At 37.0% G+C, this 57671-nt stretch carries 61 protein-coding genes (2 of these 61 running past the window's edge); all 61 read right to left on the bottom strand.

Annotated features, from left to right (window positions below; translation table 11 throughout):
* A protein-coding gene (gene dpsA / locus NTHER_RS07370; RefSeq protein WP_012447912.1) for a dipicolinate synthase subunit DpsA crosses the window boundary here: on the bottom strand, positions 1-558 show its 5' portion. Its footprint begins 321 nt before the window's first position; 558 of the gene's 879 nt are visible here — the first part of the coding sequence; it begins with the start codon at positions 556-558; its stop codon lies beyond the left edge, outside the window.
* 179 nt (positions 559-737) lie between these two features.
* Complete coding sequence (ltrA, locus tag NTHER_RS07365) at positions 738-2006, bottom strand: group II intron reverse transcriptase/maturase (protein ID WP_012447437.1); 1269 nt, start codon at positions 2004-2006, stop codon at positions 738-740.
* A gap of 816 nt (positions 2007-2822) precedes the next feature.
* Positions 2823-3320: a general stress protein gene (locus NTHER_RS07360; protein WP_012447911.1), complete on the bottom strand. Its 498-nt coding sequence runs from the start codon at positions 3318-3320 to the stop codon at positions 2823-2825.
* Positions 3321-3558: 238 nt separating this feature from the next.
* On the bottom strand, positions 3559-4812 hold the full coding sequence (locus NTHER_RS07355) for a M16 family metallopeptidase (protein WP_012447910.1): 1254 nt from the start codon (positions 4810-4812) through the stop codon (positions 3559-3561).
* A 61-nt stretch (positions 4813-4873) separates the two neighbouring features.
* Positions 4874-5758, bottom strand: a complete 885-nt coding sequence (locus tag NTHER_RS07350) for a VanW family protein (RefSeq protein ID WP_158438227.1) — start codon at positions 5756-5758, stop codon at positions 4874-4876.
* 33 nt (positions 5759-5791) lie between these two features.
* Entirely contained in the window at positions 5792-6805 is a 1014-nt protein-coding gene (locus NTHER_RS07345) for a polysaccharide deacetylase family protein (protein ID WP_012447908.1), read from the bottom strand.
* A gap of 152 nt (positions 6806-6957) precedes the next feature.
* Positions 6958-9114 (bottom strand): polyribonucleotide nucleotidyltransferase, encoded by a 2157-nt coding sequence (gene pnp, locus NTHER_RS07340; protein WP_012447907.1) that lies wholly within the window; start codon positions 9112-9114, stop codon positions 6958-6960.
* A 76-nt stretch (positions 9115-9190) separates the two neighbouring features.
* Positions 9191-9460 carry a 30S ribosomal protein S15 gene (rpsO, locus tag NTHER_RS07335; protein WP_012447906.1) on the bottom strand — a complete coding sequence of 90 codons (270 nt, stop codon included), beginning with the start codon at positions 9458-9460 and terminating at the stop codon, positions 9191-9193.
* A gap of 117 nt (positions 9461-9577) precedes the next feature.
* The gene (locus NTHER_RS07330; RefSeq protein ID WP_012447905.1) at positions 9578-10528 is read right to left on the bottom strand and encodes a bifunctional riboflavin kinase/FAD synthetase; all 951 of its coding nucleotides are present in this window, start codon (positions 10526-10528) and stop codon (positions 9578-9580) included.
* 12 nt (positions 10529-10540) lie between these two features.
* Positions 10541-11440 (bottom strand): tRNA pseudouridine(55) synthase TruB, encoded by a 900-nt coding sequence (truB, locus tag NTHER_RS07325; protein WP_012447904.1) that lies wholly within the window; start codon positions 11438-11440, stop codon positions 10541-10543.
* Between the two features lie 33 nt (positions 11441-11473).
* Positions 11474-12454 (bottom strand): DHH family phosphoesterase, encoded by a 981-nt coding sequence (locus NTHER_RS07320; protein WP_012447903.1) that lies wholly within the window; start codon positions 12452-12454, stop codon positions 11474-11476.
* 3 nt (positions 12455-12457) lie between these two features.
* A complete protein-coding gene (rbfA, locus tag NTHER_RS07315; RefSeq protein ID WP_012447902.1) occupies positions 12458-12853 on the bottom strand; it encodes a 30S ribosome-binding factor RbfA in 396 nt (131 codons plus the stop codon).
* Positions 12854-12895: 42 nt separating this feature from the next.
* The gene (gene infB / locus NTHER_RS07310) at positions 12896-14917 is read right to left on the bottom strand and encodes a translation initiation factor IF-2 (RefSeq protein ID WP_012447901.1); all 2022 of its coding nucleotides are present in this window, start codon (positions 14915-14917) and stop codon (positions 12896-12898) included.
* Between the two features lie 69 nt (positions 14918-14986).
* The gene (locus NTHER_RS07305; protein ID WP_052291959.1) at positions 14987-15319 is read right to left on the bottom strand and encodes a L7Ae/L30e/S12e/Gadd45 family ribosomal protein; all 333 of its coding nucleotides are present in this window, start codon (positions 15317-15319) and stop codon (positions 14987-14989) included.
* The gene (gene rnpM / locus NTHER_RS07300) at positions 15298-15573 is read right to left on the bottom strand and encodes an RNase P modulator RnpM (protein ID WP_012447899.1); all 276 of its coding nucleotides are present in this window, start codon (positions 15571-15573) and stop codon (positions 15298-15300) included. Before rnpM ends, NTHER_RS07305 begins: the two co-directional genes overlap by 22 nt.
* A 49-nt stretch (positions 15574-15622) precedes the next feature.
* Complete coding sequence (nusA, locus tag NTHER_RS07295; protein WP_012447898.1) at positions 15623-16765, bottom strand: transcription termination factor NusA; 1143 nt, start codon at positions 16763-16765, stop codon at positions 15623-15625.
* A gap of 19 nt (positions 16766-16784) precedes the next feature.
* Entirely contained in the window at positions 16785-17249 is a 465-nt protein-coding gene (locus NTHER_RS07290; protein WP_012447897.1) for a ribosome maturation factor RimP, read from the bottom strand.
* Between the two features lie 127 nt (positions 17250-17376).
* Positions 17377-21009 carry a PolC-type DNA polymerase III gene (locus NTHER_RS07285; RefSeq protein WP_012447896.1) on the bottom strand — a complete coding sequence of 1211 codons (3633 nt, stop codon included), beginning with the start codon at positions 21007-21009 and terminating at the stop codon, positions 17377-17379.
* An 18-nt stretch (positions 21010-21027) separates the two neighbouring features.
* Complete coding sequence (locus tag NTHER_RS07280) at positions 21028-21690, bottom strand: glycosyltransferase family 2 protein (protein WP_041366984.1); 663 nt, start codon at positions 21688-21690, stop codon at positions 21028-21030.
* 26 nt (positions 21691-21716) lie between these two features.
* Entirely contained in the window at positions 21717-22787 is a 1071-nt protein-coding gene (gene ispG, locus NTHER_RS07275) for a flavodoxin-dependent (E)-4-hydroxy-3-methylbut-2-enyl-diphosphate synthase (protein WP_012447894.1), read from the bottom strand.
* Between the two features lie 13 nt (positions 22788-22800).
* Complete coding sequence (gene rseP, locus NTHER_RS07270) at positions 22801-23817, bottom strand: RIP metalloprotease RseP (protein WP_012447893.1); 1017 nt, start codon at positions 23815-23817, stop codon at positions 22801-22803.
* 19 nt (positions 23818-23836) lie between these two features.
* A complete protein-coding gene (locus NTHER_RS07265) occupies positions 23837-24997 on the bottom strand; it encodes a 1-deoxy-D-xylulose-5-phosphate reductoisomerase (protein ID WP_012447892.1) in 1161 nt (386 codons plus the stop codon).
* A gap of 145 nt (positions 24998-25142) precedes the next feature.
* Positions 25143-25928 carry a phosphatidate cytidylyltransferase gene (locus NTHER_RS07260; RefSeq protein ID WP_012447891.1) on the bottom strand — a complete coding sequence of 262 codons (786 nt, stop codon included), beginning with the start codon at positions 25926-25928 and terminating at the stop codon, positions 25143-25145.
* 11 nt (positions 25929-25939) lie between these two features.
* The gene (locus tag NTHER_RS07255; RefSeq protein WP_012447890.1) at positions 25940-26683 is read right to left on the bottom strand and encodes an isoprenyl transferase; all 744 of its coding nucleotides are present in this window, start codon (positions 26681-26683) and stop codon (positions 25940-25942) included.
* A gap of 72 nt (positions 26684-26755) precedes the next feature.
* Positions 26756-26968: a DUF362 domain-containing protein gene (locus tag NTHER_RS07250; protein ID WP_012447889.1), complete on the bottom strand. Its 213-nt coding sequence runs from the start codon at positions 26966-26968 to the stop codon at positions 26756-26758.
* 14 nt (positions 26969-26982) lie between these two features.
* On the bottom strand, positions 26983-27264 hold the full coding sequence (locus NTHER_RS07245) for a hypothetical protein (protein WP_012447888.1): 282 nt from the start codon (positions 27262-27264) through the stop codon (positions 26983-26985).
* Complete coding sequence (gene frr / locus NTHER_RS07240; RefSeq protein ID WP_012447887.1) at positions 27264-27818, bottom strand: ribosome recycling factor; 555 nt, start codon at positions 27816-27818, stop codon at positions 27264-27266. Before frr ends, NTHER_RS07245 begins: the two co-directional genes overlap by 1 nt.
* Before the next feature lie 11 nt (positions 27819-27829).
* Entirely contained in the window at positions 27830-28546 is a 717-nt protein-coding gene (pyrH, locus tag NTHER_RS07235; RefSeq protein ID WP_012447886.1) for a UMP kinase, read from the bottom strand.
* Positions 28547-28654: 108 nt separating this feature from the next.
* The gene (gene tsf / locus NTHER_RS07230; protein WP_012447885.1) at positions 28655-29305 is read right to left on the bottom strand and encodes a translation elongation factor Ts; all 651 of its coding nucleotides are present in this window, start codon (positions 29303-29305) and stop codon (positions 28655-28657) included.
* A gap of 105 nt (positions 29306-29410) precedes the next feature.
* Positions 29411-30109 (bottom strand): 30S ribosomal protein S2, encoded by a 699-nt coding sequence (rpsB, locus tag NTHER_RS07225; protein WP_012447884.1) that lies wholly within the window; start codon positions 30107-30109, stop codon positions 29411-29413.
* Positions 30110-30281: 172 nt separating this feature from the next.
* Complete coding sequence (locus NTHER_RS07220; RefSeq protein ID WP_012447883.1) at positions 30282-30809, bottom strand: MltG/YceG/YrrL family protein; 528 nt, start codon at positions 30807-30809, stop codon at positions 30282-30284.
* Entirely contained in the window at positions 30793-31464 is a 672-nt protein-coding gene (locus tag NTHER_RS07215; protein WP_012447882.1) for a DUF6115 domain-containing protein, read from the bottom strand. The genes NTHER_RS07220 and NTHER_RS07215 overlap by 17 nt, the downstream gene beginning before the upstream one ends.
* Before the next feature lie 42 nt (positions 31465-31506).
* On the bottom strand, positions 31507-31809 hold the full coding sequence (locus NTHER_RS07210; RefSeq protein WP_012447881.1) for a hypothetical protein: 303 nt from the start codon (positions 31807-31809) through the stop codon (positions 31507-31509).
* A gap of 15 nt (positions 31810-31824) precedes the next feature.
* Complete coding sequence (locus tag NTHER_RS07205) at positions 31825-33693, bottom strand: FapA family protein (RefSeq protein WP_012447880.1); 1869 nt, start codon at positions 33691-33693, stop codon at positions 31825-31827.
* Between the two features lie 34 nt (positions 33694-33727).
* On the bottom strand, positions 33728-34480 hold the full coding sequence (locus NTHER_RS07200; RefSeq protein WP_012447879.1) for a sigma-70 family RNA polymerase sigma factor: 753 nt from the start codon (positions 34478-34480) through the stop codon (positions 33728-33730).
* Positions 34481-34482: 2 nt separating this feature from the next.
* The gene (locus tag NTHER_RS07195; RefSeq protein ID WP_012447878.1) at positions 34483-34965 is read right to left on the bottom strand and encodes a chemotaxis protein CheD; all 483 of its coding nucleotides are present in this window, start codon (positions 34963-34965) and stop codon (positions 34483-34485) included.
* A complete protein-coding gene (locus NTHER_RS07190; RefSeq protein ID WP_012447877.1) occupies positions 34952-35590 on the bottom strand; it encodes a chemotaxis protein CheC in 639 nt (212 codons plus the stop codon). Before NTHER_RS07190 ends, NTHER_RS07195 begins: the two co-directional genes overlap by 14 nt.
* Before the next feature lie 44 nt (positions 35591-35634).
* Entirely contained in the window at positions 35635-36114 is a 480-nt protein-coding gene (locus NTHER_RS07185; RefSeq protein WP_012447876.1) for a chemotaxis protein CheW, read from the bottom strand.
* 15 nt (positions 36115-36129) lie between these two features.
* On the bottom strand, positions 36130-38271 hold the full coding sequence (locus NTHER_RS07180) for a chemotaxis protein CheA (protein ID WP_012447875.1): 2142 nt from the start codon (positions 38269-38271) through the stop codon (positions 36130-36132).
* Positions 38272-38291: 20 nt separating this feature from the next.
* A complete protein-coding gene (locus NTHER_RS07175) occupies positions 38292-39389 on the bottom strand; it encodes a protein-glutamate methylesterase/protein-glutamine glutaminase (protein WP_012447874.1) in 1098 nt (365 codons plus the stop codon).
* Positions 39370-40047, bottom strand: a complete 678-nt coding sequence (locus tag NTHER_RS07170) for a flagellar brake protein (protein ID WP_012447873.1) — start codon at positions 40045-40047, stop codon at positions 39370-39372. The genes NTHER_RS07175 and NTHER_RS07170 overlap by 20 nt, the downstream gene beginning before the upstream one ends.
* A gap of 42 nt (positions 40048-40089) precedes the next feature.
* On the bottom strand, positions 40090-40932 hold the full coding sequence (locus NTHER_RS07165) for a P-loop NTPase (RefSeq protein ID WP_012447872.1): 843 nt from the start codon (positions 40930-40932) through the stop codon (positions 40090-40092).
* Entirely contained in the window at positions 40925-42325 is a 1401-nt protein-coding gene (flhF, locus tag NTHER_RS07160; protein WP_012447871.1) for a flagellar biosynthesis GTPase FlhF, read from the bottom strand. Before flhF ends, NTHER_RS07165 begins: the two co-directional genes overlap by 8 nt.
* Complete coding sequence (gene flhA / locus NTHER_RS07155; RefSeq protein ID WP_012447870.1) at positions 42326-44386, bottom strand: flagellar biosynthesis protein FlhA; 2061 nt, start codon at positions 44384-44386, stop codon at positions 42326-42328. It abuts the gene before it with no gap.
* Between the two features lie 8 nt (positions 44387-44394).
* A complete protein-coding gene (gene flhB, locus NTHER_RS07150; RefSeq protein WP_012447869.1) occupies positions 44395-45486 on the bottom strand; it encodes a flagellar biosynthesis protein FlhB in 1092 nt (363 codons plus the stop codon).
* A 106-nt stretch (positions 45487-45592) separates the two neighbouring features.
* Entirely contained in the window at positions 45593-46366 is a 774-nt protein-coding gene (gene fliR / locus NTHER_RS07145) for a flagellar biosynthetic protein FliR (protein ID WP_012447868.1), read from the bottom strand.
* A 24-nt stretch (positions 46367-46390) separates the two neighbouring features.
* Positions 46391-46660: a flagellar biosynthesis protein FliQ gene (gene fliQ / locus NTHER_RS07140; RefSeq protein ID WP_012447867.1), complete on the bottom strand. Its 270-nt coding sequence runs from the start codon at positions 46658-46660 to the stop codon at positions 46391-46393.
* A gap of 19 nt (positions 46661-46679) precedes the next feature.
* The gene (gene fliP / locus NTHER_RS07135; RefSeq protein ID WP_012447866.1) at positions 46680-47447 is read right to left on the bottom strand and encodes a flagellar type III secretion system pore protein FliP; all 768 of its coding nucleotides are present in this window, start codon (positions 47445-47447) and stop codon (positions 46680-46682) included.
* Positions 47434-48000 carry a flagellar biosynthetic protein FliO gene (locus NTHER_RS07130; RefSeq protein WP_012447865.1) on the bottom strand — a complete coding sequence of 189 codons (567 nt, stop codon included), beginning with the start codon at positions 47998-48000 and terminating at the stop codon, positions 47434-47436. The genes fliP and NTHER_RS07130 overlap by 14 nt, the downstream gene beginning before the upstream one ends.
* Before the next feature lie 35 nt (positions 48001-48035).
* On the bottom strand, positions 48036-48398 hold the full coding sequence (locus tag NTHER_RS07125) for a response regulator (protein ID WP_012447864.1): 363 nt from the start codon (positions 48396-48398) through the stop codon (positions 48036-48038).
* Positions 48399-48443: 45 nt separating this feature from the next.
* Entirely contained in the window at positions 48444-49721 is a 1278-nt protein-coding gene (gene fliY, locus NTHER_RS07120) for a flagellar motor switch phosphatase FliY (protein WP_041366979.1), read from the bottom strand.
* Positions 49702-50703 (bottom strand): flagellar motor switch protein FliM, encoded by a 1002-nt coding sequence (gene fliM / locus NTHER_RS07115; protein ID WP_012447862.1) that lies wholly within the window; start codon positions 50701-50703, stop codon positions 49702-49704. The genes fliY and fliM overlap by 20 nt, the downstream gene beginning before the upstream one ends.
* Before the next feature lie 35 nt (positions 50704-50738).
* The gene (locus NTHER_RS07110; protein WP_012447861.1) at positions 50739-51203 is read right to left on the bottom strand and encodes a flagellar basal body-associated FliL family protein; all 465 of its coding nucleotides are present in this window, start codon (positions 51201-51203) and stop codon (positions 50739-50741) included.
* On the bottom strand, positions 51190-51999 hold the full coding sequence (locus tag NTHER_RS07105) for a flagellar motor protein MotB (RefSeq protein ID WP_012447860.1): 810 nt from the start codon (positions 51997-51999) through the stop codon (positions 51190-51192). The genes NTHER_RS07110 and NTHER_RS07105 overlap by 14 nt, the downstream gene beginning before the upstream one ends.
* Positions 51986-52786, bottom strand: coding sequence for a flagellar motor protein (locus NTHER_RS07100; RefSeq protein ID WP_012447859.1), 801 nt, complete (start codon positions 52784-52786; stop codon positions 51986-51988). The genes NTHER_RS07105 and NTHER_RS07100 overlap by 14 nt, the downstream gene beginning before the upstream one ends.
* Positions 52787-52796: 10 nt before the next feature.
* Positions 52797-53039, bottom strand: coding sequence for a flagellar FlbD family protein (locus NTHER_RS07095; protein ID WP_012447858.1), 243 nt, complete (start codon positions 53037-53039; stop codon positions 52797-52799).
* Between the two features lie 43 nt (positions 53040-53082).
* Positions 53083-54609, bottom strand: a complete 1527-nt coding sequence (locus NTHER_RS15215; RefSeq protein ID WP_012447857.1) for a flagellar hook protein FlgE — start codon at positions 54607-54609, stop codon at positions 53083-53085.
* A gap of 123 nt (positions 54610-54732) precedes the next feature.
* The gene (locus NTHER_RS07085; protein ID WP_012447856.1) at positions 54733-55128 is read right to left on the bottom strand and encodes a TIGR02530 family flagellar biosynthesis protein; all 396 of its coding nucleotides are present in this window, start codon (positions 55126-55128) and stop codon (positions 54733-54735) included.
* An 84-nt stretch (positions 55129-55212) separates the two neighbouring features.
* Positions 55213-55650 carry a flagellar hook capping FlgD N-terminal domain-containing protein gene (locus tag NTHER_RS07080; protein WP_012447855.1) on the bottom strand — a complete coding sequence of 146 codons (438 nt, stop codon included), beginning with the start codon at positions 55648-55650 and terminating at the stop codon, positions 55213-55215.
* A 27-nt stretch (positions 55651-55677) separates the two neighbouring features.
* Positions 55678-57591 carry a flagellar hook-length control protein FliK gene (locus tag NTHER_RS07075; RefSeq protein ID WP_012447854.1) on the bottom strand — a complete coding sequence of 638 codons (1914 nt, stop codon included), beginning with the start codon at positions 57589-57591 and terminating at the stop codon, positions 55678-55680.
* Between the two features lie 74 nt (positions 57592-57665).
* Positions 57666-57671, bottom strand: the 3' end of a protein-coding gene (locus tag NTHER_RS07070; RefSeq protein WP_012447853.1) for a MotE family protein. Its footprint extends 573 nt past the window's final position; 6 of the gene's 579 nt are visible here — the last part of the coding sequence; the start codon falls outside the window, past its right edge — the gene reads right to left on this strand; its stop codon occupies positions 57666-57668.

Here is a 57671-nt window from a genome sequence, read left to right as displayed (position 1 = left end):
TCTTCGCGCGGCCACAGTTACCTCAGAACCCATATTAATCAGTAGTCTTGCTAGGCTAATACCACATCTTCCAAGTCCTAGTACCAAGCTTTTACTTCCGTGGATGGTAACTTTTGAGAGTTCAATGGCTCTTAACACCGCACCCTCTGCCGTAGGGACAGAATTGTAAATAGCAATTTCATCTAAATCGATTGTTTCAATGAGCTTACCATCCTTATTTTTAATGTAATCATCTAACTCAGAATTGCTTTTTCCCGTTAGCACCAAAGGCAGGGGATAAATAGATTCAGTTTCTTGGTAGAAGTTCAGTTTTCTAGTAGTATATGAAGCAGGGATGTCTCCATTGTCATTTAAACCAACTACAGGTAAGATAATTGCTTTAAAATCAATATCTTCGGTATCTAAGGAGTATAATAGCTTACCATCAATTTGATAGCCAATCCGGTCAAATCCAATAGCATATACCTCAAAACCTTGTGCTTGTAGATAATTTATTAAGTAAATATCTCGCTCATCTCCGCCCATAACAGCTACCCTAGACGTTTCCATGCTATGCATATTAAATACCCCCTAGTCAGGCGTTAAAACATCTTGATGATTTTCAATATATGATATGTCTAAACATATTATGTCGTGATAAAATCGAGTAGGTAGAAGCCACAGTAATTAGCTGTGGCTTCGTTCCTCTCACAGAACCGTGCTTACGGGCCACGTACACGGCTCCTAGTAGACCTCGATCACTTTCTAAAGTGATGCAAAATACCAACTTGATAGGTACTAATATTAATTAGACCTATCTCGTCAAACCACTTATTGGGTAGTGCTAAACTTATGAGAGGACTTGATGAGTTTCTCCATTTATTCATGGAGATTTTCTCAAATTCCCCTTTGTAGCCTTTTCTGCGAAGAGTTTTGTGTAGTTGTTTCCAACTTTTCCATTCTCGCATTTTCTTCATCCTAAGTCTTCTTCTAATCCATTTCATTAAGTTCTCAAATTGTTTCTTACAATTGGCTATTCGGAAGTAATTTGCCCATCCTCTTAATACTGGATTTAGCTCTTTTATGATTTCGGATAGATTTCTACCATGATTTCTTGGTGTAAGAGTTCTGACTTTTTCTTTGAATTTCTGTATCTTTTCAGGCTGGATGGATATGTTTTGACTCCTTATGATAACTCCTAGGTAGGGAACACCTTTGCGGTCATTTGTTATGTGAGTTTTCTCTTTATTAACTGTTAGTTTTAATTCGTCTTCTAATATTTCAGTAGCTATATCTTTATATCTTTTCGCTTGTCTTGGTGTGTAGGCGAATATTAAAATATCATCGGCATATCTTACTATTCGGATATTGCGACTCTTCATTTCTTTATCAAATCTGTCTAGGTAAATGTTGGTTAGTAGTGGTGAAATCACTCCACCTTGAGGGCTCCCTATTTCTGTGTCTTCTATGGCTCCATCTTCCATTACTCCGGACTTCAAAAATTTCTTTATTAATTTGAGAACACTTCCATCACTAACTTTCTTGGCTACTTCTTCGATAATCAACTCATGGTTTAATTTATCAAAGCATTTAGATAGGTCCATATCTACTACATGTCTTAGATTGTATTTATTAATGAACTGTTCTGATTTAGCTATTGCTTTGTGACATGAGCGATTAGGCCTGTATCCGTAGCTTGACGGGTGGAAGTCTGGATCAAAAATCGGTTGAAGTATATTTAACGTTGCTTGTTGGACTACCCTGTCTTTTACGGTTGGAATCCCTAATGGGCGAGTACTTCCATCTGGTTTGGGTATCTTAACTCGCCTCACAGGTTGTGGTTTGTATGCGCCAATTTTAAGGTCATGATGAAGGGTTTCCAGATTTTCTTCTAGGTTGGAGCCATAAGCCTCCACGGTTACCTGGTCTATGCCGGGTTTACCTTTGTTAGCTCTGACCCTGCGGTAGGCGTCTTCTAGATTCTTTTTGGAATAAATCTTGTCTATTAAACTGTACCATTTCTTCATCAATTGCACCTTCTTTCGCTGTGTGCCTTCCCTCTTTCTACACTTTTAGTTGTGGTTTCTTTGAACGTGCTTAACGGTGTCTCTAGCTCTTTGGCAATCTTACCTATCAGGGTACGCTCTACTTCCACTAGGCGGACGGTAAAGCAAGTAAGCTCGTCACCACCTGACTTTCCGTTCCCTTTAGCATTTCAGCTTCAGTTTTCTTCCTACCTAAAGTGTCTACTCGAGTTCTTGCTACACTCTTTGGTCTACTTTCACCCCTTCACACTACATAATTCCCTTTCGGTCATTATGCACCACTACAACCAGGTGTAGTGTCCTTTCGGTTTTATCCTCCAGACTGTTACCAGCTTTCTTTGGCCGAAAGTTCTTCACTACTACGGGTTCATCTGCCTCCTGCACTGCTTTAGTTAAAACTCATGTTTCCACTTGTCTTAACTTTACTTGTCGTCACAAGACAATACAGGTATCTCCCCGGTTAAGTCTGCTTGCCTGAATTTGAACGCATCCGTCCTAACCTTTTAGGTTATCCAGCTTTCGGGCTTTCCCATAATTTGCAAGGTTACCCACCTAAAAGGCCATCCTCGGTTTGTTCTCACTATGTTCCAAATTCCCCCTTCAGCTTCCTTCAGACTCCACCGTCACCGGTGACGCCCTTGCCTTATGGTTGTCTTCCTGCTGGTTAGGTGACAGGGTTTCTTTCAACCCATCGGCGCGGCAGGCATGCCGGGCAAACAAATACCCGGTATGCCTTTGTTTTGGCAAACCGGGTATTGTGTGAAATGAAATTTTTTTTGTGCTTACTTCTGTTAATTCTTACTGGGAATGTGACTCTACTTCTTCAGCACCATATTCATTCATAATACTTTCTGCTTCATCGGCTTTCTCATCGCCAGTACTAATTAAAACAAGCACATCTCCTTCTTCTACACGAGATTCATAAAATTCTCCTCGCTGTTCAGGAATACCGTAATCAATCAAACCTCCTGCTACACCACCGGTGACAGCACCTGTTAAAACGCCAGCAATAGGGCCTGCTGCAATAATCGGACCTAGTCCGGGCACCACCAGTGCTCCGACACCTGCTAACAGGCCTGCCAAACCGCCTAGAACTCCTCCTGTGGCAGTGCCATCACCAACACTTTGATCATCATAACTCATCGTTACATTTTCATCTTGGTCGCCTCCACCTTGGCGCTCATCCTTTGCCACTAGGGAAATTTCATTATCTCCAAAACCTCTTTCTCGCATTGAACTTATACAAGATTCAGCACTATCTGTTGTGGTAAAAACTCCAACTACTGTTTTAGACATATCTATTTTCCTCCTTTTGGTTCTTTTTTACTAGCCTTCCTTAGCATGATCCACTTGTTATATATTTATACTAAAAACAAGGCTGTGTTAAAGTTGTATGTTGATAGACTGTTCATCCCTGAACATGATCAGCAAATAACATCCTGTTATTTGACCAACGAAGTATAATAGCGCAAAAAATAATAAAAGCAGCCGGTATTTGTACCGACTGCTGATAAAGTATCTTAAAATATCTCAGTTATACAATTGAATGAACTTCTTCTTCACTCATGGGCCCAATTACTGCTGAAGACATTTGATTCTTTTGAAATAGATCTTGAGCAAGTTTCAACAAATCTTCCTTTGTTATATTTTCAATTTTTTCGATTATCTGCTCATAAGTTAGAATTTCCCCTTTTAATAATTCATCACGGCCTAATCGAGCCATTCTATTGCTTGTACTTTCTAAGCCCATTAATATATTACCTTTAACTTGTTCTTTGGATCTGTTGAGCTCTTCATCGGTGATAGATCCTTGTTTAATTTCATCTAATATGCTCCATATTAAATCATAGGTTTCGTTAAAATTGTCCTGACTAAAACCGGCATAAATTACAAATAACCCAGAGTCGGTAAAGTTTAAGTAATAAGAATACACTGAATAACATAAGCCACGCTTTTCCCTTATTTCTTGAAAAAATTTAGAACTCATGCTACCTCCCAAAATATTATTTAACAGCCCTAAATGATATAATTGAGAATTTTCTACACTGAGACCGGGAAAAGCTAGACAAAAATGAACTTGTTCTGTATCTTTCCCTTTTACAATGCTATCTGTATAATAAGAAGGTCCCCGAAGAGGGTGATTGTCATTATTGTTTATATTTACAAAGCTTCCAAAATATTTAGTGGCTGTTTCGACTACATTATCCATAGAAACATTACCACTAACTGAAATAACTGTTTTTTCTGGGGTAAAATATCTTTTATGATGATTAATTAATGCTTCAGAACTCAAATTACTTACTGATTCCCTATCACCCAAAATATTGTGAGCTAATTCATGTTCTCCATAACATGATTGGATTAACAGGTCATGTACATATTCATCCGGTGTATCTTCGTACATTTTTAATTCCTCAAAAATTACCTGCTTTTCTTTTTCTAAATCTTCTTGGTCAAATTTGGAATTAAAAAACATATCGGCTAATATGGCAAGAGCAGTTTCAAAGTGACTATCAATGACTTTTATATAAATACAGGTATACTCTTTACTAGTAAATGCATTTATATGCCCACCAATACTATCAATTTCCTCCGCAATATCTTGAGCGGTTCTCGAGTCAGTACCTTTGAATAACATATGTTCTAATAAGTGAGAAATCCCTTGCTGGGAAAGATTTTCAAATCTACTGCCACTTTTGATCCAAATACCTACAGTTACTGATCTGACACTTTCCATGGGTTCAGCTACAATTCTTAATCCGTTTGGTAAAGTGTGTTTTTCAAACATTATGATCCCCCTCGCTTTATAAACTAAGGCTAAATTGGTTCCCAATATAGTAATTTTATTATTAATTGTTATTAAAAGCAAGGGGGACAGGTCTCATTACAGTTAACGCAAAAGGTTCTTGAGATTTGTATAAATCAACTTTTACCAATCCCTGGCTAACATGAGCTGTTAAAAGCAAGACATGCTCAGTATCATTTTTAAACTTTAAGTCTAGATAATCTCCGGCCACTGTAGCATCTCGACCTGGTGGTACGTAGTCTACGGGACTTCCATGAGGATGCCTTTCAACAATTTCTAGATCTGCTTCCAAGGCTACATTGTAAATTGTGCTCGATACCTGACAAACTCCCCCACCTATACCCATAGCAGTATCATTTACCAAAATTGGTGCATATCTATAGCCTCTTTCCCAGGTTCTCGGTAGAGTCGCTCTGTTAAAAGAAAAAATTTGACCCGGAAATAGCAAAGTATTGTTAACATCTTGGGATGATATCTCTATATTTGTAATTCTACCTTCTCCACCACCGCCTCCTAGACCAGTTGCAAAGCTAGCCATGGGTTCATCTATAGATGATAAGAACTCTTTTGTTATTAAAGGATATAATGGCAAATACTTAACTTCTACTTTAGACTCGGGAGGTGCTTCCATGGCTTTCTCTACAGTTTCCTTTATCAAGACTTTTTTACCTAATTTTTCTGGAACTATCTCATCGGTTTCCGGATCGAAATAGGCGTCTCGGTAGGGCTCATATTCTTGTTCTGCCAACTCTTCAACGTATTTTTCAACTTCATGTTTATACCATCTTCCGATATCTTTTTCTTCAAGATATACATCTTTTTCTACTCCAACAAAATACCGCCTGATATCATCAACTATATCAAATTGAACTTGAATAATAATCAAAATTAAAACTAATATTCCAATTATCCCTAGTTTGCCTTTCAAAGACATCCCAGATATCGCCACCTTCAAGCAAAATTATTGATAGTTTTTAATCAATTGAGATACAGGTAACACCTCATATTCTTTTGATTCCAATCCTGTGAGAATTTCATCTAGTGCTGTAACGGTATCCTCAGTTGGGTGCATTAATATAATGGCACCAGGATGGATATTGTTTAAAATTTTATCCGTCATATAATCTACCCCAGGTTCTTTCCAATCGATGGTATCAAGGGACCAAAGAATTGTATACATATCTAAATTACTAGCAACGCGTAAAACATCTTCATCAAAGTCACCTGCAGGTGGGCCAAATAGTTCAGCTTTTGTGCCAGTTATTTCAGAAATTTCCTGATTAGTTTTTTCAATTTCTTCTCTAATCTTATCTCTATTTAAATCACTCATCATATAATGACTGTAACCGTGATTACCGATCTCATGCCCGTATTCATGTATTTGTTCAACTTTATCTGGATTATTGGCAGCCCAGCGTCCTTCTAAGAAAAAAGAAATCCTGACTTGATGTTCCTCTAATAAGTTTAATAGCTCATCGATATATTCTGTTCCCCATGCTACATTGCAGATAAAAGCAGCATAATCTTTTTTGGGATTTCCCTGATAAATAGGAGCATCTTGATAATCTTGAATAGTTTTATCTGGAGGAATTGTGCTCAATTGAGGTGGTACAGTTGTTTCACTGTCTGCCAGCATAATGTTTTCTACAGTATTCTCTACATCTAGTTCTTTTCCAGGCAATCCAGGGATAACCCCCTTGGTAACCGGGTCCAGGTAGGCATCTTCACCTTCTTGATACAAATCTTCTTGGTATTTAGATACTATTGTAAATACCTCTTCCTTTGTCAGGTCACTTAAATCTTCTCCTAAAAACTCCACTCCTGGGTTAACACGTTGAGCATCTTTTGTAGATAAATCGACATCAATACCGTCATAAGCTATTACTAATAATGCCAGTAATACTATAAGGACTATTAGACCAAGTACAAAAAATTTTTTCATTTTTAAAACTTTAAAAGAAATTTTATTAAACATTTACAGTAAAAAACCTCCTCAAAAAGGAGATTTGAAACATGCTCAATCTATATATATGTATTATTATTATCACTATTCTGAGTTTAAGTTATTTTTATGTCGTAAAATGATTTTCTTTTTAGATCAAAATAAAAAACATAAACCCGTGGGGTTTATGTTTTTTTAGTAGATTTTTTATCATCATTATTCGTTTTTCCATCTTCTTCCCCGAGGGCTTGCTTTCTTGACAAGTTTATACGTCCTCGCTCGTCGATGTTAATTATTTTAACCAGAATTTCATCTCCAACTTTGGCTACATCCTCCGTTTTCCCGACCCTGTCTTCAGCAAGCTCGGAAATATGCACCAAACCTTCTTTACCTGGTAGTATCTCAACAAAAGCACCGTACTTTTCAGTTCGAACTACTTTTCCGAGATAAACTTCACCAACTTCAGGTTCTTTAATTAATTCGTCTATTGCTTTAATTGCCTGTTCCGCTTGTTCTGCATCTGAAGAAGAAATGTAAATTAATCCATCGGGCTCGATGTCGATTTTTACTCCTGTTTCATCAATGATCTTATTGATCATTTTACCACCAGGACCGATGACATTTCTAATCTTGTCTGGATCAATCTGCTTTTTAATAACCCTGGGGGCTAGAGGAGATAATTCTTCTCTCGGTTCACTGATTGTTTGTTTCATTATGTTTAAAATGTGCAGATATCCATCTTTACCCTGTTTCAATGCCTGTTTTAAAATCTCTCTTGTAGTACCAGAGATCTTGATATCCATTTGGAGTGCTGTAATTCCATCTTCAGTACCTGCTACTTTAAAGTCCATATCTCCTAGAAAGTCTTCAATCCCCTGAATATCGCTTAGAATTGCCAACTGGTCACCTTCTTTAATTAATCCCATGGCAATCCCTGAAACAGCTTTTTCTATTGGTACTCCTGCATCCATCAATGACAAGGAACTAGCACAAACACTCCCCATGGAGGTGGACCCATTGGATTCCAAAACTTCACTTACTAATCTTATAGTGTAAGGGAAGTCTTTTTCGGTAGGTATCATTGGCTTTAAGGCTCGTTCTGCTAAGGCACCATGACCAATTTCACGTCTTCCAGGACCTTTCATAAAGCCAGCTTCTCCTACACTATATGGTGGGAAGTTGTAGTGATGCATATAACGTTTGGACTCTTCAATATCCAATCCATCAAGTATTTGTACATCACCTAAAGCTCCTAATGTACACACATTTAAAACTTGAGTTTGACCTCTAGTAAATAGTCCAGAACCATGAGTGTTAGGTAGTAAATCTACATCACAAGTTACAGGTCGAATTTCTTTTTGACCTCTTCCATCAGGCCTTGAATTTTCATGAATGATACGTGAGCGCATTTCTCGTTTCAGTATCGAATCAAAAGCGCTTTTAATATGCTTTTCTTTGAGTTCCTCTTCTTCGTCTTCATTCTCTTCAGAGTTGTATTTCTCCAATAAGTGATCAACGACTTTTTGTTTTGCTTCATCCATAGCATCTTCACGTTCTAGTTTATCCTTTATTTGTAGAACTTTCTCAATATCTTCCAGGGCAAGTTCTTCTACTTCGGAAACAAGTTCGTCACTAGGAAGGTCTAGCTCGACTTCCATCTTTTTCTGGCCAACTTGTTCTACTAGCTGCTCTTGCATGGTAATTATCTTTTTGATTTCTTCATGAGCTTTCATAATTGCTTCTAACATTTCATCTTCGGGTAACTCGTTGGCTTCGGCTTCAACCATCATAATGGCATCCTTAGTTCCGGCTACTACCAAGTCAAGTTGACTTTCTTCGTGTTCATCCACATCTGGTGTGACCACAATTTCATCATTAACTTTTCCAACCTTGACTGATGCTATAGGTCCGTCAAAGGGAATGTCCGAAATTGACAGGGCAGCAGAAGCTCCGATTATGCTGGCAATTTCAGGGGGGCAGTTTTGATCTACACTCAAGACTGTACTGACTATGTGAACAGGATTTCTAAATCCATCAGGGAATAATGGACGAATTGGTCGGTCAGTTAATCTAGCAGTTAGAGTTGCCTTTTCCGTAGGCTTACCTTCACGTTTAATAAAACCACCGGGTATCTTTCCAACAGCGTAAAGTCTTTCTTCGTAATCCACTGTTAGTGGAAAGAAATTCAAATCATCTTTTGGTTCTTTTGAAGCAGTAGCAGTTACCAGCACTACTGTATTGCCGTACTGAACTTTAACAGCACCATTAGCCTGTTTAGCTAATTCCCCTGTCTCAAGGGTGAGCTGATATCCTGCTATTTCTTCTGAAACAGTTGTTGGCATATGTTTTTCCCTCCTTTATTTAATTTTTTTTGAATTCAAATAAAAGCGGGGTCTCCCCCGCTTAGTATGAACCAGATTATTTTCTTAATCCTAACTTTTTGATCAGTTCCAAGTACCTATCAGCAGAATTGCTCTTTAAGTAATTTAAAAGCCCCCTGCGTTTACCGACCATCTTCAATAGTCCTCTTCTAGAAGCATGATCCTGCTGGTGAGTTTTTAGGTGTTCATTCAATTGCTTAATTTTTTCAGTCAAGATTGCAATTTGTACCTCAGGCGAACCAGTATCATGTTCGTGTAGTTTGTACTTTTCCATAACTTCTTGCTTTTGCTCTTTGCTTAATGGCATTAATCTTTCACCTCCTCATATTTTTTAGCCCCAAAGCCAAGAATACGCCGGAGGAACGCTATTCCGAGCTTTGGTTGCATTTTAGATTCTAACATACCCCCTAGGATATGTAAAGAATCACTGATAATTGCCCTTGCTTTCTAAATTTGCAATTATATCGCGAGCCATTTTTATATCTCGATTAACTTGACTAACTAAAGTATTACTATCTAAAAACTTTCGTTCATCCCTGATAAAATCTAAAAAGGAAACAGTAAGTTCTTCATTATACAAGTCCTGTTTGTTATCCAGTAGGAAAGTTTCAGCCATTAATTCTTCCCCACTAAAAGTGGGTTTATTACCGACATTACATACGCCCCAATATTTATTCTGGTTTACCTCAACTCTAACTAAATAAACACCCAGGCGGGGAATTATTTTATGTTTAGGTATTTTTATATTAGCTGTAGGAAAACCAAGATTAGCACCTCGTCCCGCACCCTTTGTTACTGTACCAGAAATCGTATAAGGCGAACTCAACATTTGATTAGCTTTATTAATATGTCCTTCTCTAATATATTTTCGACACAATTGACTACTCACTATGATAGCTCCATCAATTTTTATCGGTTCTATAACAGAAACTTCAAAACCTAATTGTTTCCCAAAATCTTGTAAGTCACTAGGAGAACCCATTCCTTTTTGTCCAAAACTATAATCAAATCCTACAGAAACTCCCTGAACACGTAATTTATCGCACAACCATTTAGAATATTCCCGTGGAGAAAGTTCGGCAAATTCCCTGTCAAATTCTTTCAGAACTCCCACTTGAATACCTAAACTAGATATTTTATTTATTTTCTCTTCCAAGGTTGTTAATAAAAAATTAGATTTATTATGGAATTTTATCTCGGGATGAGGTTCAAGAAGTAATATACCTGGGGTAAAATCGTATTTTTCAGCTTTTTTGACTGTATCACGTAAAATCTTTTGATGTGCAATATGCACTCCATCAAAATTACCCAGGCTTAACCATAATTTCTTAGTTTTATTATCTTTAGTTAAGTTAAAGTCGCTTATTAATTTCACAATTATCACCTATTAAGCTATAATTTTTTCAGGTTTTAAAGTATTACTGGACGTGATTTTACCTAATCCTAAAAATAAATTATCACCTGAGCTATCTTCTTCATATATCCTATAAAGTTCTCCTGATTCAGCTATAACTGCAGTATTAACAAAGTTTCCATTTTTAAACCGTTTCAATTGCTGAGATTCTTTTAAAACCAGAGAGGGGATATCTGACAAGGGATAATCCACAGGAAATAAATGAATGCCCAGATCAGTTTTTTGTTCAGGGAGCTCTTGAGGAAATATGGCATCATCTAAATTAAATATGCCTGTAGCTGTTCTGATTAAAAAAGACATATACCCCACGGTTCCTGACAGCTTAGCCAAGTCTTCTGCTAAAGTTCTAATGTAAGTTCCCTTTGAACAATGAACATCAAAAAGAAATCTATGTTTTCCCTGGTGTTCATAAATATCGACTAAGTTTAAAGAGTGAATCGTGACTTGTCTAGGGGTTCGTTCAACCTCTTTCCCTTCTCGAGCTAGTTCATAAAGTTTTTTGCCTTTTTGTTTAATTGCAGAATACATTGGTGGAACCTGATTTATATTTCCGATAAGCTCTTGATACTTGTTTTTTAAATTTTCAATATGAGTATTCTGGACTTCATCTTTTTCAATTGTTTTACCTTGGGCGTCCAAAGTATCAGTAGCTTCACCTAAAGTTAACTCAAATCTATACTTCTTGTCCTGGGATAATATATATTGAGAAAAGCGCGTAGCTTTCCCCAAGGCAAGAGGTAGCACACCTACAGCTCCTGGATCTAAAGTACCCAAATGCCCTACTTTTTTTACTTGATAATTTTTCCTTAAATATTGAACTACATCATGAGAAGTATAGCCCGGGGTTTTACAAACAGTAAGGAATCCTAGCAAAAGTAATCTCCCCTTAAACACTTTTTTTTATTTTCAAAGCTCTAGCTCGGTTTTTAGCTTAGAAATTACTAATTCTACTGATTTATTTGGATCCATCTCTAATAAACATCCTGCTGCTCTGGCGTGACCTCCACCACCTAATTCTGAAGCTACTCGTGAAACGTCCTTGGTTTTAGATCTAAAGCCTACTTTAGTCAAACCTTCCCTAGTTTCTTTAAAAATCACAGCAAACTCAACCGGCTCTAGTACTCTAACATGATTAATAAGCCCTTCGAGCTCACTATCTAGAATATCATATTTAGAAATTAAACGACGACTACAAACTATCCAACCAATTTTTTGATCCCGGGTCAATTTAAGGTCATTTAAGACTTCTCTCATAAAGTGAAATAGATTTAAGGACATTTTCTCGTGAATTTCCCTTGATATCTCATAAGGTTTAACACCATAGCTTATCAACTGCTTGGCAGCATCAAAAGTTGTTTGCGAAACATTTTCATAGTTAAAAGAACCTGTATCCGTAAAAATACCTGTATATAGGTTCTTTGCTATGCTCAAATTTAGTTTTTGTTGAAAAAAATTAAGAATTTCCAGTAAAAATTCACAAGTAGAACTAGATTGAGAGTCCACTAAATTCAAGTCACCATAGAGTGTGTTAGTTTGATGATGATCAATATTGACAAGGACATTGTGATTCACCCGGTTAACAACTCTCTCTACCCTATCTACAGAACTGGAATCAAGAGTTATTACGACATCACCGGTGATTTTCTGCTCCCCGTCCATGTAATCTTCGTTCAGAATAGCCCATTTTTCCGGTCTATCTAAGAACTGATACTGTTTTGGAATGTCTTCCGGGTAAATCACAAGAGTGTCTTTATTTAAACTTTGTAGAATAAAAGCCAGGGCATTACTCGCACCTAAAGCATCCCCATCAGGGTTTTCATGACATGTAATGATAAATTTATTGTTAGTTTTAATAACTTCATTTAATTGATTAATAGATTCATACATAGGTTATTCCTCTCCAGGATCATTGTTTTCCTTGTCTTCATTATCCTCATTATCCTCGCCAAGGTTCATTTGTTTTAGCAATTTATTGATGTGATCACCATGCTCTATGGATTCATCAAATTTAAACACAATTTCCGGGACATGTCGCAAGCGAACCCTTTTTCCTAACTCGGATCTAATAAATCCTGTTGCCTTTTCCAGTCCACGCAAAGAATCCTGTTGATTTTCTTTTTCGCCAAGTATACTCACAAAAACTTTGGCATGCCTGAGATCTCCTGACAGATCTACTGAAGTCACTGTCACAAAACCAACTGAGGGATCTTTAACCTCTCGTTGTAAAATATCACTAATAATTTTTTTAAGTTCTTCTTGCAATTTTTCTTTTCTCATTCCGCTCATAATACCACCATCCATCTATTTTCATAGTGAACTAACTAAGCTTTAAACGTCTGGAGAAATTTCTTCATAGGTATAAGCTTCAAAAATATCTCCTTCTTTTAGATCGTTAAATTTCTCTAATAGTATTCCACATTCGTAACCTTGTTGTACTTCTTTGACATCATCTTGAAATCGTTTTAAATTCTTAATATTACCTTCATGGATAACTCTTCCATCACGAATCACTCTGATATAAGAATTATTTCTAATATAACCATCGGTAACATAACAACCCGCAATGGTACCTATTCTAGATACCTTGAATAATTGCCTTACCTCTATTTGCCCTTGAACAACTTCTTTATATTCTGGATCTAACAAGCCCGCCATAGCAGCTTTCACATCTTCTATAGCTTCGTAAATCACTCGATAAACCCTCATGTCAATTTGTTCGCGTTCAGCAGCTTTTCTGGCATTTGGATCAGGTCTGACATTAAAACCTATAATAATAGCATTGGAAGCTACTGCTAGCATAATATCACTTTCTGAAACAGTACCTACACCTGCATGAATAACATTCACCTTGATTTCGTGTTCATTATCATTTAGTTTTAAAAGACTTTCTCTCAAAGCCTCAACTGACCCTCTTACATCGCCTTTGACAATTATATTTAATTCCTTTTGTTCACCTTCTTTAATCTGATCAAATAAATTATCTAACGATACAGACTGGGAACGTTTTAACTTTTCTTCCCTTTCTTTTTCCTGCTTTTTCTTGGCAATCTCTCTAGCCATTTTTTCATCTGGTACAACCTGGAATTCATCACCAGCTTCAGGAATGTTTTCTAGTCCCAAAATTTCTACAGGTGTTACAGGATTAGCTTGTTTTAAGCGTTTACCTCGATCATCTACCATTGCTCTGATATTTCCGAAAGTACTACCACATAAAACACTGTCCCCTACTTTTAAGGTGCCGTCCTCAACTAATACTGTAGCTACTGGACCTCTACCTTTATCCAGTTTTGCTTCAATTACCGTTCCTTTACCAGTATTTTGCGGATAAGAAGTCAATTCATTCATTTCTGCTACTAACTGAACCATTTCCAAGAGCTCATCTATACCTTCATTTTGAACAGCACTTACTGAAACGCAGATAGTGTCACCACCCCATTCTTCGGTAACCAAGTTGTATTCAGTAAGTTCTTGTTTAACTCTATCCGGATTTGCATCTGGCTTATCAGTTTTATTTATCGCAACAATGATAGGGACTCCGGCAGACTTGGCGTGATTGATTGCTTCTACTGTTTGAGGCATAACACCATCATCTGCTGCTACCACTAAGATAGCTATATCGGTAACATGAGCACCACGGGCCCTCATTTCAGTAAAAGCCTCGTGCCCTGGAGTGTCCAAAAACACAACGGTTTTATCATTATAAAGAACACGAGAAGCACCTATATGCTGTGTTATTCCTCCCGCTTCTTTTTCTATACTTTTCGTTTTTCTAATAGAGTCCAATATTGATGTCTTACCGTGATCAACATGCCCCATAACTGTAACAACAGGAGCTCTTTCAAGTGGTTCTCCTTTTGGTTCTTCACTTCTTATTTGTTCAATGATTCTATCTTCTTCAGACTTTTCATCTTCCTCAGGTTCTTCTTGTGTTACTACAAAATCGAACTCTTGTGCAAGGTACTCTAAAGAATCTTCTTCTAAATTTTGATTAATATTAGCCATTACACCCTTACTAATTAATTTGGTGATTATACTCGTTGATTCTACACCTATTTGCTCTGCCAATTCTCCGACTGTAATAGGTGGAGCTACTAAAGGTTTATCTGTTGTAGTACCCTGTTCTTTCTTATCCTCTTGTTTTTCATCTTGTTGTTGTGATGTTTCATCTTTGTTATCTTCATCTTTTGCAGATGATTCTGTATACAATTCTCTAACTGTATCAGCTTCTTCTTCACTAAGAGTACTCATATGATTCTTTACAGATATATCCAATTCCTGTAAAGTCGTCACTAGTTCCTTGCTTTCTAGTCCAATTTCTTTAGCTAATTGATATACTCTTATTTTTTCCATATTAAGACACCTCCATTTTAATGCCCTCCTCAAGCGTTGTCATAGTTTTAGAATAAGGGGTGGCCACAGCTAATTGTCGTTCAGAAGACTGAGAAGTTTATTAGCCATACCTTTATTATTGATTCCTACAACACTTACTCGAGATTTTCCCAAGTATTTTGCCAGTTCATTACTACAACCCCAAATTTTAAATGTAACAGAGTAATGAGTACATTTGTCTGTCAACATTTTTTTAGTTCTAAAACCGGCATCTTCAGCCACAATCACCAGGACGCAATGCCCCTCTCTAACTTTTGTCAAAGTTTCTCTACTTCCTAGTGCAATTTGGCCACTTTTTCTTGCAATGCCTAGGAGTTGACCTACTTTATTATCATTTTTCATCATTTTTGAAATTGATCCCATTCAGTTCGGATTTTTTCTTTTTCTTCCTCACTGACACCAGTATTTAATGCTTTTTTAAGTTTATCTTTTTTTAGAGCCTTTTCCAGGCAATCTTCGGAGGGGCAAACATATGTACCCCTTCCATTCGCTTTACCGGTAGGATCTAATTTGATTTCGCTTTCCGGTGTACGCACTATTCGAACTAACTCCCGTTTGGATTGTTTCTCTTGGCATCCAAGACACGTTCTCACGGGAATTTTCTTCTTGCGGGCCATAAAAAATCCCCCCAAATTGTCTATTCAATATAAATATTCAATTTCTAATTTATCCTTCATCGCCATCTTTTGTCTCGTCTCCATGATTATCTGGTTCTTCTGGAGATGCGGACTCTTCTACAAAGTCTTCTACTTCAACACTTGATTCACCTTTTTCAGCTAACTGACTTTCGCTCAAGATATCTATCTTCCAATTAGTCAATTTTGCTGCTAACCTGGCATTTTGCCCTTCTTTACCAATGGCTAGAGATAATTGATGATCTGGAACAACTACTCTAGCTTTTTGATCTTGTTCGTCTAACACCTTAACTTCAAGGACTTTAGATGGACTCAACGAATTACTAATAAATACTACAGGATCCGATGACCAGGTAATTACATCAATATTTTCACCTTTAAGTTCATCAACAATTGATTGAATTCTACTTCCCTTGTTACCTACGCAACTCCCAACAGGGTCGACTTCTTCATGACGTGAATAAACTGCTACTTTAGACCGATAACCAGCCTCTCGAGCAATCCCTTTAATTTCCACAGTTCCATCATAGATTTCCGGAACTTCTAATTCCAGTAATCGTTTTATAAGACCTGGATGTGTTCGGGAAAGAATAATTTGGGGTTCTTTAGTGGTTTTCTTAACTTCAACTACATAAGCTTTTATTCGATCACCCTGATTGTACTCATCAGTGTCCATCTGTTCTTGAGGTGGTAGAATTGCTTCAACCTTGCCTAAATCTATAATTACATTTTTTTGTTCGATTCTTTGAACGATACCATTGATAATATCATCTTGTTTGTCGACATATTCTTCATAAATAAGTTCCCGTTCTGCCTCCCTAATTCTCTGGATTACTACCTGTTTAGCTGTTTGTGCCGCGATTCTTCCGAAATTTTTAGGTGTAACTTCTTCTTCTACGAGATCATCCACCTCGTAGCCTGGTGAAATTTTGCGAGCTTCTTCTAAACTAATTTGTTCTTTAGGATTTTCTACTTCTTCCACCACTTGTTTTTGATGATAAACCCTAACATCGCCAGTTTCTCTCTCCATATGCACCCGTACGTTTTTATCAGAATCAAAGTTTCTCTTATAAGCTGATATCAATGCCGCTTCAATAGCTTCAAATAAAATATCTTTGTTTATGCCTTTATCCCGTTCTATCTCCTCTATGGCTTCAATAAACTCTCGATTCAATTTTCCTCGCCCCCTATATTTAAAGCTCTAATAATAAATTAGCTTTCGCAATCTTATCCAGCGGTATTTTAACTTCGCCGGAATTGAAAGTTTCAAGAACAACATGTTCATCTTCTAAGCCCAGGAGTTTCCCTTTAAAGTTTTTACGGCCATCAAGTTTCACATAGGTCTTAATCTGAACTTTTTTACCTGCAAAGTTCACAAAATCTTTTTTCTTTTTTAGTGGTCGCTCTGCTCCTGGGGATGAGACTTCCAGGACATAGCTATGAGGTATTGGGTCATGTTCGTCTAATAATTGATCTAAACTGTTGCTTACTAACTCGCAGTCATCTAGCCCAATGCCTTTTCCGTGATCTATATATACACGTAAAACCCATTTCTGATTTTCCATTATCAATTCCACATCTACTAAATCGTACCCTAAATCACGCACTGCAGGTTCAATTATGTTTTCAATCTGACTTATGTTATCATGTTGTGTCATTATGCTCCCTCCTAAAATTGTCCATAACATGAAAGAGTGGGATTGCTCCCACTCTTGACAAAGTCCTGTCGTCTATTTCAATGTAATTCTATCATATTTGCAGTCAGGGTGCAACTCACGGGCTGTTTTAAAAGAGGGTTAATTGATCAGTGTCCGGTAAATCTTTTAAACAGCCATGTTCTTCTAAGGGCTCTATGACAGATTTTGAGACACCACCCCTTTTGCGTAAATCTTCCTTGGAAGAAAATTCACGTTCCTCTCTAGCCTTGACAATCTGTTTTGCCACTGAAGAACCCAAGCCAGGAATAGTAATTAGTGGTGGTCTTAAATAGCCATCTTGTGTAACTTGGAATTTTTCGCTATCGGATTCATAAATGGAAACCGGTAAAACTTGCACCCCTCTCTGGAACATTTCCCTAGCAACTTCTAACACAACCAATTCACTCTTTTCTTTTGGAGTAGCTGAAACGCCTCGTTCCTCCACGTATTTAATCTGTTCGTCTACTGCATCCAAGCCTTTCACAATCATGTTCGAATTAAAATCTTCAGTTTTTACTGAAAAGAAAGTAGCATAAAAGGCTTCGGGATAGAAAACTTTGTAATATGCTATCCTAAATGACATCATAGTATACGCCACGGCATGAGCTTTTGGAAAAAGATATTTAATCTTTAAGCATGAATCAAGATACCAATCGGGTACTCCAGCTTCCTTCATAGTATTTTTAAGTTCATCGGATAGGCCTTTTCCCTTACGAACTTTTTCCATTATGGTAAAGGCATCTTTTTTATCTACACCTTTATACATGAGATATACCATAATGTCGTCTCGAGTAGAAATTACGTCTCCCAACTCAGCAATGCCTTCAGCAATAATGTCCTGGGCATTATTTAGCCAAACGTCGGTACCGTGACTAAGTCCTGATATCCGGATTAGTTCTGAAAAGGTTTGGGGTTTAGTGTCTTCAAGCATCTGCCTTACAAATCTGGTTCCAAACTCGGGTATACCCAATGTCCCAACTTGACAGTCAATATCTTCAGGGCCAACCCCTAAGGGCTCAGGACTAGAGAATATTTTAATGGTATCTGGATCATCTAATCTAATTTTAAGAGGGTCTAAACCAGTAATACTCTCCAGCATATAAATGATAGTCGGTACATCATGCCCTAAAATATCTAGTTTTAATAATCTATCACTAATGGCATTATAATCAAAATGAGTTGTCATAACTTCAGTTTTAGTATCATCAGCTGGTCGCTGTATTGGACAAAATTCATGTATATCATGACCCTCTGGGACTATCATCAATCCCCCAGGATGTTGGCCAGTAGTTCGTTTAACACCAGTACAACCGGAAACTAATCTATTAACTTCCGATTGTCGGCAGTTGATTCCATTATCATTAACATAACCCTTTACAAAACCAAAGGCGGTCTTTTCAGCTATTGTACCTATTGTTCCCGCTTTAAAGACATGTTCTTTTCCAAATAATTCTTCTGTGTACTCATGAGCGATGGGTTGGTATTCACCAGAAAAGTTAAGATCTATATCAGGAACCTTTTCTCCGTGAAAGCCCATAAATACTGCAAAAGGTATATCATAGCCATCTTTATTCATATCGGTATTACAGTGGGGACAATTTTTATCTCGTAAGTCAACACCAGAACCCACAGAACCATCTTGGATAAATTCACTGTGCTGACAATTAGGGCACATGTAATGGGGTGGTAATGGATTCACCTCTGTAATATCGCACATGGTAGCCACTAGAGAAGAACCAACAGACCCACGAGAGCCAACAAGATAGCCATCTTCCAATGATTTCTTTACCAATTTATGACTAATCAAGTATATCACCGCATAACCTTGATCAACAATACTTTTAAGTTCTTCCTCAAGTCTGGTTTTCACAATTTCAGGCAAGGGTTCTCCATATAACTGCTTTGCTTTGGAATATGCCATCTCAGTTATTTGATCCTCAGCTCCTGGAATATGAGGAGTATATAAGTCTTGTGGTACTGGCACAAGTTCGTCAACCTGATTTTGAATCTGATCAGGACATTCAATAACTGCTTTATATGCATCTTCTTCTCCTAGAAAGTCAAATTCTGTTAACATCTCATCGGTTGTTTTCATGTAAAGAGGGGGTTGAGATAAATCATCAAATCCTTGACCAGCCATCAAGATTTTACGATAGTTTTTATCCCAGGGATGTAAAAAGTGGACATCTGAAGTTGCACAAAAAGGTTTATCTATTTTTCTAGCAAGCTTTACAACCTCTTTGATAAGATTATGCAAATCTTCTTGTGATTCATAAACGCCTTTTCTAATTAAAAATTCATTGTTACCAGCTGGTTGTATCTCCAAATAATCATAGTAGCCTGCTATTTCTTCAAGTTCTGCTGATGACTTACCATTTAACAGAGCTTGGATTACTTCCCCTCTTTCACAGGCGGAACCTATCAATAAATTTTCCCTAACTTCGGATAACCGTTTTTTAGGTATCCTGGGAAATCTATAAAAATAATACAAATGAGATTCAGAAATTAATCTATAAAGATCCTGTAATCCCTGCTTATTTTTGGCAATGACAATACAATGATAAGAAGTATCTTTATAATTATCCTCATCCTCGACTAGATAACATTCAACTCCGTAGAGTACCTTGATTCCTTTTTCTTGAGCTGCTTCAAAGGCTTCCGGAAAAGACTGGACAACCCCATGATCTGTAATGGCTATTGCCTTATGTCCCCAATCTGCAGCTGTTTCAACTAATTCTGTTGCAGAACAAGTTGCATCTAAAGTGCTCATCCTTGTGTGAGCGTGTAGTTCTATTCTTTTCTCATCTGCTGTGTCTTCCCGTTCATAGGGATTAGATGCGGGACAGATATCTTTCGGAAATATAGTCAATTCTTGTGAGAAACTATCAGTTTTTACAGAACCTCGAACTATAAGCCAACGATTATCCTCTAAGCCATCAGGTACTTCTTGATTTTCATTGAGAAAACATTTAACACCAATTGAATCACTATAATCAGTGATGTTGAAAATAACCAAAGTTCGTCCGCTTTTCAGTTCTCGGGTCTCAAAATCAAAAACTTGTCCCATAACTACAACCGACCGTTCCTCTTCTACGATTTCAGCAATACTAATTGGTTCATCTTTAATAACTTGGCCCATAATGGCCTGTCCATTCCCCTGTCTACTCTGCTTTTTTTGACCGGTCTTAGCAGTCATCTTCTGAGATTCTTGGTATTCTTTTTGTAACTCTGTAATCATTTTTGCATTTTCTTCCTCTATATCGGAGACTTCATTAATATTTAAGTCTGTTAACTTTACCGGAATAGTTTTTTCAAGCCCTATGTAAAAAAACTCCTGAATTAAGTCAGGAAGCCCCTTTTTTCGAGCAAGTTCCAGATTAGCTTTGTTCTTAAAATGTAATTCGATTTTGTCTTCTTTCAATTGAATATCATGGATACAATTGTACAAGGAAGGGTAATGTTTATTTAAATACAATAAGATATTATCCTTGTTATTCTTTAAAAACTCCCCTACATCATTATTTTGGGTTAGTATAATAAAACAGATTTCTTTTAATGAAGTCACTCGATTTAATAAGTTATTCGAAATCTGATAAAACTCTTGATAAGAGTAGTCACAGTGAGAGTCTAGTAACAGTATCCATCTATTTCTATTTTGATCTACTAAACATTTGTTTACAAAATCCTTTAGGGTATTATCCCGTAGTTCCTGAGCAACCATAGCAACTTCCCCCTGAGTTTATTTAACTTCTTTTTTGGCAAAATACTTAACAATTTCCCAGTACATTTTCATCCTGGCTGCAAAACCTCGCAGAACACCAAATTTCTCCTCTTTCATAACATGACTGACATCTTGCAAAATCACTTCTTTAACTCTAATGTTATTTTCTTCAATATGACGATTCAAGGCCACCTCTACTCCAAATCTAGACATATTTATATCTGAAATGTCTGTCAAAACTTTCTTGGCAACAGCTCTTTGTCCAGATAGATAAGGTGCCACCTTTTGGGCAAAATCAGTGGCAATTCGACCTTTTTCGAAGATACCTACAGTCATATCAGCTTCGTTATTAATAACAGGGAGTAGCAGTGCTTCAATATGTATCGAGGTCAAACCAATCAGATCGGCATCTAAGAAGAGGATAATATCGGCAGTAATATTGTCAAGGCCCGCCTTCATGGCTCCACCCTTGCCAACATTTTCTTCTAATTCTATGACATTAGCCCCAAACTCTCTAGAGACTTGAACTGTGTTATCTGTAGAACCATCACTAACAACAACGGTTTGATCAATCACTCTACTGTTATTTAGCACTGATAATACATTACCGATAGTACTCTCTTCGTTATATGCCGGTATTATCGCTACTGTTTCATTCACGGCCAAAACCTCCGAAATCATATTTATTTGATCAGTTTTCCCTATAATTACTTGCTGTGAATCTCATCAATATATTCATCGATGGCTCGAGACAGGACTTCAAGTAATTGATTTTTAGGTACTCTATCTATAATCTTTCCCTTTTTGAACAGTACCCCATATTCTTTACTGCCAGCAATTCCTATATCAGCTTCCTTGGCTTCACCTGGACCATTGACTTCACAACCCATAACAGCAACAGTGAGAGAAGTGTTGAGATCTTTTAGCCTGTCTTCTACGGTACTGGCCAAGTCCTCGACAGATATATTTGATCTGGCACAAGTAGGGCATGATACAATCCGAGGCCCTTCAGCTAAATTCAAAGAAGATAATATTCCGCGCGCAACAGAAACTTCTTCTATAGGAGAACCCGATAATGAAACTCGCAGTGTATCTCCAATTCCATGAGATAGTAAAGTTCCAATTCCTACAGAACTCTTAATAGTACCTTGTTTAATAGTCCCTGCCTCTGTTATGCCTAAATGCAAAGGATTAGGTAATCTTGTGGCAAACTCTTGGTTAGCTTTAACTGTAGTATTGACATCCGAAGCTTTAATGGATACTACTACATCGCCAAAACCCATCTCAGATAACATCATGACATTATTGACAGCGCTTTCCACCAATGCACTTGGAGTAGGTCCACCATATTTTTGGAGGAGGTTTTTTTCAACTGATCCTGAATTAATGCCCACTCGAATTGGCACATTGTGAGTCTTGGCTTTTTCGACAACCTTTGCCACTCTTTGACGTGACCCAATATTACCGGGGTTTATTCTAATTTTGCTGGCACCTGCCTCTATTGCTTTGATTGCTAATTGATAACTAAAGTGGATGTCCGCAATCAAAGGGACTGGTGAAAACTGTGTTAAAGTTTTAAAACTGTTAACAGATTCTTCATCAGGAATCGCCACTCTAACTAATTGGCAACCAGCTTCAACCAAATCCTTGATTTGGGCTAAAGTTTTTTCAGTATCTTTGGTATCTGTATTGGTCATTGATTGGATGGTAACCGGAGCAGTTCCTCCAATAGTGACAGATCCAACTTTTACAGGAAAAGTTCTATGACGTCTAGACATCACTTACCTCCTATTAAAATATTTCCAATCTCATCAAATCATTATACAAAATTACAAACATAAGCATAATTAAAAAAGCAAACCCAATAAAATGAACAAAATTTTCTTTTGTTGGATCTACAGGTCGACCTCTGATTAACTCGACTAAGGAGAAAATGATTCTGCTTCCATCCAAGGCTGGAATGGGCAATAAATTTAATATCCCTAAATTAATACTTAAAAATGCAGCAAAGGGTAACAAATTCACTAGCCCTGTCTCAGCGACTTCACCAATCATGTGAACTATTCCGACAGGTCCTGCTACATCAGCCTCAATTTGTCCGGTGATCATTTGGTATAGTCCTACAAAAATCATAGTTGTAAACCACCAAGTTTCTTCAGCACCCTGTCTGATGGCAGCAAAAAAGGAAGCTTCTTGAAGATTAGTTATACCTATTAAACCTCGCCCGGTTTCCGGTTCTTCTTCAGGTACAACTGTAAGCTGAAAATTATCACCATTTCGGTGTATTGACAACTCAAGTTCTTCCCCAGGATTTTCATTAATTATAGTAACTAACTGTTCCCAGCTATCTATTTCCGTATCATTTACCCTGGTAATCTCATCCCCTGGCTCAATTCCAGCTTCATCAGCTACACCATCTTCTACTATATGGCCTACCTCATTGGGATCATCTCCTGGAACCCCCAAAGTTCCATATAGTGTAGATAGCAGTATGATAGCTAGCACAAAATTCATGATGGAGCCTGCAGCTAAAATAGCAATTCTTTGAAGTGGAGTAGCTTTCAAGAAACTGCCTTCCTCATCGGATTCATCGGGGTCTTCCCCCTTCATACGGCAATACCCCCCTAAGGGGATAATTCGAAGGGAATATTTAGTTTCACCCTTTTGAAAACCAACAAGTTTGGGACCAAATCCCATAGCAAACTCCAAAACTGAAACTTTATTAAGTTTTGCTATGATAAAATGACCAAATTCATGCATGAATATCAATAAACCAAAAATTATAATGGAATAAATCAATGTTTCCATAAATATACACCCTTTTTAACTAAGTTATATTTTCATCAGTAGCTTTTCTTGCCCAATTATCTACTGAGATTAAGTTCTCAATGGAAGGATTCTTTATTACCTCATGTTTCTCCATAACCTTTTCAATTAATTCCGGGATTTGTAAAAAAGTGATCTTTTTAGCTAAAAATTGATAAACTGCCTGCTCGTTAGCTGCGTTTAAAACACAAGGCATAGATCCTCCAATTTTTCCAGCCTGATAAGCCAGTGATAAACAGGGAAATGTTTTAGTATCAGGTTTTTTAAATGTCAAATCAAAATCCGTTAGATCTAATCGTTCAAAATTATTGGCTTCCCTTTGAGGATATCCGAGAGCGAATTGTATCGGAATTCTCATATCGGGTAATCCCAATTCTGCCTTCATTGCACCGTCCACAAACTCAACTAAGGAATGAACTATAGACTGGGGGTGAATCACAACATCTATTTGTTCAAAAGGTATATTAAATAACCAGTGAGCTTCTATCACTTCCAATCCTTTGTTCATTAAAGTTGCTGAGTCTATACTTATTTTGTTCCCCATATCCCAATTAGGGTGCTTTAAAGCGTCTTTAGGAGAAATGTTATATAATTCTTCTTTTGTTTTACCGAAAAAAGGTCCCCCTGAAGCTGTTAAAATCAATTTATTTACAGAATCATTTTTTTCACCCATAAGAGCTTGAAATATAGCCGAGTGTTCACTGTCTATTGGAAGTAAGCGTCCTTTTGATTGGTGGCTTAATCGCATCACCTGTTCTCCGGCAGCTACAAGGGTCTCTTTATTCGCCAAAGCAACATCTTTATCGGCCTTCAATGCAGATATTGTGGGGATTACACCACTAAAACCTACTACAGAAACAACTACTAATTCAGCCTCTGCCATTTCTCCAGCTTGGATCATACCTTCCTGTCCAGAAGCGATTTTTATATTGTTTAAATTTTCTTCCTTAAGTTTATTCCATAATTCATCTTTCAAAGAACTATCATTAACTACCAATAAATTTGGGTGAAATTTTTTAGCTTGATTAATTAGAGTATCAATATTAGAATTAGTAGTCAAAGCTACTACATTGTATTTATCAGGATTATTCTCCACTATTTCCAAAGTTTGTGTTCCAATAGAGCCAGTAGATCCTAAAATACTAATATTTTTTTCAAACATTTGGAAGCCTCCATAACAGTTATTTTCCGTATTGTTAACATAAACTATTAATTATATTTGTTTAGATATATGCTATATTAAAGTTGAATGTTGATAACTGTAATTTTACATTATCAACATTAGAATAACAGCGACTAAATATAAATCAAATTATATCTGCTAACACAAGTATAAAATAATATATAGGTACAGAAAAGAAGAAACTATCGAATCTATCCAAAACCCCTCCGTGTCCTGGCAAAATAGTACCTGAATCTTTGATACCAGCCATTCTTTTCAGCATAGATTCAAACAAATCACCAAACTGTCCGGACACAGATAGTAAAATCCCAATTAACACAGAGAATATAAAATTCACTCCAATTAATGGAGCAGCAAAAACAGATATTAATGCAGTAAGTAAAACTGCACCGATGGCTCCTTCTATAGATTTTTTAGGACTGATTTTTGGAGCCAGCTTTCTATGACCTAAGTACATACCACTAAAATAAGCACCAGTATCAGTTCCCCAAATCATCAATAATAAATACAACAGCAAGCTAAAACCATTACCGTCATTTCTTATAATTATTAAAAACCCGAATAACCAGCTAATATAAAACATTGCCAGTAAAGTACCAGCCAAAAGATTCAAATTTGCAGAAGGATAATCTGCCATAGTCTTTATAACTGTAATAAATAACATTAATGCCAAAATTATTAATACAAATAATAAACTCTCAACATATATACCAATTATTAATCCACCTGTTCCTAACATAGCTAATTTATTCATTACAGGAAGATTATTATTTTCTAATATCACACTTAATTCATTTAAACCCACAAGGGAAAGGACTGTTGCTAATATTAAAAAGATTAGTCCACCCTGGTATAAAATGAATAATCCCAGGGGAATTCCTATTAAAGCTGTAATAATTCTCGTAATCAATTGTCTTCCTCCTAGGAATTTACTCCGCCAAATTTTCGTTCTCTATTTTGATAAGCTAATACGGCTTGTAATAAATGCTCTTTTTGAAAGTCTGGCCAATAAACTTCTGGAAACCAGAGTTCGGAATAAGCAAGTTGCCATAATAAAAAATTACTTAATCTTTGCTCACCACTAGAACGTATCATTAAATCTGGATCTGGTATTTCAGGGTTATACAGATGTTGCGAAATAATATCTTCAGAAATAGTTTTAGGGTCAATTTCCCGATCAGATGCTTTAGCGGCTATTTTCCTGACTGCCTGTACTATTTCCGCTCTTCCTCCATAATTTAGCGCAAAATTCAAATTTAAAGCTGTATTATTTTTAGTTTCTTCAACCCCTTGTTCAATCACCTCTAATGTTTTAGCAGGAATAGCACTAGTATCGCCCATAATAGTTATTTTTATATTATTTTCTTTTAAATTTTGTAGTTCTTTTTTGAGATATTCTTTTGGAAGTGACATTAAAAATTCTACTTCTTTTTTAGGTCTTTTCCAATTTTCTGTGGAAAAGGCGAACATAGTAATAATTTCTATTCCTATTTCTTGACTAATTTCCGATACTCTTTTGATGGCTTCGACTCCAGCCCTGTGACCAGCTATCCTCGGTAGAGCACGGGACTTAGCCCATCTTCCATTGCCATCCATAATAATTGCTATATGTCGGGGTACATTTTGATAATCTATTTTATTTAAATAAGTTTGCAAGCTCTCCAAAGTTATCCACCTCAATCCACTCTGTCTATAGAAACTAATACCCCCTCAATGAGGGTGAGGGGGTAGTGATTTTTACTCTTCAACAATAGCATCAGTAGGGCACTCATCTACACATGAACCACACTCAGTGCAGTCTTCTGTTATGCTAAAAATTTCCTCACCTTCTTTAATGGCATCCACTGGACAAGCATCCAAGCAGGAGCCACATGCAATGCACTCTTCAGTAATACGAAAAGCCACGGTCCCACCTCCTTTCTCCTCTCCCTTAACATCAATAAAAATCATAATTACCAGTTCTCCTAATCACTCTCGTTTACAGCTGTTAACTTAAGCTTTGTGGTATGTGATTCCATATCGTTCCCAAAATTTACCTTAATAATTCTTAAGTTGCGCTCAATTTCATCAGTTGCATCCTTTATTTTTTGGAAACCTTCCCCTTTATTACGATTATTAAAATCTTGTTTGTCTATTACTAAAACTTCATAAGATAGAGACATTTCCTGTAATTTTTCTCTGGCTGTTTCCAAAGGCAGTCCTAACAATTCAAACTTCAAATCAGCTAATGTTAAATTTCGACTCATTAGAAAGATGTGATCTCCTCTTCTTTGGCGTTCATTACTTCGTCAATTTTCTTGATGTACTTATCTGTTATCTTTTGAATTTCATCCTGTCCTCTGATAGATTCATCCTCGGAAATTTCCTTTTCTTTTTCTAATTTTTTAAGCTCGTCATTGGCATCTCTACGGACATTCCTTACTACCACTTTAGTATCTTCACCTTTTTGTCTAACTATTTTCACTAGCTCATTTCTCCGTTCTTCCGTCAGTTGAGGCACAGCTAGTCGAATGACTTGACCATCGTTGTTAGGTGTCAAGCCGACATCACTTTTTAGGATTGCTTTTTCAATGTCTTCAATAGCACTTTTGTCATAAGGTTGCACTACTAACAAACGTGGTTCAGGAGCCGAAATATTAGCTAGCTGATTCAAAGGTGTGGCCATTCCGTAATAATCAACATTAATCCCTTCTAAAATACTTGGATTCGCTCTTCCTGCACGAAGGGAAGCCAACTCACTTTTAAGAGAAGACAAAGCTTTTTTCATCTTTTGTTCAGCATCTTTAAAAATCGAATCCACATAATCCCCTCCTAATCAATTAATGTTCCAATTTTTTCTCCCAGGACTGCCTTTTTTATATTACCTCTCTGGGAAAGACCAAACACAATAATGGGTATGGAATTATCCATGCACAAACTAGCTGCTGTAGAATCCATTACACCCAAGTTATTATTTAATACATCCAAATATTTAAGATGAGAAAATTTAAGAGCATCTTCGTTTTGAAGTGGGTCAGAATCGTAAACTGCATCAACTTTTCCTTTCGCTAGTAAAATCACTGATGCTTCAATTTCAGCAGCTCTTAATGCGGCGGTAGTATCTGTAGAAAAGAAAGGATTGCCCGTTCCTCCAGCAAATATTACAACTCTTCCTTTTTCCAAATGCCTTATAGCTCGTCTTCTGATATATGGTTCGGCAACTTGCTGCATCTCTATAGCGGTTTGCACCCTGGTATCTACTCCATATTTTTCTAGCATATCTTGAAGAGCTAGTGCATTCATGACTGTAGCTAGCATCCCCATGTAGTCTGCAGAAGCCCTGTCCATGCCTTGTTTACTGGCATCAGCTCCTCTCCAGATATTACCGCCACCTACTACAACACTAACTTGAGTTCCAAGCTGTACTATTTCTTCAATTTGTTGAGAAATTGCATCCATTATATCAGTATCTATACCATAACCTACTTCACCGGCAAGTGCTTCACCGCTCAGCTTTAGTACAACCCGTTTTTTGGGATCTGTCGTCATTTAACTAAACCCCCTAATCCTTTGACTGTGTTCTACAATAATTACAAAATTCCTTTTAAATAATGGTAATTTCATAAAAGGGAACACCTAGGTGTTCCCTTGACAAGCTTAAGTATTTTGCTTAATTGCTTCAACTTCTTCTGCAAAATTTTCTTCTTTCTTTTCTTTACCTTCACCTAATTCGTATCTGACAAATCGTCTCACACTAATGTTTTCGCCAATTTTGGCTATCTTTTCTTTTTTCAGTTCATCAACGCTTTTATCTGGATCTTTCACAAAAGGTTGGTCTAATAAGCAAATTTCTTCGTAATATTTGTCCATCTTTCCATCAACGATCTGATCGACTACATGCTCAGGCTTTCCTTCATCAATAGCTTGCTGCTTCAATCTTTCTCTTTCTTTTTCCACTTCCTCCTGTGGTACTTCATCCCTAGATATGTATTGAGGGGCTGATGCAGCCACTTGCATTGCGATATCTTTTGTGAATTGCTTAAATTCATCATTACTGGCAACAAAGTCAGTTTCACAATTAACCTCTATTAAAACGCCGATTTTGCCACCTAGGTGAATATATGATTCAACTCTTCCTTCAGTAGTGGTTCGATCTGCTTTTTTCTTAGCACTAGCTAGGCCTTTTTCCTTAAGATACTCCATGGCCTTATCCATGTCTCCGTCACTTTCTTTGAGAGCCTTTTTACAATCCATCATTCCAGCACCTGATTTCTCTCTTAACTCCTTTACTTGTGCAGCTTTGACCATACTTTTCATCCTCCTTACATCCCACAATTTTGTTTATTTATTCCATAAATTTGGGGTAAGTTCGATAAGTATAATATTATACTTATCGAGCCCCTACCCCATCACTTATTCAGCAAGTTGAACCCCTTGTTTACCTTCTAAAACTGAATCAGCTATTTTTTCAGTTATCAGTTTTACAGCTCTGATAGCATCATCATTGCCTGGAATAACGTAATCCACTTCATCCGGATCACAATTAGTATCTACAATTGATACAATTGGTATACCTAGTTTGCGAGCTTCAGCCACTGCAATCTTTTCTTTTTTAGGATCAATGACAAATAAAGCTCCAGGAAGATCTTCCATTCCCCTTAATCCACCTAAGAACTTATCTAATTTGGCATGCTCTCGTCTTAAGCTTTGAACTTCTTTTTTAGGAAGCACTTCAAAAGTTCCGTCTTCTTCCATTTGCTCAAGCTCATAAAAACGATTTAGTCTCTTACTAATGGTTTGGAAGTTGGTTAGCATTCCACCTAGCCAACGCTGATTTACGTAAAACATCTCACATCGTTCTGCTTCATTTTTAACTGCATCTTGAGCCTGTTTTTTGGTTCCTACAAACATTATCTTTTCTCCATTGGCAGCTAGTTCTTTGACAAATTCGTAAGCCTCATCCAGTTTCTTAACCGTTTTTTGCAGGTCTACAATATAAATTCCATTTCTCTCTGTAAAAATGTACCTTTTCATTTTAGGATTCCATCGTCGAGTTTGATGCCCAAAATGAACACCTGCTTCTAGTAATTGTTTCATTGTTACTACACTCAAATATATACACCTCCTGTTGGTTATGCCTCCGCTTCCCTCCTATCCCTTCAGGACCCAGTTGATCATAGATCAACCAGGGCACCGCTAAAGAGATCCGGAAGCGTGTGTTATTTTACCATTGGTAGTATATCATAGCTGTAATACTTTAGCAATAAAAAAATAAATCAGGCCACTAAGGGCCTGTACTCAACAGCTGAATGATCTCTTGTGAATCACCATCTTTAGGCAACTGATACTTCCCATAATTGAGATCCGTCACCTTTCCCTCACTGACTAATAAATCAACAAATTCTTCAGCCTCTTCTACTATATCCTTTTCTTCCAAAACAATAGCTATTTCATCTGCTGCTAAACCTCGAGGGATTTCGATTATAATGTGATCATCAGAAACTTCCTCGGTTTCTACAGTGTCTAAACCTGAATTGCCTTCTTTTTTTTCTTCTACTTCTTGTAGTCCATTGATGTCCTCTTCTTTCTCTTGTTCTATTACCTGTTCATTATTAGAATCAGTATCATTAGTATTGGAAACTAATTCATCTAATTCTTGATTAGAGCTCTCCTTAACATCTGAATCTGCTTGATTGTCTTCTAATTGTAAAGGTTCTCTTGGTTCTGCGAAAGGTTGGCTAATCATAAATAACAGAGAAGAGCATACAAAACCGATACCTATGCCTAGCAATATTTTAGGATCCAACTTCATAGCTATTCTCACCACTTTGTTGATATAGGTTAATAATTAATTGTACTTCTCCTTTACCTTTTTCTGTAGTTTGAGCTATTTCGGTAACAGTCTGTCCCTGTTTATATAAATCAATAACATCTTTGTGTTTTTCCATATACTTTGGTAAAAAATTAACTGTTGCACTTTTTGTAGAGGTATTTTGAGATTGCTCTTGGGGTAATATCTTATTATATCCTGAATTATGAGTTTTATTCGTTTCTTTTCGAATTAATTGCCCTGGTGTATAAGTACTAAAATTACTTTGCGGAGATGTCTGCTTTTGTGTTAAACTAGGTTTCATCTCATTAGCTTTTTCAATCTTTGAAACATCTTGGCGCAACAGCTCATCTAATTGGGATATTTTGTAATCTGCAGTGCTTATCAAACTTTCTAACTGCATCTCTTTGCTGCTGAGCTTTTGTAACATCTCTTCACTACTGTCTTCCATTTCTCGCAATATTTCACTAGCTAAAAATGATGTTTTTTCATTATTGTGATATTTAGAACTGGAGTTTTGTGTTAATCGACTTTCGGTAGGAGTTGTAATAGAAGATGTACTATTTGATTTCAACAACGTGGTGGAAAAAATTATTAAAATAACACCGATGATAAAAACAGTAATGTATAGTCCCATAAAGTTCACCTCTTGCCCATTATACTTGAGATAATTATAAAATCATAAGGTAATATCGACAAATCTTCCCGAATCCCTAGATTTGCGATGTTTTCGTTTATTGTTTACCTTTTGCTCTTGTTTTGCTGGAGAATCTTCCCCATCTTCTTTTTTTGTTTTTGCCTCATCTTCAGAAGAAGAAGGAGATTCAGTAACAGACTTAGTATTCCAGTGCTGTTCTCTTTGAAAAGCAGAATGAATTAAATAGTAATGCCAGTTAGGCATTTGTTGTTCTTGGGAATTGATTTTGGAAACCTCTGGCATTTTGCTATAGAGAACATGTAATTCTCCGGGTGTAAATGACATAATATTCACCCCATTTTAAGATACAGGCTCACTGGAAACTTCTCCATCAGAGGACAATCTAAACATACTACTCTTTTGTTCATCCTTTATATTATACGAGACTTCACCAATGGTTACTTTGACTCCAGGATAAACCACCTTTTTTGCTATAACTCTGCCATCTGTTTTATCTTTTAAAATATTTTTTATTTCCTCTTTTTGGCTGCATAATTGCTGTTTTGTTTGGTCTAAGTGGGATTTAGTCCTTTGCAATCTAACAAGCATATTTTCTTTATCCTTAGGCAGCGCCCCTTTAGTTTGCTTGACCTTCTGTAGTATTGCAATAGCTTTATCTGTTTTTTCCAGGTTTTCGTTGGTGTTTTTCAGTTCTGTATCTATATCTGAAGACTTTTTCCTTAATTCAGGGTCTAAGCCGACAGCTACATGAGTGGCAGTGGCAAAACTGGATCCAATCATTTTAGCTACTACCTCTTCTCTTGCAGTTACTTTGCCACCTACGAGTAAACCTTTTTTTCCTTCAAAAACATTTATTTTATTACCTTCTACCTGACTATGGAGAATACCTTCAATAACATTAATATCTCCTTCAGCAGAAACTTGAGCATTTTCGATGAATTTGCAAGTTACCGAGCCACCTGCAGTAATAGACCCTTTGTTCCTACCTTGAATGCCGCCTTTAATATCGACATTGCCTCCCGCTTCTATTATACAACTATCAACACTTTTACGGACTTCTACATCCCCAGCAGCCTTAACCTTTAAACCACTTTTTATCTGTCCTTTTACAATAACATTACCCACAAAATCAATATTTCCTGTTGAAACATCCACATCACCAGAAACTTCATAAACAGGATATACGTGAATAAACCCGTCATTATTCATGACTACCTGTCCATCTATAGATGCTCTTAACTCCATTTCATCTTCGCTTAACTCGGTATTTTTACCTCTTTTTATTTGCCGATCAGTTCCTGGTTTGGGAGACACTATATTTCCATATACATCTTTACCGGGACTACCCTCCTCTGGAGGATGTTTGCTCGCCAAGAGGTCCTCGGCTTTAACATTAGTAACATTATCAATATTATAATAGTCCACACTTCCGTCTTCTTTAACTACAGGTTTTCTTTCTTTTTCTTCAAAATGTAGTTGGATCTCTGCGTCTTTTCCATCTATAGGCTGATCTCCGGTGGCAATAGTTCTGAATTCGCCTTGTGTGCCTTCACTTACACATTTATGTATTGCTTGAAAATCTAAATTTTGACTGATTTTTCGTTCACTTAGGGCCTGAGTAATTTCTTCTAAATTAACTTCCTTTCCTCTTCCTTGAGGTAAATTCACCTTTAACAGTGCTTTCATATTGTCTTCAGCAACTCTAATTTCAAAAGATCCATCTATTACATGTTCCTCAATATATTCAGAAATATCTACTTTTTGGCCTTCCGATTTTCTGACAATTTCTACTATAAATGCCTCATCGAGGATTTCAAAACCTTTTTCTTCTAATTTACTCTTAACATCTTTCCACTTGACATAATTACCTCGATTTTCAGGAGGGTATACAACTAAATAAATAGCATTGTCTTCTTCCGATATCTCATAATATCCATCAATACTGACATTTAGTTTCTCTTCCGCAGGGTCATTACTAGCTGCCGTTTCGGCCACTATACCATTATTATCACCCGTGTTTGTGTTGTCATTTTTTTTATGCTGTCCAGACACTTCAATGACACAGGGGGTTCGCCTTAAAAGGCCTTTCTTTTCTCGCTGTATCACTTTATATTCTAGTTCCTCAACTTCACATGATAGTGATTCAGCAGCTTCCGCTAAAACTTCTTGTAAGTTTTCACCGGAAAACCTTTGGGGTAGTTCTGCCATTATAAATCACTCCATCCTTAATAAACACGGGTAATTATAAGTCAAGTTTCTTTTTAGCTAGCTTTCCTCTAAGTCTCAATACAGCTTTAGAATGTAATTGACTAATTCTAGATTCTGTAAGTTCTAATATTTTTGCTATTTCTTTTAATGTCAATTCTTCATAGTAATATAACGATAACACCAATTTCTCTTTTTGCGGCAGTGTGTCTATGGCCTGTCCTAATTCTTGTTTTGTTGTTTTTTCATCAATTCTACTTTGAGGATCAGGACTGTTACTGTCCGGATAAATATCTTCTAAGGTTAATTCACCTTCTTCAGCAGTTATGTAGTCGCTTAGATAGCTAGGAATCACACAATTTGTTGCTTGCCATAATTTATCAAGTTCTGCTTCGCTAATTGACATTTGATAAGCCAATTCATTATTAGTAGGTGTTCTACCTAATTTTTGCTCAAGCTTTCTATATTCACTGTGTAAAGTTTTCATTTCTTCCCTTAAATTTCGAGGTACAAAATCAAACTTTCTCAACCCATCTAGAATTGCACCTCTAATTCTAATATTTGCATAGGCCTCAAAGGGAACATTTCTATTAATGTCAAACTTCTTGATAGCATCTATCAAACCAATTACACCAAAAGATATTAAGTCATCTCTATTCAAGCCTGAAATTGACGGATAGTTCACCTTATCAACCTGTTTTTTAACCAAATAACTATATTCTGATATTAATTTCTCAAGTTGCTGGCGATCACCGGAATCTTGATAGCTGGTTATCAAGTTAAGACTCACTGTTACACCTCTTTAACTCCACGATTTATTGTTTTGATTTGCAGTTTTCCAGTTTCACAGAAAAGGTCAATGGTCCGGCCGTAATCTCCTCCTACATCTTTAGCAAGGATTTTTACCTTTAAATCTGTTAATACTTCTTCTACAGCTTTAGCGTTTCTCTCTCCAATTTTCAAAAGTTCACTCCCACCAGAAAACTTAAACATATGAGCTCCCCCGGCCATTTTAGAAACCAAATTCCTCCGCTTGCATCCCATATTTTCCATTTCTGTTAGCAAATCTACAATTCCGGTATCTGCATATTTAGTTCTTTTAAATTGTGACTTATTAGTCGGACTTTCAGGTAGCATAATGTGAACCATTCCACCAATTTTTAAAGAGCCATCATAAAGGGTGATTCCAACACATGATCCCAATCCCGAAGTTCGAATAATACTTTCCTTAGAGGCCACTTTCATGTCTGCAATACCGACTTTAACTATCGTCATAGTCAAACCCCAAAGATTTTATTATTTTTGGGAAGGATTCATTATCGGGAATCAGAAAAAAGTGTCCTCTAATGGTATTTCCCTCATAGGCAAATTCGGTACCGATCAAGATCACGTGTTCACTGATCTCTTCATCTACTTGAAATAGAATCACCTCTAAGATAGCTCCTGCCATATCTACTGAAATAGCAGGTACGGATGGTCCTACTTCCATTTTAGTCATATCGGCCAGGGAATTTAAATAAGAATTTGCGACTATGTTCCCTGTTTCCATCAGGGCCGATTGTTCTATATCGTCTAGGTCTGCGGTACCGACTTTCTCCTGCGAACTGTCCCTTCCCAAAAGTACATCTATGAGTTTTAGCGCATCTTCTTGTTTTAGCAATAGCATCAGCGACCCTGGTGCTTCTCCCTCAATTCTCATGTACACTCCTGCGACTAATTCCTCTGGGCCTCCTACTACTTCGGGAACTTCTTCAAAAGGAAGTATATTAACTTCTGGAACCGTCATCTTGATAGACTTACCTAAGAACTGTGATAAAGCTGTTGTGGCGTTACCTGCCCCTATATTACCTAATTCTTTCAAAATGTCTATGTGAAGCTCATTTAAATTAAAATCCGACATAGGTTAACCGCACCTTTCTAGGGATATAGGTGTTCAATATCACATTATGTATTTAACTGATTCTTTAACTGGTCTACCTCATCTTTTTTAAGAACCTCGGATAATTTAAGTAATATTAATAGTCGATTTTCCAATTTAGCAACACCTTCAATATAAGTACTTTCCACACCACCAATAATAGAAGGTGGTGGTTCGATGGCATCTTGAGGTACTTTGACTACATCTGATGCAGAATCAACTATCATTCCTACCATAACTTCATCTATTTTAACTGTAATAATTCTAGTTTCATCTGTAGCCTCTTTTTCAGGTAGATTCAATCTCTTTCTCAAGTCTATAATTGGCACTACCATACCACGGAGGTTAGTCACACCTTCAACAAAATCAGGGGCGTGAGGTACACGAGTTATATCCAACATTCTCTCTATTGTCTGAACCTGAAGAATCTCTACTCCATATTCCTCATCTCCTAGATTAAACACAATGTACTGTTGATCTCCCGTAGTAGCTTGAGTTTCAGTCATATTTACCATCCTCCTTTAAAATAATAATGAATTCACATCTAAAATTAAAGCAACTTTTCCATCACCTAAAATTGTTGCTCCTGTAAACCCTTTAATATCGGCCAAAAAGCCACCTAGAGACTTTATTACAACTTCTTGCTGTCCCAGTAGTTCATCAACTATTAATCCTGCCTTTTTATCGCCTTTTCTAACTATAATAGCAAATCTTTCTTGTTCAGCATGCTCTTGTTCGCCATTTTCAGTACGTTCAACATCTAAAATGTCGTGCAGATCAATTAGAGGTACCAATTGATCCCTTAACCTGATAACTTCTTGTTCTTGAACCTTTTGGATATCCTGATCTGTTAAAATTGTCGTTTCTTCAATGGATGACAATGGTAAAGCATATTGCTCATTGCCTACATTGACCATTAATGCCTGGATTATAGCTAGAGTTAAAGGTAAATACATAGTGAATTTTGTGCCTTGATTAATTTCACTGTCTAACTCCACGCGTCCACCAAGATTTTCAAGTTTACTTTTGACCACGTCCAGGCCAACTCCCCTACCAGATACCTCGGAGACCTCATCAGATGTACTAAACCCTGGAGTGAATAAAAAGTTAATCACTTCTGAATCAGGCACTTGTTCACTTTGTTGGCTATCGAGCAATCCTCTGGAAATTGCTTTTTTCCTTACTTTTTCTGGATCAATTCCCTTACCATCATCTGAGACTTCAATAACTACATTGTTTTCGTTGTGATAAGCTTTAATATGAATATTTCCCTTGGCTGATTTCCCCGATTTATGTCTGGTTTCAGAATCTTCTAGACCATGGTCTAGAGCATTTCTTATTAAATGCATTAATAAGTCACCGATCTCATCTATCAAAGATCGATCTAACTCTGTTTCCCTTCCTTCAATGACTAAATTAACTTCTTTATTTAAGGATCTTGATAGATCCCTTACCATTCTTGGGAAACGGTTAAAAACCTGGTCTAAAGGAACCATTCTAACTTTCATCACTACATTTTGAATTTCACTGGTAATTCTACTAAATTGTTCACTAGTTTTTCCAAGTTCAGAGGATTCTTTGTTATTTGCTACCTGTTCTAAGCGAGTCTTGTTAATAACGAGTTCACTTACTAAATTCATTAACTTGTCCAATCGCTCAATATCTACTCTGACGGTCTTTCCAGTCTTAATCTTTTGCTGGCTTTGTCCATCTGAATCTTTGGCTTCATCTTGTTTGTCTTTTTGTTGAACTTTCTGTTCTTCTGTCTGAACTTTCTCATCATCGTCTTCATCTGCTCCTTCGTCTGTTTTATCTGTAAGTTGATCCTCTTGGAGTACTTTTAGGTAAACTTCATTTATTTCTGAAACCTGTTCAATATCCGACTTTATTTCTTGCTGATCAACCTTGGTTACCACTATCAGTTCAATTTCCTGATCAAAGTTCTCATCTTCAATTTCTTCAACTTCTGGGTCAGATTTAATGATTTCTCCTCTAGCTTCTACTTTTTGAAATACCATAAAAGCTCTAGCACCTTTTAAAAGTACATTTTCATCAAAAACAACTCTAATGTGATAGGCCGAATAATCGTCGTTTAAAGCCGATTTTAACAAGTTTCCTTCATATTCATTTAAATCTAAAATATCACTTTCTGATCCTGCCTTTTCCCCTGAAGAGTCAGTCTGAACTTCACTAGTTGCAGCCATTTCAGCTTCTCCCTTGGACTGTTCATTATTAGTAGAAGAAGTATCTTGTGCCTGGGAAGGAGTCTCAAAAGAATCTCTGTCCGCCTTAGCAAAAGCTTGTTCTAGGCGTGACTGCATACTACTAAAATCTAGATCTACTTGTTCACCTTCTGACAATTTATTTACGAATTCTTCTAGGGCATCGGCTCCTTCTAACAATAAATCAATAATGTTCGATGTAATCTTTTTCTCACCTTGGCGAAAACTATCCAGGATATTTTCTAATTTATGGGTGTAATTTGCAACTCCTTGATACCCCATAGTGGCTGCCATCCCTTTTAATGTATGAGCAACCCTAAACAAAGAATCTAAAATAGATCGATCCTCAGGACTTTGTTCCAGATCAATCAAATTTTGATTCATGGTTTGTAAATGTTCTCTCGCTTCATCAATAAAAACATCAAGATATTGATTATCCATTTAATCCACCCCCAAACAATTTAGGTAATCACATTCAGTATCTCTGGAGCAATTGCGGGTAAAGGTAAAATTTTATCTACTAGGCCGGTATTTATAGCTGCTTTTGGCATTCCAAAAACAACACAAGTTGATTCGTCTTCAGCTATTATATGGGCACCGGCTCGTTTTAACCTTTTTATTCCTTTGGCACCATCACTCCCCATTCCAGTTAATACTACCCCTACCAAGTCCATATCCTCTATCATACTAGCTGATTCAAATAATATATCAGCACAGGGTCTAAGACCTTTTACGGGCGGTCCTTGGTCAACTTTGACCCGCCACTTATCTTCCCCCTGTATTCCTGAACTTTTAGAAACCATCAAATGATAATCACCAGGAGCTATATAAACTTTACCCGGGACTATTGGATCATTATTTTCTGCTTCCTTCACTGTCATTGACGACATGGTATTCAACCTTTCGCTCAGGAGTTTTGTAAATCCTTTGGGCATATGTTGTACTACCAAAATAGATCCCGGGAAATTTTGTGGAATTTTTGGGATCACTTCGTGAAGTGCCCTAGGCCCTCCAGTGGAAGCTCCTATTACAATCAGTTTATTTTTTTGAGTATTGGTTAATTTTTGTTTTATATTTTGTGAAATCTCCCGATTTGAGTTGAACGGGTTGCCCTTTTTTTGGTCAAAAGTCACCTTAGTAGTAGCTTGATATGCGGCTTTAATCTTTGCTATCAACTCAGATTGTACTTTTTTGATATCAAGTGAAATGGAACCTGAGGGTTTGCCAACAAAATCTACAGCACCCAGTTCAAGGGCCCTTAGAGTTTCCTGGGATCCTGTTTGTGTATAAGAACTAAGCATGATAACATTTGGACGGTCAGAAAGCTCTTTTATTTGCTCAAGGGTCTCTATACCATTTAATACAGGCATTTCAATATCAAGGGTGACAACGTGAGGGCGATGTTCAGGTATCATTTTAAGTGCCTGTTGGCCATTTTTTGCAATAGCAACAATCTCTAAACCGGGCTCTTCTTGGACCATGTCTACTATCATCTTGCGCATGAAGGCTGAATCATCGACCACCATAACTTTTATACGATTAGTATTCTCTTTTTGCATGGGAAAACCTTCCTTTTAATCGGAGTTTTCTTTGCTCATTAAAAATAAATCTTACAATGGTATCTTGAATCTCGGATGGCAATGAAATAAATTTGACCCCATAGTGATATATTGATACCCGGTCAGTGTCCACTTTTTGGGTTCTAACAATCTTTCCTACACATCTTATATCATGAATATTGCTGTTTTTCCCTTCATCAATGTTTAATTCAAAATTGAGTTCCAAAAATGAATTCACAGGTATTATTTCTTGTGTTGCTAGTTTTAGACCACCTCCACTAATATCTAAGGCATAGGCATCTTTGGTATCGCTGAGTTCTGATTCACAATCATCATCAAGTATTTTATATTTAACAGGTAGCTTTTTTTCCAATCTAAAAAACTGTCGACGCTGTATTTTTTTCAGTTTGTCTGGTTTGGAGATTTTTAACAATGGGACGGGGCTTTTTATTTGTTCCTTTATTTTCTCTTCAAAGTTATAGACAGCGCCTTTTACTATTATGTAAACAGAAATTTTACTACCTTGGGAGAAATGAACCAATTGTCCTTTTTCCATGGGAGTTGAAATGTATAAATAATCTGAGTCCATATCTTCAATCCGACTTGAATAATCTTTGTTATCTACTCTAATTTTGATAGATAAACCAATTTTCAGCATATTACCTGTGACCTCCTTATATGTAAAAGCAAGTCTACACAATTAACCCTGGCATGAAGCTTTTACGTTTAATAATTTGCGAGCCAGATTCTTAATTGCTATTCCAGATGAAGTATTCGGTTCAGACATTAATGCAGGCTGCTGTCTTTTTATACTGGTAGATATATACGAATCTTCTAGGATATAACCCAATAAGTTTATCTCGTAATTAACATAATGTTTTAAAACTTTATTCAAGTTCTTCCATGTAGAAACAGCTTCTTTTTCTTTATGGCACATATTTACAACGAGATTAACTTCACTAGCTACTCCAACGTAAACAAGTGACTTAACCAAAGCGTAGGTGTCTGTAACTGCTGCTAATTCTGGAGTAGTCAGCACAATGCACTGATCACTTAAATCTGCAAAACTAAATACGGTCTGTTTTACGCCAGAACCTGTATCTATAATAATGAAGTCATAATCAGAAGTTCTCTTAATATCTGTAACAAAGGCCAGCCCTTTTTCAAATCTGGAAGAATTCCCTTTTTGAAGGTTCCTATATTCAGTCCCGCCACAAATTAAATCAATTCCAGGATAAACATTAATGATTGCTTCCCTAAAATCTATTTCTCCTCTAAGCAGTTGCTCTAACTTGGGATTAGATTGAATCCCCAATAAGATATCTAAGTTAAACAATCCAAAATTACCATCTATTAACAATATTTTTTTATTCAATTCTCTAAGAGCAAAAGACAGATTGACAGCCAATACACTTTTTCCTACTCCACCTTTTCCACTCGAAATTGTAATGATTTCGGGTTGATGTTCTATAGTGGGGGCACTATGTTCTCCACTACTTTTTTCCTTAACCAGTTGTCTTAGTCTTTTAGCTTGATCATTCATTGTTCTCACCCAATATTTTATCTAATAGTTTTTCTAAGGAAAATTCTTCTAAATCATCAGGTACATTTTGTCCTGTAGTCACGTATGAACAACCGGTTTGAAATTCCCATAAAAGATTTAATAAGTTTCCTAGATTGTCAGTTTCATCAGTCTTAGTCAAAATAAGGCTGTTAAAATTAATGTGATTGTACTTGGCAATAATATTTTTTAAATCTTTATATTTAGTACCAAGGCTTAACACCAAATGATTAATATGGGGTTCACAGGTTTCAATGAATCCTTTCAGTTCTTTCATTTGCATTTCATTTTTATGGCTTCGTCCAGCTGTATCAATAATGATTAAATCTTTATCTTTTAATTTATGCATGGCATCTTTAAGTTCTTGTGGTGTCATGACTACTTCAACAGGTAGGCTTAATATATCACCATATGTTTTTAATTGCTCCACTGCAGCAATTCTGTATGTATCTATAGTAATCAAACCCACCTCTGCATTTTCCATCAAAGTATGCCTAGCGGCTAACTTGGCCACAGTTGTAGTTTTACCTACTCCAGTAGGGCCAATCATGCTTATAATTCTTGGTCCAGTAGTGTTTTTGTCCTTTAATGGGGTGACTTGTTCTGATAATTTTTTACCAATAATGGTTTTTAGTTCACGAACAAAGGCTTGTTCATCTTCTAACCCTCTAAAATCCATTTCTTTCATAGTTTGAGAAATCAACTCTTGAGCTAGCTGATCAATCACATCGTGCTCTAAGAGTAAGTCATAATATTTATTTACATGTTCAGGGAGTTTGTCTCGAAAAGAACTTTGTCTAACTTCTTTCATCATAGTTTGCATCATATCTTTGGTTTGATTAAGTTCGTTTTTGAGTTCTTCCAAAGATTCATTATGGGTATTTGAATAACTGTTTTGTGCTTTATCTGTTATCTGTTCATCAATCTTTGGGGAGGTTTTGCCTTGGACAGAATGAACAACATCTGTACTGCTAGTTTCATCCAATTCGTTATTATATTCCTGTTGGCGTTTTTCGATAATTTCGCGTAAATGTTTAAATTGTTCTTTTTTATTTTGGTTGGTATTTGAGTTGTTCATATTGGCCGGATGATGATTACTAAAGGAGTTTTGCGTCTTAGGACTTTTAGAATTATGTTTTGGTAAAGTAAGGGAAAATTTATTATCATCTTTATTTTCTGCAATATTATCAAATTTGGTTTTAGCTTCTGCATCATTTGCTACAGTCACTTCTAGCATAGTTTTACCAAATAACCCGAAAAAACCACCTTTTTTGACTCTCCGGGTATTTAGAATTATAGCATTATTTCCCATTTCTGCTTTAATTTGTTCTAGTGCTTCTTTTTCACTATTGGCCAAGTATTTTTTGACTTTCATTTATGTATTCACCACCCCAACAGATTGTGCTTCAATTTGAGGATCTAATTCATGAAAAGATACCACCATCAGATTTGGTAAAAAACCTTCTGTTAACCGTTTAAAATACAATCTCACCATGGGTGAAGTAACCACTATTGGCTGTAAACCCTGTTGGGTAAGTTGTTCTGTGTAATTCTTCAGTTGTTTTTGTATTTTTTGAGTCACCTGTGGTTCAATAGATAAATAGTTCCCATGATCTGTTTGTTTGATGGAATCGGATATTTTTTGTTCTAATTCTGGACTTAAAGTAATCACTTTTATTGGCTCACCTTGCAGTTCTTTTAATTTAGTGGTTATTTCCCGGTTGAGATTTTGCCTAACATACTCTGTTAACATATCAGTATCCTTGGTAACTGCTCCGTAATCAGTTAAAGTTTCCAAAATAGTTAATAAGTTTTTGATTGATACACCCTCTTTTAACAGATTTGCCAATACCTTGCGTATTTCTCCAATGTTCAAGATATTGTCAACCAATTCCTCTACTACCGCTGGATAATCATTTTTAACATTGTCTATTAATTCTTTAGTTTCCTGTCTTCCAAGTAACTCATGGGCATGCTGTTTTATAATCTCTGTTAAATGAGTTGCTAACACCGAGGGAGGATCAACTACAGTATATCCCGACATTTCAGCTTGTTCACGCTGGCTTTCGTCTATCCATAAGGCAGGGAGACCAAATACTGGTTCTTTAGTTTCTGTTCCTTCTAAACCCAGGTCCTCTGGTTTTCCACTTGAATCTCCCGGAATCATCACTAAGTAATGATTTGGTAGTACTTCTTCCTTGGCCACTTCTACTCCTTTAATTTTTATGCAGTACTCATTGGAAGACAGTTGAATATTGTCCCGCACTCTGATCACAGGAACTACGATACCTAGTTCCATGGCTACTTGTCTTCTAATCATAGTAACCCGGTCTAGTAAATCCCCTCCTTGATCGGGGTCAGCCAAGGGAAGTAATCCATATCCGAATTCAAATTCAATTGGGTCTATTTTTAATAAAGACATAACATTCTCTGGACTTCGATATTCTTCAGCTTCCTCTTCAGTAGCAGCAGCTTGTTCTTCTTCCGGAGTAGGTTCTTCTGATTTTAAAGAAGTACGTAGTTGAAAACCTAAAAAGCCCATAATAGAACCTAGTGCTAAAAATGGTAAAGGCGGCATACCGGGAAATGCCCCCACAGCCGCTAAGACACCACCAACTATAAATAAAACTTTGGGATGTGCAAGTATTTGTCTGACAACATCTTGACCCAAGTTAGAATCTGAAGCAGCTCGCGTAACTACAATACCTGTGGAAGTAGACACCAGTAAAGCAGGTATCTGGGTCACCAAGCCATCACCAACTGTCAATAAAGTGAAGGTTTGCAGGGCTTCTTGAAATGTCATGCCCTGTTGAGCCATTCCAATGACAAATCCACCTAATATATTTATTATAGTGATGACTATTCCTGCAATAGCGTCCCCTTTAACAAATTTACTGGCACCATCCATGGCACCGTAAAAATCAGCTTCTTGTTCTACAGCTTCACGCCTCTCTTTAGCCTGCTGTTCATCTATTAAACCCGAATTTAGATCAGCATCAATAGCCATTTGTTTACCAGGCATGGCATCCAAAGTGAAACGAGCAGTTACTTCTGAAACCCGTTCGGCCCCCTTGGTAATAACAATAAATTGGATTGATATTAAAATTAGGAAAATAACAAAACCTACAATAGGGTTACCACCTACGACAAATTCTCCAAATTGCATTATAACTTCTCCTGCGTAAGCATCCAATAGGATCAGACGAGTTGATGAAACATTAAGAGCCAAACGGTATATAGTAACTAACAGCAACAGAGTCGGAAATATAGAGAATTGCAGAGGTTCTAAAGTATACATAGATATCAGTAATATAGTTAGAGCTACTGTTATATTCAACACCAGCAAAAAATCTAACAGTTCCGGCGGAACTGGTAAAATTAACATTAATACTATTGCTATGACTGCAAGAACAACTATCAAGTCAACATGACGCATAATTATGATCACTCCATGCCTGATGATTTTTTTAACCTATAGACAAAGGCTAGTACTTCCGCAACTGCTTGATATAACTCTTCTGGAATAAAGTCCCCAATTTCAACAGAAAAATATAAGCTTCTAGCTAACTGACGGTTTTCCATTACTACTACATTATGGTCTTCAGCTATTTCTTTGATTTTTCTAGCCACATGTCCCTGGCCCTTTGCTAGTACCATGGGAGCAGTATCCCCTTCATCATACTTTAATGCAACAGCTATATGAACGGGGTTTGTTATGACAACATCGGCTTCAGGAACTTCACTCATCATTCTTTTTTTAGAAATTTCCCTTTGCTTTTCTTTCATCTTGGACCGTACTTGGGGATCCCCTTCGGTTTGTTTGTGCTCGTCTTTTACTTGTTGTTTAGTCATTTTTAGATTTTGCTCATGTTCCCATACTTGATAGACATAATCTAATATACTTAAAAACAGTAATGCCATTCCGACACGAAATATCAAAGCCCAGGTCAATTGACCTACTTCTACCGCAATTTGCATTACTGTCATATCATAAAAATAGGGAAAATGTTCCATATGGTTATTAAAGAGAATATACGCTATAATACCTATAACTACCATTTTAAACAATGATTTTGTAAGCTCAACTACAGCTCGCTTGCTAAAGATTTTTTGGAAACCTTTAATAGGGTCTAATCGCTCTAATTTAGGTTTTAAAGGATCACCAGTCAATAAGATTCCTACTTGCATCAAATTACTGATCAGACCAATAAGTACTGCCACAATTATCACTGGGGCTGCAAATACCGCGCCTTCCATCATCATCGTTATCAACAGAGAATGGATCTCGTCCATAGTGTAATTGATAGTATTTATATTAGACCAGAACTGTTTGGCAAAATTCATAAAACGATCAAAGGAGTAAGGGAAAACAATATATAGGGTAGAAAAGGTTGCCATAAGAAGTAATGCTGATGTTAATTCCGTGCTTTTCGCAACCTGTCCTTTTTTTCTTGATTCTCTCCTATGTTTGGGAGTAGGTGTTTCAGTTTTTTCTTGATTAAAAAGTTGTAAATCAAATCTTTTATCTATGTTCAACCCTGTCTCCCCCATAAATGATACTTTAAAATTTTTATTTTGATGTGGCTATATTCTTGTTGATAACTGTAAATTTAATAGAACGGATTAAAATACCGATCAAAAACTATAAAGCTTGTAAGAAGTTATATAAACCATCCCAAATGTGCTGAAATAAGTTTCCCAAAACCAAAGTATAAGTAGGCATTAATAATACCAGGGACAGAAATCCTACAAAAATTTTCACAGGAAACCCAATAATAAATACATTCATTTGGGGTACAGTTCTAGCCAAAACCCCCAAAGCTATATTTGTCAAAAATAAAGTACCAAGAGCGGGAGCACTCACCTGAATAGCCAAAACAAACACTGTGGAGAACAGTTCATTAAGAGCTACTCCCCCTGCACCTAAATCAAATATATTGCCAATAGGTAGCAATTGATAACTTTCATAAACTGATCTAATTAATAAGTGATGACCATTTATAACTAAAAAAATCATGATAGCTAAAATATATTTAAATTGACCTATTAAAGGTACTTGAGTTTCGTACTGGGGGTCCATCACCCTAGCCATAGCAAATCCCATTTGTACATCAATTAATTGTCCAGCTATTTGTATTGAAGAAAATACCAAATTGGCGATCATACCTATTGCTATTCCGACCATTAACTCCATAAAAGCAAATAATATAACATTCATGATATGATAATCAGATAAACCTTCAGGAGATAAAACAGGTAAAAAAACCAGTGTCAATATTAAACTAAAGGCTATTTTAATTTGATTGGGCATATAATTACTTCCAAAAATTGGTGCTGTCATTATCATGCCAGATATTCTAGTTAATAACAATATGAATAAAACGCCTTGTTCTAGCAACAACGTTGTCAGATCCAAGTCCCCTGACCCCCATCCTTCTAGTTAATTAATGAACTGGTTTATATTACTAAATATATTGATTGCAAATTCAGTTAACAGAGTATACATCCAGGGACCAAAGAAAGCTACAGACAGTAAAACCGCTACAATTTTTGGCACAAAAGCCAAAGTTTGTTCTTGTATCTGTGTAGTTGCCTGAAAAATGCTGACCATTAGTCCTACTATTAAAGCTGATGCCAGCATAGGAGCGGCAGCGAGTAAAACAGTTATTAGAGCTTCACGGCCTAGATGTAACACAAATTCTTCTGTCAAAGCTATTCACCTCGTATTGTCATCCAAAGCTTATAAGTAGGGACCTGGTAATTAAGAACCAACCATCAACAAGTACAAAAAGTAGTACCTTAAAAGGAAGTGATATCATCACGGGTGGGAGCATGAGCATCCCCATGGACATTAATGTACTTGCCACAATCATATCTATAATTAAAAAAGGTACAAATATCATAAAACCAATTTGAAAAGCGGTTTTTAATTCACTGATTACAAAGGCCGGGATGATAACATGGGTCGGTACATCTTCGATTGTTGCAGGGTTTTCAATATCCGAGTATTCTACAAACAAAGCCAGATCATCTTCCCTCGTCTGTTGATACATAAATTCCCTAACAGGTTCAAGACCATTTTCAATGGCTTCTTCTTGAGTAATATCACCTTCGCGATAGGGCTCCCAGGCTTCCTGATACACATCGCCCCATACAGGACTCATTATGAAAAAAGTTAGAAAAAGAGCCAATCCAATTAAAACTTGATTGGGAGGCATCTGTTGAGTAGCCAAGGCATTCCTGATAAAAGACAGTACAATTACTACCCTGGTGAAAGAGGTAGTTAGAATGAGTAATGCCGGTGCTAGACTTAAAATTGTCAACAGAATTATTATTTGTAAAGTTAATGCCAAGTCCTCTGGTTCTTCCCCTTCTCCTACCTCCAATTCCAAATTAGGAATTGGAAAAGGTTGAGCTGCTTCTGTTTGGGAAGGAATTAATAATATCAGTACTATTATAATAATAGCCGGCACAAGTGTTTTTCTATCTTTCACCATCATCGTGTCCTCCCTCATCTTTAGAGCGTCGCATCTTGTTCAGTTCTTCTTGTAATTGTTGTTCAAAACTTTCATCGTCTTCATTAAAGGTTTTTCCTTGATCTCCATAAATATTGCCTGGGAGCTTGTCCTTGATTTTTTCCCATATATCCATAAAAGTTATGGATTGAGAAGATTTCCCGGATTCTCTAATTAGTTGCAATTCTTCTTGGCTTAATTCAACACTAGTAAGGAGGTTTAACTCCTTTCCTGCACCAATTAACAGAATTTTATTTCCTACTTCTACTAAAATCAGCTTTTTTTCGTTATCCAAGGGGAGGCTGTCCAAAACCCTCATATGATGACTTTCATTTAATTTGGCCGAATAATTTTTTAACAGTTTTAGAACAACAAATAGTAAACCAATGACAAGCAAAAAAACGAATAAATACCCAAAAAGACTCATTAAATAATCGATATACTCGCCTGTGCCTGATTCCATTCCACTATCTACTTCGTCTAGCTTATCTGCCGAAAGTAAAGCTGCTATTTTGTATATTACTTGGTACGACATAGGAAAAAGCCTCCCTTAATTCGATAGCTTTGTCTCTAACCTAAAGCTTTGTTGATAGCTTCCATTACCCTATCTGGCTGAAATGGTTTTACTATAAAATCCTTGGCACCAGCTTGAATTGCTTCAATAACCATGGACTGTTGTCCCATAGCTGAACACATGATCACCTTGGCATTGGAGTCTTGTTCTTTGATCTCCTTCAATGCTTGGATTCCATCTTTTTCGGGCATAGTAATGTCCATTGTAATTAAATCAGGACTTAATTCTTGGTATTTGTCCACCGCCTCCTGACCGTTAACAGCTTCTCCAACTACTTCAAAACCATTTTTAGTAAGAATGTCCTTGATCATCATACGCATAAATGCAGCATCATCTACAATTAAAACTTTTTGACTCATCAGTACATAGCCCTCCCTTTTTAGCTAGTTTTATCGTTTTTAATTTTACTGAAGTTTGTTAATCCTCTCCACCGGACTAATTATTTCGGTAATTCTGATACCGAAGTTCTCATCGATTACAACTACTTCCCCTTTAGCGATTAATTTCCCATTAACTTTTATATCAACTGGCTCCCCGGCAATTTTATCCAGTTCTATAATAGATCCTGGAACCAATTCCAATATTTCTTGGATTTTTTTCTTGGTTTGTCCCAGTTCAACCGTTACTTCCAGAGGAACATCCATTATCAATTCAATATTGGAATTTTCTCCTTTGGCAGCCGATTGATGACCTTCTAAAGGCGAAAATTCTACAGGTTGATAGTCTTTCTTTGGCTGTTGCTCTTGTTTCATTTGTTGCTCTCCTTGTCCTGTTGGTTGTCCTTGTGTAGACACCTCCCTTTCTGGCGATTGACCAGATTCTGGCCCAGGACCAGTTTGAGTCGGAGCTTGGGGTTTTGCAGCTGCTGTTCCTTCGGAACTTGCAGCCATTTCTTGTTGACCTGCTGAAACTTCTTCTGCACTATCTCCAGTTAAAGAAACTACCATATCTTTAGCAAATTCAAAGGGTATTAACTGCATGATTTCGCTATCAATTAAATCACCGATTTTTAAATCAAATGCAACTTTAATCATGGGCTCTTTTGGAAGTTCTTCTAGGGCTTCTTCAGATCCTAGATCCAGCATTTTTACACTTGGAGGCGAAATATTAATGGTTTTATCAAACATATCAGACATGGAAGTCGAGGCCGAGCCCATCATCTGATTCATGGCTTCTCCTACAGCACTTAAGTGAAATTCCTCGATTTCACCTTCAGCAATATCTGTACCGTCGCCACCCATCATTAAATTGGCAATCATTTTTGCATCCTCTTGTTTTAGGATTAATACATTAATTCCTTCAAGCCCCTCCAAGTATTCCACTTCTACTGCTACATGAGGTTTAGGAAATTCTTCTCTTAAAGTGGCATAGTCTGTCACTTCAACTCTTGGAGTAGTTATAGATACTTTCTGATTAAGTAGTACTGATAAGGTAGTAGCAGCAGTCCCCATGGAAATGTTTCCAATTTCACCAACGGTATCCTTTTCAGTTTCATTTAAAGAATTATCACCATTATCTCCATTATTTCCATTACCTCCATTGCCATCGTTACCTGATCCGCTGCCGCCACTACCACCATGGTTATCTCCATCATCGCCACTATCATCGTCGCCTGATCCTTTTAACAGAGCATCAATTTCTTCTTGGGACAAGATATCTTTATTATTCTCCAAGGGAATCATCTCCTTCCCTAACTATTTGAGTGATTTGTACAGCTAGTTTATTTTTAATTGATCCAGGTTTGCCCTTGAATTTCGTCTTTTTTCCTACTATCAGATCAATTTCGCTTTCGAATGGTTTATTCAATGAAATTACATCCCCTTCTTGCAAGTTTAAAAATTCCTTGACTGAAATTCTCGTTCTCGCCAACTCGGCTTTTACTGGAACCTGAGTTTTATGAAGCCTATTTTTAAGAGCTTGAGATTCTTCTTCAGTTATCTTTTTTTGATGTCCTGTAGCGAACCAAAACCTAGCTGATAGTCTATCTATTACAGGTTCAAGAAAAATATATGGCAAACAAACATTGAACAACCCTTCAGCTTCTCCTACTTTTACAGAAAAAGCTACCACTGCTACTATCTCATTAGGAGAAATTATTTGTGTGAACTGGGGATTATTTTCAATCCGCTCAAATTCAGGCTCCAATTCACCCACATTCTTCCACGCTTCCAACATACTATCGAGCATGCGATTAAATATTTTTCTTGCCACGGCTTCTTCAATTTCAGTCAATTCACCTGTGCTTTCAAAAGTCTCCCCAGGACCACCCATTAAGCGGTCTATCACAGCAAAAGCAATATTTGGATTCATCTCCATTAATGACTTACCTTCCATGGGAGGAGCAGAAAAAATCCCCATAATCGTAGGATTAGTCAGTGATCTCATAAATTCGTCGTAAGTCACCTGATCCACAGAAGCTAGTTCGATTTCTACATAAGAACGCAGATAAGCTGAAAGATAAGTTGATAATAATCTGGCAAAATTCTCATTGATCATTTGTAGTGTTCTGATCTGATCTTTTGAAAATTTAGCTGGTCGCCTAAAATCATAAGGTTTAACTTTTTGTTGAGTATCCTGTTGCTTGGCATCTTCCACGTTAAGATCTCCAGTTGAAATAGCAGATAATAAGTCGTCTATTTCAGACTGAGATAAAACTTCTGACATATCTCACATCCCCCCATTCATACACCGGCATTTAGTTAAGTTATTAATGGCCGGTTAAAGTAAACGTTAACTACTTCTCCTTCCTCGATTCTTTCATCTATCGCTTCCTTGATTTGCTCCCTCAGTTCTTCCATACCTTCTTGTTCATTTAGTTCTTCGGCTTTCATAGATCTAAGAATAGTATATATTTTGTCCCTGACTTGAGGTTCTCTCTCTTCTAGCTCAGACTTTGCACCTGATTCCGATAATTCTACTACTACTTCAACTTGAAATATTCGCCTGGCACCTTCGTCTGCCAAATTAGTAGTAAATTCACCCAGGGGAAAGGTAATACCAGTATAACTCACTACTTCTTCACCTTTTTCAGTTGTGGGCTGATCAGGTGATGCTACACTCACAGCAATGAAATATGCTATCCCGGATGCCAGAATTATCAAAATGATCCCGGCAATAATAATAATTCCAATAGTATTTACATAACCTTTATTATTCAATTTCATCCTCTCCCCTCTCAAAAAGGTCTGTAGTATCTCGGTCGTAATAGTCATCTTGCTCCCAGACAGACCACAAGACCGTAATATCTACTCTTCTGTTTAATTGACGATTCTCTGGACTGTCATTGGGAACCATAGGTCTATATTCACCATAGCCTGTAGCTTGTAACCTCCCAGGGTCTAAACCACCTTCTTCGCTTAAGTATCGTAAAACAGTGGTGGCGCGGGCTGCAGATAACTCCCAGTTAGAAGGGAATTCAGGAGTATCAATAGGCACATCATCAGTAAATCCTTCCACCTTTATTTCGTTAGGAATCTCTTCTAAAATTTCAGCTATATCTCCTAGAATTTCCAGGGATTCTGACCTGAGCTCGGCCCTTCCTGAATCAAATAAGATTTTGTCTTGAAACCGTATCACGATTCCTCTTTCTTCAGTTTCAAGCATAACAACTTCAGCCAGATCGGCATCTTCTATGTAATCTTCTAATTGATCGTAGATATCTTCCATCATCTGTTCCTCTTCAGAAGGAACCTGGCGTTCACTAGGTTCTGGCAGTGTGATATTCGGGTCTTCTCGGGGAATTTGAGCCCTATGTTCGGGTAACACTCCTGAAAAACTTTCATGGAGTGATACTAACATGCGTTCGAATTTTTCAGCATCAACAGTAGAAATAGAATAAAGTAAAACGAAAAAGGCCAGTAACAAAGTGATCATATCCCCGTATGTTTGAAGCCAGTTACTACCACCTTTGTTGTTATCATTGCCTTTCCCACTGCGCCGTTGCCTATTAAATTTCGGCATTGGCGTCCACCACCTCTTCATCCTCTTCGGCTATTTCATCCCTGGATTTAGGAGCTAAAAAGGCCTTTAGTTTTTCTTCAACTATTCTAGGATTCTCGCCAGCTTGGATACTCAACATACCTTCTAACATAACTTCTTTTAATAAGATTTCATCATTGCTTTTAACTTCTAATTTATTTGCTATGGGTAAAAAGATCAAATTAGCAGCTACTACACCGTAAAGTGTAGTTAACAGAGCTAAAGCCATCCCTGGACCTATTGCATCAGGATCATCTAAGTCATCCAACATACTTACTAGTCCTATCAAAGTTCCAGACATACCAAAGGCCGGGGAAAAGGTGCCCATAGTCCGGAAAATATTTTGACCTATTTTGTGACGCTCTTCTTGAAAGGATAATTCCGTTTCTAAAATACTTCTGACCAGTTCTGGATCAGTGCCATCCACAACCAACTGAACACCTTTTTTCAAGAAATCATCATCCATTTCTTCTACATCGTCTTCCAAGGCCAGTAAGCCTTCCCTTCTGGCTTTTTCAGCTAGGTTGACCAGTAAATTAATAGTTTCGGTAGGATTCATGCTTTTAACTTTAAAAGCATTCTGTACTGTTTTAACGATTGAGAAAAACTGATTGATAGGATAACTTATCAAGGTAGCAGCTACAGTTCCACCAATGACTATTAGTGCTGAAGGGATGTTGAAAAAAATATCCACATTCCCTTCCAGGAATACAGCTCCGATTAATAAAAAGACGCCAGCTATTAATCCTATTATCGTGGCAATATCCATTGTTCCCACCTCATTTCTCACTGTCGTTGGCATTTACTTGATTTTTATCTTTTATTTGGATCGTCGCAGGGTGACATCCCACCCTGCGACGATATTCTATTACCAGATCAATCACTTCTTCCGAAGTTTCTTTAACAAGGACTTTGCGGCCAGTTACTAAGGTAATTACAGTGTCAGGTGTTTCTTCAACAAATTCTATCAGATCGGCATTAACAATGTATTCCTTGCCATTAAAGCGCGTAACTCTAATCACATTAGCCACCTCTTTAATTCAAAATTCAAATCATAAGCTAAAACTAGGTTTTCAGATTAACGAGTTCCTGAAGAACTTCGTCCCCAGTGGTTATTGACCTGGAATTAGCCTGAAAACCTCTTTGAGTTACGATCATATCAGTAAACTGCTCTCCCATATCTACATTGGACATTTCCAGGGCACCAGGGGCGATTTCACCTCGTCCACCGGTTCCTGCTATACCGTAACTTGGCTCACCCGAGTTCCTGGTAGGTTGATAAAGACCGCTTCCTAGCTTTTCAAGTCCACCGGGATTGGTGAAATCTGATAGGACTACTTGGCCTAGTTGACGAGTTTCACCATTGGTGTAAGTTCCTGTAATAATTCCTGCTGAATCAACTTCATAGGTTTCAAGTTCACCCTGGGCCTGTCCATCTTCAGCTACACCTTCAACTGTAGATTCTCCGGCAACCTGTCTTACATCGCCAAGGTCGAATTCAATTCCACCGGGAGCGTTTAGCAGATCAACTTCTTCATCATTTTGAGGTTCCTGATCTTGGGTGAAAATAGGGTCAACATCGGGACTGTAATCGCCTTCCTCTAAACTATCAAAGTTTATATCATCGGGATGATACCATTCGTATCTGCCTTCTACTTCAATGGCTAAAGCCGCCACATCTTCCGCCTCAGCATTTCCAGCTTGAACATCGTTTCTCATTAACATGCCTTGGATGTTATCTTCGTCATGTCCATTATCGTCATCTATATCAAAACCCAGGTCTTCTTTTGCACTATCTGACAGTCCACCAAAGTCCTGAACCGTAGCTTCAAAATCGTTGATTGAATAAGAAGTACCTTCATCGCCAACACTTGTTAGCTCCCCATCATCTGAAAAGGAGACTTGGATTTCGTCTTCGATCAAAATCCCATCTTTTCGTACAGTCATCTGCCATTCATTTTCACCTGACTCTTCAAATTCCAAATTCAATGTATGCTCACTTCCTAAATTATCAAACACATTAACAGTGGTAGAAACGGTTTCTCCTGGTTCAGTATTTGAGTTCAAATTTCCATTATACTTTACATTTTCAGTAGCTTCAGGGTCCACCACATCTCCTAAGGGAATTTCCATATCTACGATTTCGTCAGTATTAATTTCATCGGCATCTTCATCGTAAGCATAACCCTGAACTTTGTAACCTGTGCCTTGAGAAACCAAGTTCCCCTCACTATCTACTCCAAAATTACCCACTCTTGTAAACATATCGCTTTGTCCGTCATTGACTACGAAAAAACCATCCCCTTCTATGGCCAGATCAGTATCTCGACCAGTGTTTTCCAAACTACCCTGGGTGTGGATTGTATCCATACTTCCGATATTCATACCCAGACCAACCTGTTGGGGATTGGTTCCGCCTCGCTCATTAGGAGCAGATGCCGCTTCTAAAGTCTGATTAAAAGCATCTTGAAAGGTAACTCGATCCCCTTTAAAGCCTGCAGTATTTACATTTGCCACATTATTTCCGATTGTATCCAAACGGGTTTGATGATTTCTCAATCCGCTTACACCAGAATACATTGACCTCAACATAAAACCATCGACCTCCTTAAAGTTTTGTGTGAGCGGTCTTTCATTGTCGATGAAAGACCAGGGCTTCCTCCTCAGGAGGTCCAGCCCAGAGCCCACTAATTGTTGTAGTAAAAATCATTTCAATTACATAATCACAGCACTGTCAATATTAGTGAAAACATTTTCTTTCAATTGAGATTCATCGGCAGCGGTAATTACTGTTCGGTTGTTTACACTGACTACAAAAGCAGTTTTATCCAAAACTACCAGTGATTCTTTAGCACCTTTAGCTTCAGCTTTATTAATAGCTTCTGATAACTTTTCCATCTTAGTGTCGTCTAGTTCAATATTCCTGGACCGAATTCTATTTTGAGCATGTTTTGAGAAGTTTACTTCCTCCAGTTCGCGCTGCAATAATTTAGAGAAGTCCTTGGATTTAGAGCTATCCTGTTGGGACTGATCAGTCTTTTGATTTGCTTGTTCAATTTTGTCAGGTGGGATAATAGGTCCTATATGTCGAGAACCATGAATATTATCCATAAAATCATCCCCTTTAACTAGCCAGATATCCTTCTAAAAAACTATCTCACTATAGTCTAACTACCCCTTTTAGTCTGATTCGTGTTATTCCTGTGATTCTGCTTGTCCTGGCTGGTCTACCGGTTTGATTTCTACTACATCCTCGAAATCTACCTTCTTGCCATCGATTTCAAAACCTGGCGAGCCATTGAAATCCCGGATGGCTGTTACAGTACCTTCAATAATTTCACCATCTTCATTTTCAGCCACTACATGTCTTCCTAGTAAATTAAGCATGGATGATTGTTCTTGAGTTTCATTTAATGATTGTAGTTGATCTAATTGATTAAATGAAGTCATTTGTACGATAAATTCCCTATCATCCATGGGATCTAGTGGGTCTTGATGCTGTAATTGAGTAGTTAGTATTTTTATAAATTCATCTTGGCCCAGATCATCCTGGTTTTCCAATTGAGGAAGGTTTTGTTGCTGTCCTTCGGAAACAGATTTAGCTTGAGGACCTCCCATATCTCCAATGATCATTAAAAACACCTCCTATAGTGTCACACCTTAAATACGTAAGTCAATTGAACCATGGTTATAACCGTAGCCATTATTTTCGTAGTTTACTGCTAATCTGTCCTCTGATTGGTAATCCAACTCATCCTGTTCATCCTGAGAATTCTCTTCACCATCTTCACTAATGTTTTGTCTAAAATTGAATCTGTGTAAGTCAAATTCTCCGTTTTCATCATCCTGTTCCTGATCTACTGACACATCCAGTTCGTTAAACTCGAGCCCTTGTTCGCCTAGCTGATTTCGAAGTTCAACCAGATTTGCCTGAATGACATCACGAGCTTGTGCGTTCTGTGTAAAAATATGTCCTTTTAATTCACCATCTTGATATGAGAACTGCATCCGTAACTGTCCCAGTTGTTCTGGTTTCAATTTCATTTTTAAGGTGTGAGTATCGCCTTCCTGTTCTAAATTAACCTGTTGCAAGATTGCTTCACGTAAATTATTAACTAATTCTTGACTTCTTTGGCTAAACAGTTTTTCAACGGGTTTTACATCTTGATCATTATTAAAGTGTTGAGTAAGATCAATGATTTGATTAACACTAACATTGTTCTCCTCACCTTCAGCAAAAGCTCCAAAATTACTGCTGTGGAACTGCTGTGAAAAGCTCGCACTCGAATCTTGGCTCAAAATTTGCTCTAACTTGGAAAATAGATAATCTTCAGTAACTGTTGGTTCGTCTTTGTTTTCAATAGCCTGCATGATATTTTGGATTTTTTCTTGCATTTGTTTAGTAACATTGAAGTTGGCGTCATTTAGAGAACCATCTTTTCCATGGTTTAGTTCAGCTAGCTGTTTAAATATGTTCTTATTATCCATATCTAGTTGGTAAGAACTTTCATTGTCACTAGTGGTGGCAATACTAGTAGCAAGTAACTGTTTAACAAACTCTGCTTCTTCAGCTTTAAGTTCTGTAATTAATATTTTTGACTTTTTTGACTCAAGATTATCTTCTCCCAGGGCGTTTATAAGTTGGCTGATCTTCTTCAGTTCCTTTAGGATATTTTTTGTGCTGTCCTCGTTTTGCATATGAATTTCATTAAATTCTAAATCTAACTCAGCCTTGTCTTGGGAAAATAACTGTGAAGCGTTATCCTGTGAGTATTTCTTTTTTATATGGTCAAGAGCTTCTTGTCTTGAGTCAATCTGGTCCGACGAATTCATCACTTGTTCAAGTTCTGCAAATAATTTTTGTAATTTGCCGTCAATGTCTTGATAGTCAAGTAGTGATTGTATATTTTTCAAGGATTCTGCTAAATCTTCAACTTGCAACCAAAACATCATATCTTCCAAAGTCAACTCTTCTATCATCTGTTCAGAATCTAGTTCGATTTCAACATCATCTTTCTGTATTATTTGGTTTAATTGTTCTAAGTTTAAATCTATTACTTTTAAGTCTTGGTCCATTAGCTCTTTTAATTCAGGGGATAAATTATGTTTATTTTTGATTGTTAGAGTACCAATTAAATCAGATACCTCTGAATCTTGGTCTATTTCTTCCATATTTTCAAGAATCATTTCTTTGAAGACTTCTTTTTGGCCAGTCAATTTTTGATGTAGTTTGGTTAAGTCTGCCTCGTCTAAAATTTCTGCGCCTATTAACTGCTCAATAAGTTGCTCTTGATTTTCTAAAAGCTCTATTAACTCTGACAGCTTATCTGGTAACTGATTAAGTACTTCTTGTGAAAAAAGTTGGTCTAATTCATCCTTCATTAATTCTTCAGTAAATGAACCGGACTCATCTAGTAAAATTGTTTCCTTATCTGTAAGTTTTTCATTATCAACTAATTGTTGTAATTGATCTTGAAAACTACTATTCCCAGTTTTTTGTCGAGAATCTGATTTGACTCCCTGTTCCCTAGCATGCATGACTTGTGTCATAAGATCTACACCTGCACTATTCACATCATTTCACCTCCTTTCATAGGATAGTTATTTAGTATTAAAACTATATTAAATTGCTATTAGTTGATCTCATATTATGT

Origin of the sequence: Natranaerobius thermophilus JW/NM-WN-LF (assembly GCF_000020005.1) — a bacterium.
Lineage (GTDB): Bacteria > Bacillota > Natranaerobiia > Natranaerobiales > Natranaerobiaceae > Natranaerobius > Natranaerobius thermophilus.
The sequence above is the reverse complement of the archived record's forward strand: the minus strand, read 5'-3'. Positions and strand labels throughout refer to the sequence as shown.

Excerpts from the sequence above, each read along its gene's own strand:
- NTHER_RS07280 (WP_041366984.1), bottom strand. The coding sequence starts at position 21,690 with ATGATTTCGGAGGTTTTGGCCGTGAATGAAACAGTAGCGATAATACCG.
- rnpM (WP_012447899.1), bottom strand. The coding sequence starts at position 15,573 with ATGGCCCGCAAGAAGAAAATTCCCGTGAGAACGTGTCTTGGATGCCAA.
- NTHER_RS07215 (WP_012447882.1), bottom strand. The coding sequence starts at position 31,464 with ATGGGACTATACATTACTGTTTTTATCATCGGTGTTATTTTAATAATT.
- NTHER_RS07285 (WP_012447896.1), bottom strand. The coding sequence starts at position 21,009 with ATGGTTGCTCAGGAACTACGGGATAATACCCTAAAGGATTTTGTAAAC.
- NTHER_RS15215 (WP_012447857.1), bottom strand. The coding sequence starts at position 54,609 with ATGTTGAGGTCAATGTATTCTGGTGTAAGCGGATTGAGAAATCATCAA.
- pnp (WP_012447907.1), bottom strand. The coding sequence starts at position 9,114 with ATGCCAACAACTGTTTCAGAAGAAATAGCAGGATATCAGCTCACCCTT.
- NTHER_RS07250 (WP_012447889.1), bottom strand. The coding sequence starts at position 26,968 with ATGATTTTTATTGATGTTAAGGGAGAGGAGAAAGGAGGTGGGACCGTG.
- rseP (WP_012447893.1), bottom strand. The coding sequence starts at position 23,817 with ATGGAAACATTGATTTATTCCATTATAATTTTTGGTTTATTGATATTC.
- NTHER_RS07290 (WP_012447897.1), bottom strand. The coding sequence starts at position 17,249 with ATGACACAACATGATAACATAAGTCAGATTGAAAACATAATTGAACCT.
- flhA (WP_012447870.1), bottom strand. The coding sequence starts at position 44,386 with ATGCGTCATGTTGACTTGATAGTTGTTCTTGCAGTCATAGCAATAGTA.
- fliM (WP_012447862.1), bottom strand. The coding sequence starts at position 50,703 with ATGTCAGAAGTTTTATCTCAGTCTGAAATAGACGACTTATTATCTGCT.
- flhF (WP_012447871.1), bottom strand. The coding sequence starts at position 42,325 with ATGAAAGTCAAAAAATACTTGGCCAATAGTGAAAAAGAAGCACTAGAA.
- NTHER_RS07245 (WP_012447888.1), bottom strand. The coding sequence starts at position 27,264 with ATGAGTCGAAATTTAACATTAGCTGATTTGAAGTTTGAATTGTTAGGA.
- NTHER_RS07305 (WP_052291959.1), bottom strand. The coding sequence starts at position 15,319 with ATGGGATCAATTTCAAAAATGATGAAAAATGATAATAAAGTAGGTCAA.
- NTHER_RS07110 (WP_012447861.1), bottom strand. The coding sequence starts at position 51,203 with ATGAAATTGAATAATAAAGGTTATGTAAATACTATTGGAATTATTATT.
- NTHER_RS07345 (WP_012447908.1), bottom strand. The coding sequence starts at position 6,805 with ATGTTTAATAAAATTTCTTTTAAAGTTTTAAAAATGAAAAAATTTTTT.
- NTHER_RS07175 (WP_012447874.1), bottom strand. The coding sequence starts at position 39,389 with ATGCAAAAAGAGAATACTAATCGTATAAAAGTTATGGTGGTCGATGAT.
- infB (WP_012447901.1), bottom strand. The coding sequence starts at position 14,917 with ATGGAAAAAATAAGAGTATATCAATTAGCTAAAGAAATTGGACTAGAA.
- NTHER_RS07220 (WP_012447883.1), bottom strand. The coding sequence starts at position 30,809 with ATGAAGTTGGATCCTAAAATATTGCTAGGCATAGGTATCGGTTTTGTA.
- ispG (WP_012447894.1), bottom strand. The coding sequence starts at position 22,787 with ATGTCTAGACGTCATAGAACTTTTCCTGTAAAAGTTGGATCTGTCACT.
- fliY (WP_041366979.1), bottom strand. The coding sequence starts at position 49,721 with ATGATTCCCTTGGAGAATAATAAAGATATCTTGTCCCAAGAAGAAATT.
- NTHER_RS07180 (WP_012447875.1), bottom strand. The coding sequence starts at position 38,271 with ATGGATAATCAATATCTTGATGTTTTTATTGATGAAGCGAGAGAACAT.
- NTHER_RS07085 (WP_012447856.1), bottom strand. The coding sequence starts at position 55,128 with ATGGATAATATTCATGGTTCTCGACATATAGGACCTATTATCCCACCT.
- NTHER_RS07130 (WP_012447865.1), bottom strand. The coding sequence starts at position 48,000 with ATGTCGTACCAAGTAATATACAAAATAGCAGCTTTACTTTCGGCAGAT.
- NTHER_RS07105 (WP_012447860.1), bottom strand. The coding sequence starts at position 51,999 with ATGCCGAAATTTAATAGGCAACGGCGCAGTGGGAAAGGCAATGATAAC.
- NTHER_RS07165 (WP_012447872.1), bottom strand. The coding sequence starts at position 40,932 with ATGAATGATCAAGCTAAAAGACTAAGACAACTGGTTAAGGAAAAAAGT.
- NTHER_RS07205 (WP_012447880.1), bottom strand. The coding sequence starts at position 33,693 with ATGGCAGAACTACCCCAAAGGTTTTCCGGTGAAAACTTACAAGAAGTT.
- NTHER_RS07125 (WP_012447864.1), bottom strand. The coding sequence starts at position 48,398 with ATGAGTCAAAAAGTTTTAATTGTAGATGATGCTGCATTTATGCGTATG.
- fliP (WP_012447866.1), bottom strand. The coding sequence starts at position 47,447 with ATGGTGAAAGATAGAAAAACACTTGTGCCGGCTATTATTATAATAGTA.
- NTHER_RS07210 (WP_012447881.1), bottom strand. The coding sequence starts at position 31,809 with ATGTCATTTACACCCGGAGAATTACATGTTCTCTATAGCAAAATGCCA.
- rbfA (WP_012447902.1), bottom strand. The coding sequence starts at position 12,853 with ATGAGCGGAATGAGAAAAGAAAAATTGCAAGAAGAACTTAAAAAAATT.
- NTHER_RS07100 (WP_012447859.1), bottom strand. The coding sequence starts at position 52,786 with ATGGATATTGCCACGATAATAGGATTAATAGCTGGCGTCTTTTTATTA.
- NTHER_RS07355 (WP_012447910.1), bottom strand. The coding sequence starts at position 4,812 with ATGTTTGAAAAACACACTTTACCAAACGGATTAAGAATTGTAGCTGAA.
- NTHER_RS07320 (WP_012447903.1), bottom strand. The coding sequence starts at position 12,454 with ATGTATGAATCTATTAATCAATTAAATGAAGTTATTAAAACTAACAAT.
- NTHER_RS07170 (WP_012447873.1), bottom strand. The coding sequence starts at position 40,047 with ATGCTGAAAATTGGTTTATCTATCAAAATTAGAGTAGATAACAAAGAT.
- NTHER_RS07080 (WP_012447855.1), bottom strand. The coding sequence starts at position 55,650 with ATGATCATTGGAGATATGGGAGGTCCTCAAGCTAAATCTGTTTCCGAA.
- rpsO (WP_012447906.1), bottom strand. The coding sequence starts at position 9,460 with ATGCCATTAAGCAAAGAGCAAAAGCAAGAAGTTATGGAAAAGTACAAA.
- pyrH (WP_012447886.1), bottom strand. The coding sequence starts at position 28,546 with ATGACGACAGATCCCAAAAAACGGGTTGTACTAAAGCTGAGCGGTGAA.
- NTHER_RS07190 (WP_012447877.1), bottom strand. The coding sequence starts at position 35,590 with ATGTCGGATTTTAATTTAAATGAGCTTCACATAGACATTTTGAAAGAA.
- NTHER_RS07195 (WP_012447878.1), bottom strand. The coding sequence starts at position 34,965 with ATGACGATAGTTAAAGTCGGTATTGCAGACATGAAAGTGGCCTCTAAG.
- NTHER_RS07265 (WP_012447892.1), bottom strand. The coding sequence starts at position 24,997 with ATGTTTGAAAAAAATATTAGTATTTTAGGATCTACTGGCTCTATTGGA.
- ltrA (WP_012447437.1), bottom strand. The coding sequence starts at position 2,006 with ATGAAGAAATGGTACAGTTTAATAGACAAGATTTATTCCAAAAAGAAT.
- NTHER_RS07360 (WP_012447911.1), bottom strand. The coding sequence starts at position 3,320 with ATGTCTAAAACAGTAGTTGGAGTTTTTACCACAACAGATAGTGCTGAA.
- NTHER_RS07185 (WP_012447876.1), bottom strand. The coding sequence starts at position 36,114 with ATGACTGAAACTCAAGCTACTACGGGAGATCAACAGTACATTGTGTTT.
- tsf (WP_012447885.1), bottom strand. The coding sequence starts at position 29,305 with ATGGTCAAAGCTGCACAAGTAAAGGAGTTAAGAGAGAAATCAGGTGCT.